Genomic DNA, 57671 nt, shown 5'->3' on the forward strand with positions numbered 1-57671 from the left:
AGTTAATGATTGGATAAGAAAGAATGGAGCCAAATGAGCCGGTATTATTTACAGTGAAAGTTCCTCCCTGCAAATCTTCCAGACTCAGTTTGCCTTCGCGGGTTTTTTGTGCCAATTCATCAATCTCACGTGCCAGCCCGGCAATATTTTTCTGATCAGCCTTCTTAATTACAGGAGTGATAACCGAATCTTCAGTACCTACCGCTAACGAGATATTGATATCACGTTTGACAATAATTTTGTCTACAGCCCAGACAGAGTTCATAATCGGGTAATCCTTAATCGCACTCACAACAGCCTTCATCATGAAAGCCAGATAGGTTAGATTGATACCTTCTTTGCGCTTGAACTCATCCTTATGTTTATTGCGCAGTGCGACCAGATTAGTCACATCTACCTCAATCATTGTCCAAGCATGCGGAATTTCCGAGACACTTTGGCGCATTCTTGTAGCGATTGTATTCCGGATTGGTGTTACATCAATCAGGTATTCCGAACTGCTGCCTCGGCCACCCTCGACTTCAATTGTTGGAATACGAGGAGATTCACTCAAATGTAAACCCGATTGGCGAAGAGGCTCTTCCGTCTTCTTCTTTTCAGCTTGAACGAACTGAGGAGCAGGCGGTTGTGACACCGCTGGTGCAGGTTGACTAGCAGAAATCGAAGCTGGAGATGTAGCTCCGCCACTTTCGATGAAGGTCAGCACATCCTTACGGGTAATTCGGCCGCCCATACCAGTACCCGAAACTAAATTCAGATCGATGTTATGCTCAGCCGCCAAAGTCTGCACCGCAGGAGAGTAGCGTGCACGCATCGTATCGCTAGCAGTTGAATTCGCATTTTGACCCGCAGCATTATTAGCTGCAACTGTGTTTGTGTTAGTCACGTTTACAGCAGCAGGTGCAGTCACAGGCACGGCAATACGACAAATGACTTCGCCGACATTGACAACCTGACCTTCTTCCGCCAATAGTTCACCCATAACTCCATCTATCGTTGAAGGCAATTCAGCATTTACCTTATCTGTAATAAGCTCACATATTGGTTCGTATTGCTCTACCGGATCGCCTGGTTTCTTCAGCCATTTGCCGATCGTCGCCGATACTAGCGATTCCGCCAGCTGCGGCATGATCACGTCAGTCAACTTTTGGTTGTCAGACATCTTTTCACTCCTCAAATGTTTTACGAAGTAAAACTCACTTCGTAAGCATAATCTTTAAGTTTTACGAAGCTTCGCTTCTTAGAAATGCTGCACAGTAAAACTCACTTCGTAAGCATAATCTTAAAAGTTTTACGAAGCTTCGCGTCCACTCCACTATTTTAATATTGCGCCAGTCGAAGCATTTCTGCCTTCACTTTTTCCTTGCTAAGCATGAAGAACTTCTCCATTGGTGGGCTGATTGGCATCGCCGGAACATCGGGACCACAAAGACGGAAGATCGGCGCGTCTAGTTCAAATAGACAATGCTCAGCGATAATTGCCGCCACTTCGCCACCAATACCGCCCGTTTTATTGTCCTCGTGCACAATAAGAACCTTCCCTGTCTCACGAGCAGCAGCTATGATCGCCTCACGATCAAGAGGCTGCAAGGTCCGCAGATCCAGAATATGCGCTGTAATGCCTTCTTCGCGCTCCAATTCTTCTGCTGCTTGCATCGCAAAATGCAATGGCAAACTATAACCAATAACCGTAATATCTGTTCCCTTACGCAGCAGATTAGCTTCGCCAATTGGAACGATGTAATCACCTTCTGGCACTTCTTCCTTGATCAGCTTATAGCACTTTTTGTTCTCGAAGAATAAAACCGGGTCAGGATCACGTACGGCTGCCTTCAATAGTCCCTTTGCATCGTAAGCAGAGTAAGGTGCGACAATCTTCAAGCCTGGTGTACCGAAGAAAATCGATTCCGGACACTGAGAATGGTACAGACCGCCGAATACACCGCCGCCGATAGGCGCACGAATGACAACCGGGCAATTCCAATCGTTATTTGAACGATAGCGGATTTTGGCCGCTTCGCTAATGATTTGATTCGTTGCTGGAAGCATGAAGTCAGAGTACTGCATTTCAGCAATCGGCTTCATACCATACATAGCTGCACCAATCGCCACACCAGCAATAGCTGATTCCGCTAACGGTGTATCCAGTACACGCTCTTCACCGAACTGTTCTTGCAGACCTTTTGTTGTGGTAAATACGCCACCCTTGAGACCCACGTCCTCGCCAAGCACAAACACGGATTCATCGCGTTCCATTTCTTCCTTCATCGCGAGCCGAATGGCATCGATATATTCCATTATAGCCATGGTTTATGCTCCTCCTTTCAGGTCGGAATCACTGTAAACATGCAGCAGTGTATCTTCCGGTTTCGGGAACGGAGCGTTGTCAGCATATTCGATAGCTGCTTTAAGCTCAAGATTGCATTCAGCAATAAGATCTTGTTCTTGCTCGTCACTCCAAAGTCCCAGACCGATCAGGTAATTACGGAATCCTGCTACACCGTCCTTCTTCCAATTCTCATCAACCTCTTCTTTGGTCCGATAAGCCAAATCATTGTCCGAGGTGGAGTGTGGAGATAAACGGTACATCATGGCTTCGATTAACGTAGGACCTTCACCCGCAAGTGCTCTTTCCCGAGCTTCCTTAACGACACGATATACTTCCAGTGGATCATTGCCGTCTACACGCACCCCTGGAAACCCATAACCCAGAGCACGGTCGCTGACCTTACCTCCAAGCTGTTTGTGAGCAGGAATAGAGATCGCGTACTGATTATTCTGACACATGATAATAACCGGTAGCTTATTCACTCCGGCAAAGTTACAAGCTTCATGAAAATCGCCTTGGTTGCTAGAGCCTTCCCCGAAGGTTACAAATGAGACGAATTTTTTCTTTTGCATTTTGGCTGCCAAAGCAAAACCAACCGCATGAGGGACCTGCGTGGTTACAGGACTTGAGCCTGTCACAATACGCAGACGCTTACTACCAAAGTGACCTGGCATTTGCCGCCCACCACTGTTTGGATCTTCTGCCTTTGCGAACACAGACAACATCAATTCACGAGTAGTCATACCCACGGAGAGTACGAAAGCATAATCACGGTAATAAGGTAAAAAATAATCATTCTGCCGGTCCAGCGCAAATGCTGCTGCTACCTGACCCGCCTCCTGGCCAATGCCGGAGACATGAAAGTTAATCTTGCCAGCGCGCTGAAGCAGCAGACTGCGCTCGTCGTATTTACGTGCGAGCAGCATATATCTGTACATATCGATGACCTGGCCGTCGCTTAGTCCAAGCTGCTTATGTCTGTTAATCGTTTCTACAGTATCTTGGGATTCCATAAAGAGATACCTCCTTATTCATAAAGCCTGAGTCTTACAGGATTTAAGACCAATTGTATCCTGATCTTAAAACCTGGTACTAAGACTTGGCTTGAATCTATTATAATCCCTTTCCACCCAAAAAGAAAAGCTAAATCCCGATAGATCTTCCTTCTACAGCTAACATAGCTTCTCCAATGATCTCCGAAAGTGTTGGGTGAGCATGGATGGCCTCACCAACCTCCCAAGGCGTTGCATCTAGCAGTTGAGCCAGTGCAGCTTCTCCGATTAAATCCGTAACATGAGGACCAATCATCTGCACGCCGAGAATATCTCCGCTGCTTCGATCCGCTACAACCTTTACAAACCCGTCCTTCTGGCCGTATACAATCGCCTTGCCAATGGCCGAGAAAGGGTATTTTCCAATCACTACATCATGTCCCATTGCTTTAGCTTCCTTCTCAGTATGACCCACACTCGCTACTTCAGGACGTGTATAAACACAGCGTGGTACAAGATGTGTGTGATAAGGATGAAGTTTCTCACCAGCGAGATGGTTGACCGCCATAATGCCTTCATGGCTGGCGGCATGAGCTAGTTGTAATCCACCGATACAGTCACCAATCGCATAAATATGCGGCTCAGCCGTCTGCATACTAGCATTTACAGCAATAATTCCTTTATCAAAGCGAATATCTGTATTTTCCAGACCAATATTCTCTATATTCGCTACCCTCCCTACGGATACAAGCAGCTTTTCTGCGGATAGACTTTGGGTTTGCTCTCCCTTACGGGCATCGATCGAAATTCCATCGTCCGTTACCTTGCAGGTTGCAGCATCCACTGTAGTTTCAGTCAGTACTTTAACACCACGTTTTTTAAGTAGACGCTGCAATTCTTTAGCTACTTCTTCATCCTCTTGAGGTAGTAACTGACTAGCAGCTTCAACTACCGTAACCTGTACTCCGAAATCAACCAGCATAGAGGCCCATTCCACCCCAATGACTCCGCCTCCAACAATAATGATGGAAGAAGGTAACTCGTCGAGCGTGAGTGCTTCATCACTGCTAAGAATAACTTTCCCGTCTGGTTCCAGACCTGGTAATACACGCGGACGAGATCCTGTAGCAATAATAAGATGGTTCGAGAGCACTGTTTCCATTTCACCGTCTTCTAGTTCCACAGCAACAGCACCACTACGCGGGGAAAAAATAGAGGGACCCGTCACGCGCCCCTTGCCTTTAATGACTTGTATTTTATTTTTGCGCATCAAATATTGTACGCCCTGATGAAGTTGTTCAACTACCGCTTCCTTGCGCTTTTGTACTTTTGGGAATACGAGCTGTACACCGCTTGTCTCAATGCCATAGCTCTCACTCTCGATGATTTCAGCATATACTTCTGCGCTTCTGAGCAGCGATTTGCTAGGAATGCAGCCACGGTGCAGGCAGGTTCCTCCCAGTTTGTCCATTTCGATGACGACGACGGACTTTCCAAGCTGTGCAGCGCGAATGGCTGCCACATATCCCCCGGTTCCTCCGCCAAGTATGGCCACGTCACATGAAATTGTCATGATATGTATCCTCCAGTCATTACACGTAAGTTCATTTTACATTGTATATTGTACTCTCTTTTTAGCGTATTACAAAACTTATAAACATCATATCCAAATGGACTTTTTCTTACTAAAGCGTTATCATATGGTTGAATCCATTGGGCTAAGAGGGGTAGGAGACACTTATGAAACTATTAATTTCACGCTTCATTGCCATCCTTATTCTTGTGTTTCCCGGTTTAATCGCAATGAAGGGCTTCTTAATGATGAAGGACGATATTTTTGATTATATCTCTATGCACGGCGATGATTCCGTTGTTCCAGATTTCGCTTGGCTGCATTTCGGTGGAGGGTTTCTACTCTTTGCAGCAGGCATGACTTTCCTTGGCGGCTGGATTCTAGCAAGAGACCGCAAACGTAATTATGTTGGCCCTCGTTTCAAAGAGAAACAAAAAGCGAAACAAGCTGCAGCGCAAGAAACGATCTCATAAGCAGCATAATCATCCCCTCATTGTACAATCGAAATCTATTGCACATTCTGCAATTAAACCATCCGACAACTCACTTCAAATGCATAACGAATATCCACACATTACATAAAGGCGGGAGTTTTCATGGACGCGACCTGCGCTTCCTTGAAAACTCCCGCCTTTTTTATCACAGCTTAAAGCCTAGCCTTATCAAGTACTTCTCTACGACCGCCTTGCACCAACTCACTGTACAAGCCACCTTGCTTCAACAACTCCTCATGGGAGCCCTGCTGCAGTAATCTGCCCCCTTGAAGAACAAGAATTCGATCAGCTGCCCGGATGGTGCCCAGTCTATGGGCAATAACGAAGCTGGTCCGTCCCTTCATTAGCGCCTGAAGTCCTTCCTGAATCTTGATTTCGGTCACCGTATCGATACTGCTAGTGGCTTCATCAAGAACAAGCATCGAAGGATTGGCAAGAATGGCCCTTGCAATGGATAGCAATTGCTTCTGTCCTTGGCTTATGCCGCTACCATCTGCAGAGAGCATTCGATCATAACCTTCCGGCATTCGGATAATAAAAGAATGAGCGTTAGCCAGCTTGGCCGCCGCCTCGACCTCTTCATCGGAAGCATCCAGTCTACCGTAACGAATATTATCGCGGATGCTGCCCTTGAATAAAAAGGAGTCCTGCAGCACAAACGCCATATGGCTCCTCAGGCTTTCACGCCGAATCGAAGTGACATCTAAGCCATCCAGCGTAATTTTACCCTGATTAGGATCATAGAAACGAGATAACAGCCCGATAAGTGTTGTTTTGCCGGCACCGGTAGGTCCTACTAAGGCGATCATCTCACCAGGCTTCGCTTCAAAGCTAATATCATGCAGCGTGTTAAAACTTCCGTCATATGAAAAAGATACCTTTTCGAACTTCACTGCTCCCTCAACTTTAACCAGCGAAGTAGCTGCACCTTCATCTTTAGCTTCCGTCTCTTCGTCCAGCACTTCAAACACTCTTTCCGCTCCCGCAACCGCTGACAGTAGTGTATTCCACTGATTCGCTAAGTCATTAAGAGGGCGAGTAAATTGACGCGTATATTCTACAAACACAATAATCACACCGACCGTAATCGCTCCGCGAATGGCTAACAAACCGCCGACTCCAGCCACAATAGCGAAGCTCAAATTATTAAGTCCATTCATCAGCTTAGGAATGAAGCCTGAAATCGACTGTGCCCAGTATCCAGAGAGCATAATCCGCTCATTGCGTTCATGAAAACCAGCGATGACCCGTTCCTCTTGTGAAAAAGCCTTGATAATCCGTTGACCGGATAACGTCTCTTCTATATAACCGTTTAACTCACCCACATTGCGCTGACGTTCTTTAAAAAGCGGACCCGTACGCCGAGTAATCCAGCGCATGCCTAATAACATCAACGGCACAACCAAGAACGTGAGCAGCGTCAGTAGAGGACTGAGCCAGAGCATTACCCCCACCGTTCCGAGCAATGTCAAAACACTGGAAAAGATCTGAATAGCTGAGCTATTCAGCGTAGAGCTGACGTTCTCAATATCGTTGGTGAGGCGACTCATAATTTCGCCCTGCTGTCTCCGATTAAAAAATGAGATGGGCAACCGATGAAGATGGGAAAACAACTCCGTGCGCATCCGAAATACGGTCTCCTGGGCAATTTCAATCATCCATATATTTTGCAGCCAAGAAGTTAATGAATAGAAGATATAAACACTAGCTAGACTGATTAGAAAAATCGTCCACGATCGTCCGCCAGTGCCTTCCAGATAATCATCCACGGCTTTACCAATCATATAAGGCCCGAGCAGTGCTAAAGCCGAGCTGAAGACTACCATTAACAGAACGAGAAAAAGCTTAGCTTTACGCTCGGCAAGGTAGCTCCAAATCCGTATGAGCGTGCCGCCCCAATCCTTCGCCTTTGCTTTTGGCTTCCCTCCAGCAGCTGAACCAAGGCTTCTTCCTGCTCCAAGCTCAATGACGGGTTTTGGGTGACGAAAGGGTTCAAGAATTGCTTTGAACATGCTGCTTCGCCTCCTCTACCTGTGATTCATAAATCTTGCGGTACAGCGCCGAGCTTGTCATAAGCTCGTCATGTGTTCCTTTACCGATTAAGCGTCCTTCGTCCAGCAGCAGAATCAAATCTGCAGATGCAGTAGAACTGATCTTCTGAGTAATCAGGAAGGTTGTACATGAAATTTCTTTCAGTGCCTCCAGCAAAAGTCCTTCTGTCACAGCATCAAGCGCACTCGTACTGTCATCGAGGATCAAAATAGCAGGTTTCCTCACAAGCGCCCGAGCGATGGTCAAGCGTTGCTTTTGCCCACCAGACAGATTTACCCCCCGCTGACCAAGCATGGTGTCATAACCTTTAGGCAGATCCATCACTGTTGCGTGAATTTGTGCGGCAGCTGCTGCGTGTTCGATTTGTTCCTGTGTGGCATATTCATTGCCCCAAGCGATATTATCGCGAATCGATCCGCTGAAGAGCTGCAGTTCTTGAGGAACGTAACCGATTGATCGCCGCAATCTTGAAATATCGATGTCGGTGCTCTTTTGCCCATCAATGCGAATGATACCGTCTGTCTCTTCATATAAACGCGGGATTAGACCGACAAGAGAAGACTTTCCTGATCCGGTGGCTCCCATAATCGCTACCCGCTCACCAGCAGCAACTTCAAAAGTAATATCCTCTAGCACCGAAATATCACTCTCCGGATACTTGAAGCTGATGTCTTCAAATTGGACGTGACCCTGTATCGGTTCGCCCTTTGCGGTTCCGCCTTCCTTAACTCCAGCGCCTGCTGACATCACTTCTGTAATACGCTGGGAGGAGGCACGTGCCCGGGAAATTGTAACGACAAGTCCAGATATAGCTGACAACGCTCCTATGGTTCGTAATGAGTAATTAATAACTGCAACAGTTTCTCCTAAAGTAGCATCCCCATTTGCAATCTCAATCCGTCCAAACCATAGGATCGACATAATCGCTGCATTCACAATAAGCATAACAAATGGCATCGTTGTCTCCGTCAAACGTAGCGCCGATACCGTGGATTTCATCAAATTCCCGCTAAAGACCGTGAAACGTCCAATCTCATGTCCCATGCGCACGAACACACGAATTAAGCGGATTCCCGTTAAATTCTCCTGAATTACACCATTCACACCGTCAAGCCGATTTTGTACGTTGCGAAATAACAAAGAAGCTTTTCTCATGATGAAGTAAAGGAAGAGAAGCAACAAAGGTAGAGCTACAGTGAGAAATAATCCCAGCTTCACATGAACAACCAATGCCATAATCACACTGCCCACCACAACCAGTGGCACCCGTGTCATAAAGCGGAGGCTCATAAATATAGTGTCCTGCAGCTGCGATACATCGCCGGTAAGACGAGTGATCAGCGAAGAAGTAGCAAACCGGTTGAATACTGCATATGTAAAGGATTGTACCTTTTCATATAACTTGTCCCTAAGATCAAACGCAAAGCTCTGACTCGCATGGGCAGCAAAAAAAGAACTTAATACCCCAGCTATAAACGCGACTACCGCGCTGCCGATCAATACACCGCCCCAGAGCCATACTACAGAGGAATTCTGTTCTTTAATGCCCTGGTCAATAATCTTGGAAATGAGTAAAGGCTGTGACAATTCCACCGCTAGTTCAATAAGCATCATCACTAGGGCAGCTATTGCAGCGACTTTATATTTTTTGAGAAAAGAGAAAATCAAACCCATTCGCATACCCTCTTTTTCTATTCGTACAGTGCATCCCTTAAACGTGTCGACATTGTGGAGGCCTGCCCAGTTTTCATTATTGCCCGCCGCAGCGCTTTATTGCTTCGATTCAATTCCACCAAATCTGCCATCATCTCTTCCAGCAAAGCCTTAGCCTCGATAGAAAGATTTCCATTCTGCTGAATCAGAGCTAACCGTTCCTTGTATTCGTCTATTTTTTCAGTCACACATATTACTTCCTTTCCAATCAAATGATTCCTTTTATCATACCACATTCAATTCTATCGCAATGTTTTCACTGGATACAGCTGACACGAATATGATACTCTAATAAGGTCGCATTTTTAAAATTAGATTATTGGCTTATACGAAAGGATAGATGGAAGTGGCACAATTGTTTTTCAAATACGGAGCAATGAACAGCGGTAAATCTATTGAGATACTCAAGGTTGCGCATAATTATGAAGAGCAAGGGAAATCGGTGCTCATTTTCACACCATCCATAGACGATCGGGACGAAGTTGGTTTTATCTCCTCCCGTATTGGACTGCGGAAACAGGCCATACCCGTCGACGAGAATACCGATATTTATAATATCGTCAGCAGTAACCAGCCCAAACCCCACTGTGTACTAATTGATGAATGTCAATTTCTAAGCAAGGACTGCATTCTGCAGCTAGTACGCATTGTGGATGAACTGGGCATTCCCGTGATGGCGTTTGGCCTTAAAAATGATTTTCAGAACCAGCTATTTGAAGGCAGCAAATACATGCTGATTTACGCTGATAAAATCGAGGAAATGAAGACCATTTGCTGGTTCTGCGAGCGCAAAGCAACGATGGCTCTAAGAGTAGAAAATGGTAAGCCTGTATACAGCGGCAAGCAAATCCAAATCGGCGGCAACGAAGCTTACTATCCGGTGTGCCGTAAATGCCACAAGAATCCTCCACTTTAAAGTATCCCCACAAAGTGAAGCTTTGCTTCTATGCGTACTCAGGTACTTTGCGGGGGCCAATTATATACTTTAAGCTAAAAAAGCATTCCGAAGCCGCGTTGGCCTCGGAATGCTTTTTTTATAGAAAAGAAATATTCCTTGCTTAAACCAGGTATCTTTCTTTAAGAATATTCAAATGATGAAGATCATGACCAATCATTACGCAGGCCACTGCCCTCGCGGAAATGGTTGCATTGTTAACCGTTCCCTCACGAATCCATGCATCTTCCGGCAAAATGTCCAAAAGAGCTTGCGTTGACGCTCGGACAAGCTTGTAATGAGCCAGGAGTTTTTCTAGCGTGTGCGCTTCAAAATTTGCGGTAGGCACATAGTCCTTTTCATCAAAGCCCGCCAGCGGGGTCTTATCTCCTCTAGCAACGCGCAATAAACGATAAGACATAATTCTTCCAGTATCCGCTAGATGGCCAACCATTTGCTTAATACTCCATTTATCAGGAGCGTAACGATGCTCTCCTTGTTCTTCCGTAAGATTCGAAATAAAAGTGCAAATCTCATCCGTCTGCTCTTTAAAAATAGTAATGATGTCTCCTTCAGCTGGCACTAAATCGACATATTTTGATAATTCTTCAAGATACTCACTGCTTTCTGGACGTCGTTCCATGTCTAAACCCCTCTCATTTTGAATTTTTTTGAAAAAATAGGAGGAAAATTATGCTGTAGTTGTTGTATTTTAGTTCATTATATACGATACTTGCATTAATAGGGTTAGTTACACTATAAGTCATCGGGAGTGTCGGCATGATAGATTTTATTCTGTTTATAATATTTTCAGGACTAGAGACCTATGCAATGTTCTTTCTGGCTTTCAAAATCTTTAAAATAGACATTTATCATAAAGAGATGGTGTTTGCCAGTTTTATTATGGGCTTTTTTTCTTATTCAATTAGAATCAACTATGAGTTATTTCAATTAGATATTCTCACACAATATGCGCTAATGCTTTGTTTTATGTGGCTGTTATTTCGGATTCATCCCTTCTACGCTTCTATATTAACTGGGATGGTCTATCAAACATACTTTGTGATTCAACCCAGTCTTATGTATCTATTAGACTCTGTAATTAACACGCCTCTAAATACTTCGAACCCGATTACAATAAACATTATTACAATGCAGATCTTATCAGCATTAACCGCGATTCTCATTGGTATGTATGTGGGTTATAAACGTATTGGATTTGACTTTGTACCTGATAAACCCGATGTAAAAATCAAACCAACGACTAGCGAAAAAATACTATTCGCTCTTAATCTTCCTACACTAATTGTCATTACTTCAATTAGCTACTTTCTTGAATCCTTTTTCTTTTTCTTGATCCCAATTTTCTATGGAATAATATTATGGGGATATCTTTATTTCTCCTATAAAAAGGATAGAAATAATTATGAATCATTTAACTCTTAAAATTGTTGAGGTCATTAAGAAAAGTAATCCAGAGCAAACGCATTCCATTGAAATCATGCATTATGCCCTTAGCATTATTTTGAATACTTTATTAATCATTATAACCTCGTTATGCATTGGCGGGCTCACAGGACAGCTAAAGGAAACATTCTTAGCCTTATTTAGCTTCATTCTCCTAAGAATGTCTTCTGGTGGTGTGCATCTAAAAACCGCAAGGGCCTGCAATATTGTATCTATCTTTATCTGTTCACTGATCCCTCATATCACTTCTCTAATACATAACCATATCCTTTGGATTAATCTTTTTTCTTTGCTTGTAATGATTCTATGTGCTCCAAATCCTGATGCTAATGCGCAGATTCCTAAAGAATGGTATTTGGGTTTAAAGATCATTTCCATAATTCTGGTTTCTTTGAATTTTTGGCTCCATTCGTCTGTCATTGGATTGGCATTTTTAGTTCAATCCTTTACAGTTATAATTCCATTACAAAGGAGGCCAATCAAATGAAGAAAAATTTAGCTCGTTATGCTTCTAACATACTAGCTACTTCCGCTGTTGTTTTTGCAACAATTCTAAAACCAGCACTTTACAGTCCTGAAGTTCCAAAAGAACTGCGCAAGTAATCAAACAAGGATGGGGAAAAGATGCGTGTCTTACAGAAAGACGGTTCCTCTAGCGATATTCTAGAGGAAGATATATTGTATTTCTCGAATTATAAGAATACAATATTCGTCCATACGAAAGAAGGCGAATTTATTCTCCCCACCACGCTTTCCGATCTTTCCGTAGCGTATGAGGGTAAGGGATTCGAACGCCTTGACCGCAGCAACGTCGTTAATATCAACAACATAGAAGGCTATGATCCCGGACGCAAGATTGTATGCTTTAATCAAGGTAAGCAGTTCACTACCGTTTCGGAATCCAATGAACCTCGCCTAAAGAAGTACTTATCTACTCATAAGAAAGACTCTGAGTAAAACAATCCCGACATGTACTATACATGTCGGGATTGTTTTTGTTTATTAAAATTCAAAGTAAACCAATCTATTTTCACACAAAATAGCCATTATGCCATAATTCCCCTAAGATGTAAAGACAAATTCGTAGGATGAATGACAGGAGACGGATTGTATTCCAAATGATACCATATATATAAATGTGTAATAAAAACAAATATATGATGGAGGAACCAAATGAACTACTATTTTCATCCCTCACCACGCCCCTCATCTCTTGAATCGATATCTGATGAAGAATTACTTAACATCTATAAATTAGCGCTTGAGGCACAAGCTTTACCAGATTTCATAGCGATTGTTAGAGAGATTTTAGACAGTAGAGATCTCATACAAACTGAAAAATCATAACATCCCCATAAACAAATTAATTCACAAATTATTACATAATAATATAACTTCCCATGGCTTCACTGCGAGTGTTCTCTAGATTGTCTTCATGTTAACATCATCAACATAAAGAAGGTAGAGCCTCCTGAAGGCCCTACCTTCTTTATGTGCAGTAAGGACTACTCCCTGAAATAGAGTAATCTTCTACTCCGTAATTTCCGTTTTAAATACATTTTCCAATTTTCCGCCAAGTCTTTTCTTCAAAGGAACTTTAATATCTCTACCCAGCTCTTTGAAAAAAGTTTCTACATCGCATTTCACATTTTGTGCAGTCGCAATTACAGCGCCATCACCAACAATATTTTGATTCTCATCAAGAGGAACATCAACTTCGATATCATACTTTTTGGATAATGTCTTGATGTATCGTGCGAAGATCTCCAGCAATTCCTCGTTATTAAAATTCTCTATAGCGACTTTTCCCTTGCTGGTAAACTTCATGTTAATTTTCATTATTAATATCCCCTTTTCTGTCAAACCATTTTTAGTTGTTAGTTTATGGATCAAGATGAATAGATGGCTGCAAGAAAGGGCAACATTATTCATTTTTGAGATCATTTATGAAACACACATTATTTATAAGCACCCTTTATCTGTTGTACTTTAAATTGCGTAAATTCTTTGAGCGCTTGTATGACCTGATCCTGTTCTTCTTCCTTCAGCTCATAAACGCACTCCCGTAACCACTCGCCAAATAGAAAGGCTTGACGCCCTTTCCGAGGGCTCTTTCTTAAGGAGTCGAGGCAACCCTCAAACTTATCGTTCAGGACGTCGGTAAGATTGTATTTCTCAATCTTCTCTATTACCATTCCTGCCCCATATTCCGTTTCATAAACTATGACTTCATTAGAATCAAAGGAAACGTAAGATGTTTCTTTACCTTCCTTTGCCCTGAATTCCTTAAGCTTGTTAAATGCCGTCTCATAAATGTAGTCCTGAGACTGTTTAAGCTGTGGCAGCTCATAACCATGCTTTAAGGTCTTGATATATTCAATATCTGGCATATAGTCTGCCAAATGATACATCCGATTCTTCAGATCTGTTCCAAGTGCTTCGATGATCTTGTCCAGATTGTCTTTTAGCGGAATGCTCTCTCCACGTTCGATCTTGCTAAGCTGTGAGTAACTTATGCCGCTCTTTTCTTCAAGTCCTCTTAAGGTTAACCCTCTCGTCTTTCTGATGTGCCGAATGAAATTACCCAGCTCATCGGGATAGTTCTCAAAATCATTCATGGGAGTCACCTCCCTACTATCATAACACAACATAACAATTTGTGTTGGCTTATAACAATTAATACTAGTAATTACTTGCCTCTAAAGGGTAATTCTTGGCACAACAAACCCAATATAATACTATATTTCCAAAGATCGGATAGACTTGATGCTCATCTGCCAGGCTCTGGCTTGTAAACCTTCCTTGGGAATTACAGCGAATCGGACCGAGGAGACCTTATTAAGCTGATTTATGCCATTTCACTCAGCTATCGGACTCAGATGCAACTGTTCATTAAAATATACTACGGTTCGGTGCAAAAGTATGACAATAAGAGTTATGATGTCTGAAAACTTGGGAAAAAAGATCAAAAAGTTGAAATAGCTGCAATACAGTCCATAACGAACCCAAACCATCTACTGTATGCAAACCATTGTGTGCTTCCAGCTAATCCAATTTGTTAAAAAAACAGCCAGTCCCAACAACCTGGAACTGGCCATAATCGTTACTCCATAACACGCAACAGATTGAGGATCATCTGTGCACTTTCGGCACGTGTGCCGTTTTGCTTCGGAGCAAATTGCGCTATAGCACGTCCCTGCATCAATCCAAGTCTGTACACCTCACAGACAGCCTCTTGAGCCCATTGTGGTGCAGTGCCAATATCATTAAATGCTGAAACGTTAAGACTAGCTACAGATACGCTGTTCTTGGCGTATGCATATGCACGAGCCAGCATCGCTGCCATCTCTTGACGAGAGATCTTGGCATCAGGTTCAAACAGTAAAGCGGTCTGACCGTTAACAATTCCAGCTTGTTTTGCTAACCCTACTGCTTCTGCATACCATTTATCAGCAGGTACATCAGTGAAACCAGCTTCTGCTTGACCTTTTAAGCCAAGCGCACGGACTAACATCGCTGTAAACTCCGCACGTGTAACCGCACGGTTTGGATCAAAACGATCCACAGCTACCCCCTGTACAAGCTGTTTTGCCGCAAGCTGCTTCACAGTAAGGTAAGCCCAGTGATTCGGCTTCAGATCATTGAATGTTTTGTCATATTCTAATACAACGTATTTACTAAAATGACTGACAGCAGCAGATAGATAACCATTCATCCATGTACTGCTCATATACTCCAACTTGCCAGCATCATCCATAAAATAAATACCCAGTAAGCTTTGCTCTACATTCGCACCGACCTTAAATGAAATCGTGATCGGCTCTGCAAACTGTCTTAATGTGAAGGACTGGCCATTCTCTGTGAGGATGCTGAGCGACCATTCTCGCAGATCACTTTTCGCTCTTAATTGTGCTCCAGCTAGAGTACCTGCACGATCCAACAGATCCACGGCTGTATTACTAGCTAAAGTGTTCAACCGTAGTGAAATCGTACTCTTGGCAAGAGCCTCAGCTGAGACTAGCTTACTTAGGTCTGTCATTACTGAAGCAGGAATCGTAACGGATAAATCCTGCATAACCACTCTAAGCGGTGCACGTTCATGTAGCTCAGCTGCATTGCCTGGTAAAAGCAACTCCGTAACCGAACCGGCAACTGAAACCACAACTTCACCTTGAGCATTCTTGTTCTCTGACAGCTGAGAGGCTGTTATGGTTACTACACCCGCTTGTGCAGATGCCAACGGAGTTAGTGTCGGTGTAGCAGTCGGCTTTGGTGTCACCGCAGGTCCCGGCACCCAGCCACCCGGCGTTGGCGTTGGCTCCGGACTTGGTGTTGGCGTTGATATTGGTTCCGGTATTGGCTCCGAACTTGGCTCCGGTGTTGGTTCATGACTTGGCGTTGGTGTCGTACCTGGCGAACCGTCGGTCACCGTCAGTACATACTCTGCGCTCACCCCGTTATAAACAGCGCTGACTTTCGTCATCCCAGTACTCAGGGCATGAAGTACTCCGTTGTCACTAATCGTTGCAATGGAATGATCGGATGTATCGTACTTTACGCCCTCGGACAATTCTTGCTTACTTCCGTCACTGTACACCGCCTGGACAACAACGGAGCCTTTGCTTCCTTGTTCCAGCGAATCCGGCCCATCTATCGTTACTTCTGTAAGAATAGGAGCCTCATCATTGATTACCATGAGCTTGTATTCCGAGGCGAACTCTCTATACGTTACAGAGATCACAGTGGAGCCTTCTTGATGAGCTTGAATCAAGCCCTGTTCATTGATTGTAGCAATATGCTCATTCGAGCTGGAATAATGAAGTCCATCCAATATTGGGATTCGTTTACCGGATGCATAGACAGCTTCAGTGACTGTCTGGTCGGCCTCTGCTGGTTTAAGTTGTCCCTTGCCCTGAAGCTTAATCGCTTGCAGCACATCTACAGTTATTTTACTTTCCGCAAAAATATTCGGGTAACCTGCCACTGTGACTCTCACCTTAGCTGTCCCTGGTTTTAGCGCTGTAACCAGGCCATTTCCATCTACGGTAACTACTGATTCTGCCCTGTCAGGAACGATGGACCAAATTCTTGTCAGATGATTAGCCTCATCCGGCACTACCTTAGCTTGCAATTGCAGACTAGCACCAGGCTCAAGCTCAACAGCTGTTTGATCCAGCGTAATGGATTTTGGAACAAAATTTCCGATCACTAAACGGTCAATCTCTACACCGTCTACCGTTCTTGCCGTAACCGTAATCTCGTTCTTCCCAATTTCAACAGCCGTATAGATTTGCTCATCTTCGTCATATATTTTTTCCTGCCAAAAACGTGGCGTCAGCGCATAGAACTTAGGACCTGAGGAACCGCCGATAACATATCTAGTCCCTTCGCCATCCGCTACCTGCTTGCCATCCTTCATTGGAAAAGTCCGCAAGTAAATATGATCATGACCGTTCATCACTAGATCCACATTATGCTTATCAAACACCGGCACCCACTTTGCTTGCACCTGTTCATTCGAATAGATGCTGCCATAGGGCCCTTGATGGAAAAAAATCACCTTCCACTTTTTATCTGTAGCGGATAGATCCTGATCCAGCCACTCTGCCTGTTCAGTGTATGGAGCACCTGAATGCTCTGTATTCATAACCACAAAATGTGTATCCTGAATGTCAAAAGAATAATTCGTACCTTTTACGCTCGCCGCACCGTTTTGCGGGTTATTGAATTGCGCCAGGTAATCCCCATCGCCATTGGTTCCCATCACTTCATGGTTCCCGATAATCGGAACAAGCGTGGTATTCATCAGCTGCTTTTGGGCTGCATCAAACCACCAGTTCCACTGCTCTTGTTCAAAGCCTTTATCCACCATATCTCCAGCGTGGACCAGCATTTCAGCATCCGGCATATAGGCAAAAGCAGCCTCAATCGTATTGCCCCAAAGACCAAATCCAGCTTTAGAATCTGCTTGGGAATCTCCGATAAACAGGAATTTTGTAGAAGTGTCCTCACCACCACTTGTAACAAAAGATCCTTGCTCACTTACATTTAACTCGTTATCCCCCACACGGTATACATATTCTGTTCCAGGGATAAGCCCTACTGCCTCTGCTTTATGAACTCGCATGGTTCCATCATTATTGGTGTTGTAGATAGAACTGCTGCCAGTAATTTTTGTTACATTCGCGGCTTGAAAGCTTGTGAACTCTGCTTTTTTCACAAGTTCTACTACAGTATTCACGGTTAGCGGTTCTGTCTGCCAAGTGAATTGGCGAGAAGTCGCTGCATCCTGGCCCATCGTAACATTAACATTACGAGGAGCAGCAGTACCGTCATATGGAGCAACCTTGAACGTCATTACAGGACTATAAGTATTTCCTTTTACCGCCTGCAATTTAAAAGTTCCTTCTGCTGAAGTGACAAAGCCAGTTGTAAGTGTCCCACTTCCCCCTGAAGTTGCGCCTTGTACCTCCAATCCATCAAACAGCAGCTTCGCACCTTCAACAACACTTCCACTCAGATCTTTTACCGCAAAAGACGCATCAAAGCCCTTCGCAAGATCATAATGGTTCCAAGTGAGCATCAACTGTGTCTTTACAACAGATTCAACAGCCGCTCCAATAAAAGAAATAGGAACCCCGGTACCTTCTGTCGAAGTTACAGAACCGGATGTATTTTCAATTACAAAAGGTTTGCTTGTATCCCCAGCCAGCTGCTCCTTAGTAAAAGGACCCGCATAATCATTTCGAACCGTATATTGAATTTTTCCGATTAGATCCATATCTCCTAAATTAGAGGAATTGATATTCGTTAAGTTAAGACGCACTGTGCCCAAAGCTGGATCAATGATCGACTCTATTTGCGTTTCTGATACCTTATCCCCCCGAATTACCTGCAAATCTTTAACTGCAGCCGGATTAAAAGCAAACGTAAGATTTCCTTCCTTCAGCTTGCCCGCTTTCTCAGCCGTTACGTCCAAAGTGTAAGTATTCCCGGCATATACTACTTCTGGTGTTTTGTACACATAGAACGGAGAGCCCAAATTTACTGTGAAATACCATTCTTTTATCGTCTGGTTACCGCTCAAATCGCGAATCGCAACTTTCACTTTATGACGGCCTTCTGTAAGTGGAACCTTTGGTTTATAAGTAATCTGACCTTTTGGAGGATAAAAGCCATGCTCCACCAATTGATCGTCCACATACACTCGTGTTTTGTCCGGATCGATTAAGGTCGTTCCCGGATGCACCACTGGATCATAACCATCATCCTCACCATTGACGGAAAGAGTCGGCGAAGCTGTTTTGACAATTTCGTTCACGCCAGGATAGGCATCTTTAAGCACAGGAGGTGTTCTATCCTCCTCTATCGGACCATAAATGGCACGAATATCATCAACGTAAATAGCACCCGCGCTCTTGTTAAGATTGCTTGTCTCCATATAGCGGACAGGCATATCCATCGTTAACGGGGTGGCTTTCCCCTTAGGCACGGATACTTCGACGTATTTCCAACCCGTCCAGTTCACACCATTTACCTGATCGGTAAAATCCACGGGCACTGCTGCATTATTGCCATCACGAATTTGTCCCCGCAGCCAGTGTTTTTTGCCATCTCCGTAGATCCACATACTAATTTTCTCAGGATACCCCGGAATCTGAATCCGATTGGCAGTTGAGCCTGCGGCTAAATAAGCACCCGATGTGCCCGTTTTATTAACAAAATCATATTCCAGCTTCAAGGCTTTAGCCCCATTGCGAACAAAATCCTGATCTGTCACTTCCTGAATTGTTACACTGTTAGCTGCTGCACTGGAGGCTATATATTTATCAATGCCATTCTCAAAATCCTCCAGCATTACAGGCGGCAACCCCACATTTACTTCAAAAGAGGTCTGGGCGTCCCCGTACTTAGCATAAATCTTCCCGTTCTTCCCGTTTTCACTCGTCGCTTGAAACAAACCCTTCTCATCTACAGTTCCGATCTCGCCCTCAACCCGCCATTCAAAACTATGGTTGTCTGCTTGAATTACCTGTCCATTCCGTAGCGCCTTCACAGTTAATTGCGCAGCAGCACCTGAAGAATAAGTTTTGATCTCATCAGGAAATCTAAGGTCTGTGAGCTTATCCACGACTTCGATTTCCCCACTGCCTTTGACTGCCCCAGCCTCTACAATTACCGTCCCTATGCCGGCAGTGGTTCCTGCGGTGAAGACTCCGTTCGCATCGACAGTACCAAGGTTAGCGTCCACCTGCCAATTCAAAGTACCCGAATAAGGTGCCGGATGGCCGTTCTCGTCCACTCCTGCTGCTTTGAACATTAAGCTGGAGCCTTGCAAAATACGTTCCGCATTCGGCTGTACAACCAGCTTAGAAGCTGTAAATTGCTCTGGGGCTGTGTTGACGACCAGCAAACCGTTGCCGGTTTTACGTTCATAGCCATCAGAGCCCTGATTCATCATTTTGACACCAGGTGCACCCGGCATTCTGGCCACAAAAGTAGAAGAGCCGCCTCCATCCAGATTCATGGCGTTCACTACGCCCATATCCTTCAGAATGTAGCCTAGCTCATCGGTATCTACACCTTCGCTAAAACCTGGAGATCTTCCATCCACTTCGAATAGAACGAGACTTCCGTCCGCTTTTGTCCCAATGGCTGTACGTGGATGAATTCCTAGAGGCCCTACACCTTGTTGAACTATTCCGTCTTTTACCAGCGGCCCCTCGCCGCCAATGGCTACCTTCACATCATTCCATTCTCCGCTAAGCGCAAAGGTCGCAGTAACGTTATCGCCAACCGATAACCCCTGCAGAACAGCACGAGACGTTCCGTTAGCAGACAAAACTACTTTTCCTTTGGTAAGCGGCGTATTGCCTTGATTGTTGCGAATCTCAGATACCTTCAGCTTCAAGGTCTGGCCGCTCTTCACTTCTCCCTCGACAATATCTAGAACAACCTCGTCACCCTCATTGGTCGACTTTGTAGTTGTATTATAATCTTCCGTATAAAGAACCAGCTCATTCGTATTCCGATATCGGTTGATGCTGGTTAAATTCGTTGTTTTTCCATTAATCGTTACGTTCTTGGTCAGCTTCGGCACCCCATAAATCGAGCTGCCATCTTCTTTTAAACCGAAAGTAAAAGCTGAAATCGAACTGTTCAGGATTACACCATCGTCCATAAATAATCCATTCGGAACACCTGTGGCAAAACCGGAGATTTCATAAAAATCACCGTTAATTCCTGCGATCACCCGGTTTCCAGGCGAATCCGCATAAGCGGCCATTTCTGTAACACCCTTCATACCGTATACCTTTCCATCCTTCTTACCTGCCCGCAGTTCTAAATGGCCTTGCCCTGGATTGAACTCCACTGCATGAATCTTTTGTAAACCACGTTCATTCTGAAGATCCATCCAGGTGTACATCGCCCCAGGTGCAAGCTCTGTTTGCCGCACATCAATAACGGTTCCGTAGTTTGTTGCTGGTAAATCAGAAATGGAAGCGTGAACAAATACTCCCGGCTGCAACAACGAAATCAACAAAACAAAAATAACTGCCATATTAATTTGCCTTAGATACCTTCTCACTGTGTTGACATCCTCCCCACTTGGCTGTCCTAATAACTATTCTGAGCTTGGACAACATCATAGGGTTTATATTAACTAGGAAGCGTAAAGGTTAGATAAAATTTACCAAGGCATACTGTTAACTTCTTCTAATCCCCTCCTCAAATTCATGTTTCAACCTGTTGATGAATCTTCTGACCGTTTTCGATCCTTGTTTAGAAGCTGAAACAATGGACCCCGGAGTATTATGATCTGGTGATCGTAGCTCGATTGTCTTCATAATCTTCTGAGAACCCTCAAATGTTTTTAGAAAAGAATAATCCATCCCAATCGTGATCGCGAGTCCTGACGCCACTGCATTGTCAATGGCACGGGTGTTATTGCTTGTAAAAAGAATATTCATCGGCCCGACTTCCAGTAAATAACGCTCCACAAAGTCCTGTATGTAATGATCATCGTATAAAACCAACGTCTGGCCCACTAACTGTTCGGGCGTAATTATTGTATTTAAAGCTAGTGGTGATTGAGGATGTACGCCTACAACAATCTTACCTTCCATTAATTCCTCGAATACGACCCCTTTATGTTTCTCTGATAAACCCTCTGGCGAGACCATCAGTCCGATATCCATTTCATCCTGAAGCACATTATCCAGAATTTCTTTAGGTCCCTTTTCAAAAATCTCTATATTCACATTTGGAAAATCCGCTTTAAAACCGGATACGACCTTCACGATTAGGTGCATAGGTCCCGGAATCGTAGCAATCTTCAAATGACCACTAAGCGCATCGCTGTAGATCTGTGCTTCAGCTTTTAATTCATTTACTTTCATCAAGACTTCATTTGCTTTGCTGATAATAGCTTGTCCCTCTGCTGTAGGAACTGCTCGTTGGCCTCGCGAACGAATGAACAAAGTAACTCCAAGCTCCGCTTCCAGCAGTGTTATGGACTGGCTTATGGCAGACAGGGTAATATGACGATTCTGAGCAGCTTTGGTTAGTGAACCAATCTTTGCGACTTCTACGATATTCTCGCATTGCTCTAAATTCATTTGAATCACTCCCTAAGTTAATATTTACTTAACACCTATTAAATTTACTTAAATTTTAATTAATTTAGACAAGTGCTACAATGTAAATAAGTTAGTAAATAACCTTTTCACCTTATGAACCTATATTTCTAGTATAACTATATTTCTCGAGGAGGAGTCCCAAATGACAGACAAAAGAGTAGCCGTAATTACAGGTGGAGCCAGTGGAATCGGGAAACAAACCGCAATTAAATTTGCAAGTAAAGGTGATCAAGTGGTCGTTGCCGATTTCAATCAACAATTAGGTGAAGAAACGGTCGCACAGATTATCAAGGATGGTGGCGAAGCTATTTTCGTCCAAACGGATGTTTCAAAATACGAAGAGGTAGAAGCACTGGTTGAGAAAACCGTATCCACATATGGAAGAATTGACGTTATGTTCAACAATGCCGGGATCGGCCGCGTCACTCCTGTACTAGACCAAGACCTTAAGGATTATCATAGTGTTATTAATGTCAATCAGCATGGTGTTGCCCACGGTATTATCGCAGCAGGTAAAAAAATGCGTGAGCTCGGCATCAAAGGTGTCATCATCAATACAGCTTCTGTATTTGGATTCCTAGCTTCCCCAGGTACATTCGCATATCACGCTTCCAAAGGTGCGGTCATTATGATGACTAAATCCGCAGCACTTGAAATGTCCGTTCATGGCATCCGCGTGCTTGCCGTTGCTCCAGGCGCTGTAGATACGCCAATTATCCAAGGATATAAAGATCAAGGAATGGTCGACCAGATGAAGAGCAAAGTAATGGGTAACAAATTAACATTGCCTGAACAAGTTGCAGACACTGTATACTTGCTCTCCTTACCAGAAGCTAGTGCAATTAACGGTAGTGTTGTAATGGCGGATGAAGGTTATGCTTCATTTAAATAAAATTTTTTAGGCAAAAAAGTCCAAGGCTTCCCTACATGGGAGGTCCTTGGACTTTTTATCGTATTCAATTATTCCCAGGACCGCTCCTCATTGATCTCAAGCTTACGTTTAAAAGCCTGCTCCAGATCAATGCCTAGCTTATTGGCTAAATCAAAAATATTCCACACTACATCGTACATTTCAAATCCCATGTTTTCTTTCTTCTCTGCACCGGGGTCGAAGGATACGGATAGCACTTCTTTGGACAATTCCCCTACTTCAGTCATTAAGTACAGCATTCTCTGCTCGATGGAGCTCGTGTCAAAACCTTTGGTTTCACTGAACTTCTTCACATACTGTTGAAACTCAGATGTATTCATTTCGTTACGCCTCGCTTTTAGGGTATAAAGTTATGTAAAGTAGTTAGTTCTGCTATTTCTCTAATTATCATCCTTTTGGTCAAAGAACACAACCTCCCCAACGCGCTGATATTAACGCCATTATTGCGTCTAACTCCGCCAGATATATCGGTCATTCCACCACACAATCCGCAGGTTCGCAGCCAATTTCGTCGTCGAATGTTTGAGTACGGATAAGCCGCACCAGTAATGGCGAGACTCTTCGTCATTATTCATTTATTATTCGCCAAGCTGCTCCTTGAGCTGCGCAATTTCTGTTTCCATGAAGGCAACACGTTTATTCAACTCCGCGATATAGTTTCTTCGAGCCTCTTGGTCTGCTGCGCTTGTTAGGTCGGCCGCAGTAGTTTCCACCAGTTGGATGGCTTCTTTGAGAACTTGAACGCTTGATTCTGCCCCTGCCAATCTTTCCCGGAGTTTAGCAGCTGCAATACTTGCTTTTAGTGCTGCCTTCTCAGTCTCCTTACTCTCCAATATTATCGTCTTTCCTTCAACCGTTAACCCTGCTCCGGTCGCTTCGGACATCGTGCGCACAGGTACGTAGGCCGAGTTATTTACAACAATCGCATCTGCAATCTTCTTTCCGTCTTGTTTTATCGTATACATTCCGGAAACTTTAGCGCCAATTAAAGACGAGCTCGCTGCGAATCCTATTGAACCACCAAGTAACAACGCCGCGGCTACAATTCCTACTATTTTCTTCTTCATGTCTACGACCTCCTGAATTTATTATTCTTCCAATTATAACCAATAAATTCGTAACATGAAAGATATACTAAGAGACTCTGCCACAGCCAACACAACTACTGGCCGTATGTAATCTTGCTATAAGAAGTCATCTGAGTAAGCCTGATTCTATTTTTCTAAGTTGTGTTTTTCGATTTCACAAACAACTTTATTTCGAAATGATTGAAGTTGTATGTAAACAGTGTTACTCTATCAACGGTAAACTCAAAATCTATGATCTTCAATCCTTCTATTCATATTCACTAATTTAGTTATAAAGAAAGGTAATACTATGATAAAAGTTGATAACTTATCCTTCGCATTTCCGCAAAAAGAACTATATAAAAACATTTCATTTACGTTAGAAGAAGCACAACATTGCGCTTTTATAGGAACAAGTGGCAGTGGTAAAAGTACACTGATCGATATACTGATGGATCCAGAAAAATATTTGTTCGAAGGCAAGCTAGAGATGGACCCAACCTGCAAAATTGGATATGTAAGTCAGTTCTCACAAGTAGACAGAACTAAAGAAACAACCGTTTTTGAATATATAGGAGAAGAATTTATTAAGATACAAAATGAAATAACAGCTATTCTCAGTGAAATGGAAACATCATCAGATATTGATTCATTACTCGAAAAGTATCAATTAGCTCTAGATGCCTTTGATTTAATGGATGGAAATGATTTTGAAAGCAATATTAATAAGAAACTAAATTTAGCCAACCTTTTAAAGCTAAAAGATGCTAGGGTATCCGACCTAAGTGGTGGGGAATTCAAGCTTATTCAAGTGATGAAGGAAATGCTGACTAGTCCAGACTTAATGATTATGGATGAGCCCGATGTATTTTTAGATTTTGAAAATCTAAATGCACTTAAAAATCTTATTAATGCTCACAAAGGAATATTGCTAGTTGTTACGCATAACCGTTATCTATTGAATCATTGTTTTAACAAAATTATACACCTTGAAAACATGGAGATCCAAGAGTTCGATGGGCGATATATTGAGTATAACTTCTCATTACTTCAGACGAAAATTGAGTTACAAGAAATCGCAGTCGCTGAACAAGAAGAAATTGAGAGATACGATGACATTATTGATAATCTCAGAGCGATCGCAACCTATAATTCAGAAGCATCTAGAGGGAGAGCTTTAAAAGCTAGGGTTAAGTTTCAAGAAAGATTGGAAGCGCGAAAAATTAAAGCGCCATTCGTTGATATTAAGCAACCGGATATCAGTTTTGGTGTAGACAATGAAATTGAAGAAGACATCACTGTTTTAAATGTGAATAATTATAGTGTTTCCTTTGATGAGTTGATTTTAGAAAATGTTAACTTTGAGATGAAACCTACAGATAAAGTAGCCCTTATCGGTCCAAACGGTACCGGGAAAACGACTTTACTCCGAGATATCTTTAAAAATAATCATGATTCAATTGAAATAAATGCTGATATTAAAGTGGCCTATCTTTCTCAGCTTCAAGACGAAGTGCTAAAGGATTCTAATACCATACTAGAAGACTTCATCGATGCTGGGTTTGCAACTTATGATGAGATTAGAGCACATCTTTCAAACTATGGCTTTGAAGGAGAAATTCTTAATCAAAAGATAGAATCTTTATCTGGTGGAGAAAAAAATATACTGCAATTGGCAAAAGTTTCTGCTAGCAAAGCAAACTTATTGCTTCTTGATGAACCGACAAGCCATTTAGACACCTATACACAAATCGCATTGGAGAAAGCCATTGAAGATTATAAAGGTGCGATTCTCATGATTTCTCATGATTTCTATTCTGTAGTAAATGGTATGGATTATGTATTAATCATTGACGATAAGACGATTAGAAAAATGAAAATGAAAAAATTTAAACAGATGATTTATGCTAGCCATTTTGATAAAGACTATTTAGAAGCTGAGCAAAATAAAAAAGCAGTTGAAATGAAAATAGAGTTAGCTTTAAAAGACAATAATTTTGAACTTGCAAAAGGTATGGTTGACGAGCTAGAAGAGCTGATTAAGCTGCTTTAAACTACAACCCTCTGGTGGGAAAATGTCTACAAAAACGACACTGATGAATAAGATCTCAGTGTCTTTTCACTGCATTGATTTGTTGATAGTTCTTGCCGCAACATACTGCCTAATACAAAAAACAAAACCCAATAAACCATATAGGTTTATCGGGTGATGGAAAAAGTTTATCGGTTTCAAAACAAGTTTATTGGCTCTTATATACTATACTGACTGTAAACACCTACCAGCAACCTACAATTCCTTACCACGCACTGTCCCTAACCCTTTCAACTAACCTTATGCTCAATCCGCAGCTTGTCGGCTACCATGGCAATAAATTCCGAGTTAGCAGGCTTAGATTTGGAGATATTAATGGTGTAGCCCTTATGGGGTAAGGGATTTCACATCTTGGATATGTTAATTGTTCATAGACTTTATTGGCATACGGTTAGACATTAGTGCACAAAATTGTTTACATATTTTATTATGTCGTAAGCATCTAGAGTTAACAATGACATTACATTGTGACTATACTACGTAGCCAGATATAAATAAAAAAAATAGGTGCAATGCATTTTCGCATCACACCTATAAATTAGCTGATATACAGCTTTTTATTAACATTGTCCCAGCTTACCTTATGACCTAGTGCTTTCAATACACTAATTGGAACATAGTTCTCATTATCTTTAATAAATCCGTTATGTACACTATTATCTTTAGTTAGAACGTCCTTAACTGCTTCCACATTATCATCCTCTTTTTGAACTGATTTATCTGGTTTCGGACTAATAAGAGCATAGGCAAAAACTATTTGTGTTTGAGTTGGCTGTTTACCATTACGATAATCTGCTGTAGACAGTCCAAACGTCAATTGAAAATGTGGATAATCTTTAAACGAAGTCCAATCTCCGCCCCATTCGAAACCCAACTTTTTTGCCTCATCAGTACCGCTTTATCAGTTCTTCCTCAAAGTATTCAATAGACTTAGATTCTTCCTCGCTAGCATAGTGAATAACTAACTTAAATTCATTTTATAGTTCCTTTTGCTCATCTGATTTTTACCGATCCTTTTATCATGTGCTTCAGGAGTGGCGTAATGAATAACAAGTTTATATTCGTTCTTGTTGGTTTTTTTAGTCATATGAAACGTTCTCCCTCGTAATTGCATATAACAATTATAGCCAGGAGATTAAAATCTAAACTGTGGTCTTACTGAGAACTAATCAATAAAGCATATGAAATAGACACATATATTAAAGCCCCTGAGATAATCCTCAAGGGCTTTTATATTACTCTTTAGTTTTAGATTTGGCTTCCATTAATACCACTTACGAATTTGAAATACCATCTAATTCCATCAGTAAAATATCGAACAGAATCGCGTAAGTAAGGTGTATTGTGCCTGTGTATTTGTGATCAATGGTGATAAAAGAGGGGTTTTGAATTTAGATACCATAAACTGCTGCCGTAATAGATGTATTATCCTCATAAAATATCTTAAACTCAAGAATAACCCCACCAACAATGAAAGGGACAACTATACTCCAAATATCATCAATCTTTAAAGAACAAATATTAAATATTAAAAATAAACAATTGAGTTATTTATATAAATATAGTGTTTTTTGTAAACATTTGCTATATTTTAGTGTTTCATGTTACAATCAAAACACTCCATATTATTCCAAATATACCACAAAGGAGATTATGTTATGAAGAAATGTTTAATGTCTTTATTCTCTTGTTTACTATTGTTCAGTTTATTCTCAGCTACTGTGGGTGCTACAGCAGTGAACACTCAATATCTTGAAGAAATACAAAGTATTCAAGATAATCTTATCAAGAATTTGGAACAGGCTGATGTTGACAATACGAAAGAAGCAAATCAAGCAATCAATTCATTTTTTCAAAATAATCCTGTGAATGAATCCTTAATAACGGATTACTTTGTTAATACAAACCAAAAAACTGTTCTTCCAGAAACTGAAGCTGATAGCGACATGGATCTCAAAAGTTATTTAAGAACTAACATTGAGAATGGAAATTTCAAAGAACATATTATCTCAGATAATGTTAAAATTACATTAACTGATTCCCCATTCTTTATTGTCGAGACAGTAACTGATGATGAACAAGTCATTGATAGTGCTTTATTATCGAGCGATATGGCTAAATTAGCAGCAAGTCAAGCAACACCAACAAAAACATATACTCTCGATGTTAAAAGTATACTGGGAAACACAATTTTTTCAATTAGTGTACAAGGGTACTTTACCTATAATGGTTCAGCAGTTAATCCTCATCTAGTCGATGCTTGGTATAACAAAGGCACTTTGTCAATTTGGCAGGTTGACGATTGGGAAGAAGGAGTTACCTATGAAATGACTGGAAAAGTGAGAATTTTCGGAAAGGGTAAATTTCATTTCGGACTTGAAATCGCAGGTTATGGACTAACTGTTCAGGATAAATTTTATAATGTATTCCAAGAAGGCGATAAAAGTGGAGGAGTACTTTGGGATAAAACTGTCAACTAAAAAACAATAGAGGAGAAAAAATGATTAATTTTCTAAAATCAAAGTCTTTCCTTGTATCGACAGTACTATTCAGTTTAATATTTGTTATTAATATTGCAGTAACTGATTCATCAACTGAAGAAATTGCTCTCGCTGTACTTAAATCATTATTGGCTGGAGTAATTTGTGGATTCGTATTTGGCGGAATTCTCTACTTAATACAGAAAAGAAATAAAAGAATTAATTAATACTAATGGAATTCTATGGAGTAGTTAATTTCATGGAAAAAATCAGGCACTATACAGTAAATTCTGTAACGCGCCTGATTTTTTATGTATGTTTAATGCTCTCTCAAGTTTAATTATCTTTAGCTTTTTCAACTTAACCATGTTTATATATATCTTAGTAAAACAAAAAATTTATTAACTTTCCAGATATCTTCTAAAGTCAATTTTTAACCAAATATGTATCTTATTAATCCGATCCTCAGTATAGCTTTTGTTGCTTTCATTGTACCAGTCCTCAAAACAGAATTTCCATTTTTGGCTGTTGCAACTATAAAAAGCTGGTACACAGTTGGATAAATCGTTTGCTCCATCGTCGTTCACATGTTCTTTGTGTAGATCATGTTTTTGCATGGTAGCGCCTCTTGGAATATAATGATCATCTGCTTTTAATCCAGAGTAAGCACACGAATTATCAAAATAATTTTTACAATTAGTCCACTCTATGTCAGTAATATTATAATTTTTAGCAGTCCTTTTATCTCTATATACCCTTAACCTATCCTTGTTTTCCTTTGTCCATTTCTTAAACTTTCCATTAATCCTTCTGTTTTCGAACTAATTCTTTTTCTTATTTTTTCTTGAGAATCGTGTTTCCTTACGCTTTCTAAATGCTTGTCATAGTTCGTTATACGCCACTCCAAACCTGTGACAGTTACAGTCTCACCGTTTATTCTAAGTGTGTTCTTTTCGACTCCCTGCCCAATCCCCATTACTACATTTGCTTCAGACTTGGGGAACCTAGAAATGTGATGAATCATAACGTAATTGGTGCGACCAGCGGCTTCAAGTACCTTACGCAGCTCTTTTGCCTCTCGTTTCTTTGCTTCCTTTTCAGGGTTCGCTTTAAATAGGCCCATTTTATGTAATCTCCTTCGGATTCATTTTTTAATTAGCAGTGTTATTATACTTTGCTTAATTGCGGTTCTGTGTAATATTTAATTTCACCATGCTTTTCTAACTTTACTGTATACCAGTTATTACTATAGGCATAAACCTTTCCTTTACCATCTGGCGTTGTAACATTTTCACCAACTACATATCGATTCACGTTTACACCCTCCAATTTTGTTAAGAAGCCATTAATATTTAACTATTATTTTGAGTAAATAATCGTTTTATTATAGAATATTTTCATTATTTCACCACATGAATAGTTCGAGATTATGTAAGTTTGGTTTCAGATGGAATAGAATATAAAACAACAAAAGACAGCTAATTCTAAACAATAGAGTTAGCTGTCTTTTTGAATAATTATATATCCATACTAGCCAGAGGACTATGTAGTTGATATCTTCCCAATCTCTTCGTCTGAAAAATCAAGATATGCATTTTGAGTAACCTCCACTGAGGAATGACCTAATATTCTACAAAGACTCAATTCCCCTTTAACTCTTTTAAGTAAACCTTTAATTTTCACAGGCATTTTCAGAATCGCATTCATTTAATCAGTATTTTTTTCAGCTCAAAAATAGTTGCCTCTGATAACAAGATAAGCCTATCGCTATTAACAACAAAAAAACTTAAAGGTATTCCAAGGTTTGTAGAAGGGTCACTTATATTTATTACTTTTACTACATCATTTATATTTAAGTCTGGGGTATCTATTTTATATAATCTATAAAAAGAGTCAGAGTTATAACATGTCGCTGTAATCTCATATAATGGTTTTTTTAGTTCATATTGTTAAACACCTTTTGATGAAAAAAAGTCTTTTTTGATGATAATTTCATCTCCAATAAATTTTTGCCCTGTTGGATATTCAGAAGCATCATTATATGAATTTGCAAATCCTAAAAGCTTCTCAACTTTCCAAGTTCCATAGAAATATTTTTCAGTTTCACTATCCAAATTCATACTTTCTTGAGCACAATATACGGATGTGTTTTTTGGAATAATAGACTCTTCCGTTTCAGATTTAGGCTCACTAGAAGGATTTGGATTTGATGTCATTTCAACATTTCCACAAGCCGATGCTAGCATCAACATTATCATAATACAAACCAATAATATTTTTTTCATATTTCACACTCCCACTATTTTTTCAAGTTCATATGTCTCCTTTTAGATAAAATATTTGTTTTATCAGATGCTAAATTGTTCCATTAGATAATCTCTATAATCAACTCTATTGAAGAAAGTTAACATTATCAATCTGAAATTGAAAATCAGTCATAAACAAACACTCCTCCATTGGATTTACCGAACCCAATAAAGGAGTGAAATTTATACATATACACATAAGAAATTGATTGGCTTTAAATTACCCAAAAAGAAGTTTATAGGCAAAATCGTTTTAGCCTAAACACCTTCCAGCAACCCACAATCCCTTACCACGCACTGCCCCTAACCCTTTCAACTAACCTTATGCTCAATTCGTAGCTTGTCCGCTACCATGGCAATAAATTCCGAGTTAGTAGGCTTAGATTTGGAGATATTAATGGTGTAGCCGAATAAATGGCTGATGGAGTCGATGTTGCCACGGGTCCAAGCCACTTCAATTGCATGGCGAATCGCGCGTTCTACACGTGAAGGCGTGGTCTTGAATTTCTCTGCTATGGCTGGATAGAGTGTTTTTGTAATCGCACCAAGGATCTCGATATTGTTATATACCATGGTGATCGCTTCGCGCAGGTACTGATAACCCTTGATATGTGCTGGAACACCGATTTCATGAATGATCGAGGTAATGTTAGCATCAAGATTCTTGCCCTTTGTAAGCGGCACTACATTCGATCTGGACGTCGACGAATAGTTGTACATGTTAGAGGATGAGCTCATGCTGCCTTGGACCCCTACAAGCTGACGTACACGATTTGCCAGGACCTCCATATCGAACGGTTTCAAAATATAATAGGATGCACCAAGCTGTACAGCTCTTTGAGTGATGTTCTCCTGACCAAAAGCGGTCAGCATGATGATCTTCGGTTGAGGATTCAGATCCATATCACGCAGACGTTCCAAGACACCCAGACCGTCTAAATGTGGCATGATGATATCAAGAATAAGGACATCGGGAACTTTGCGTGCTTCGCTTAGCATTTGAAGCACTTCTTCACCATTGTAGGCGATACCCGTTACCGTCATATCTTCTTGTTCAGAAATGTATTCGGAAAGCAAATTCGTAAACTCCCTGTTATCATCGGCCAACAACACTTCAATATTCTGCACTGGCTGCTTCCTCCTTAATTATATCTGCTATTCGAAAATAACATTTTTTTCTTGTCTCTTAACATTTTCGACATGGAGATTGAATTCCCTTCTGTCGAAAATTATTTTTCTTTATTTTTTTTCTGGCATGGATTATAATTAAATATTTTATTTCAAAGTTCGATGATCTTCGTAATCCTTCGACAAAAAAATCTTAAGGCTAAACCGCCTTAAGATTAATTGGATACCTATTCTCCTGTAGGGTTACACCAGAATCCTTAAGCATCCATTCGATGAAGCAACCGTAGCCGGACTTAGGATCATTTACAAACACATGAGTTACAGCGCCGATGAGCCGTCCATTTTGAACGATTGGACTTCCGCTCATCCCTTGAACGATACCACCTGTCTTATCGATCAGTCGCGGATCTGTGATACGAATGACCATACCCTTTGTCGCGGGTGTCTGCTGATGTGCCACATGAATGATCTCAACCTTAAATCGTTCTACCTGCTGCCCATCTACAACGGTAAGAATTTCAGCTGGACCTTCCTTGACTTGATTGCTCATTGCCACAGGAATAGGTTCTTTATAAAGACTATGCTCGGGATTACGACTCATTTTACCGAAGATGCCAAAATCTGTGTTACTCTCCACATTACCAAGCACTTGGCTTTCTTTTAAGAAATGGGCTCGTTTCTCACCCGGATCGCCATCCTGGCTTTTAGAAATCGAAGTTACACTGGACTGAACAATATGACCGCTGCCAACAACAATTGGTGTTCCGGTATTCATGTCCGTAATCACATGTCCTAAAGCTCCATAAACCCCCTGTTTCGGGGCATAAAAAGTTAACGTGCCGACACCCGCTGCAGAATCTCGAATGTACAGGCCTAACCTCCAGACTTTGTCATTAATATCATACGCAGGTTTGAGCTTGGCTGTATGCTCTTTCCCAGCGCGTTTAAAGACAATCGTCAGAGAATTATTCGCTTTTCCAGCACGATCCACAAGCTTGGCCACCTTAGATAACTCGTCCAGCTTCTCTCCATCAATGGAGATCATCAAATCACCTGGCACCAAACCGCTGATCTCACCTGGGGAAAGCTTGGATTTCTCGGATACTTCAATCAGATGATGTCCAACAACCAGAACACCTGCTGATTTCACCTTTACTCCGATCGTTTGACCTCCCGGGATCACCTTCAGTTCCGGTTTGATTCCATGCGCACTCACCTTGGCAGGTTCACTGTTCAGTGGTGCGGCAAAACTTTGGTGGGTTCCCGTTATGCCCGATAAACTAAGAAAGAAGGCAAATAAAAGGCCTGGCATTAACTTCCTGAGGTTAGGCTTCAATGGCTGTCACGCTCCCTTTTGCTTCTTTCGCTTGACGAAAAAGGTGGTCGCCAATTGCGTACCTATAAGATAACCTTGCCCCCAGGCTTTTATTACTGTCAATCATTGTTCCGCTTAGCTTGTTGCAGCCTTACTTGCCTCGGCCAAATTAAGCATTTCCTGCGAGTGGTGCAATGTTTTTTCGGTAATTTCCACTCCACCCAGCATTCGGGCCAGCTCCATTACACGTCCATCATTCGTGAGTGATTCCACTTCTGTCATGGTTCTTCCGTCCTCAACCTTTTTGCGGATTAAATACTGATGATCAGCCATACAAGCCACCTGAGGTAAGTGCGTAATGGAGAACACCTGACATGTGGAGCTCAGCTTATACAGTTTATCTGCAATGGATTGAGCAGCCCGACCACTCACACCGGTATCCACCTCATCAAAAATTAGAACTGGAATCGCATCATGACGCGCAAAAATACTCTTCATTGCCAGCATAATACGCGACAACTCACCACCCGAGGCAATTTTGCCAAGGGGTCTTAACGGCTCGCCAGGGTTAGGGGAAATCATAAATTCCGCACTGTCGATCCCTTGTCTTGTAAGACGAATACGCCGACCCTTATACTCAACTCCACGCGGGTCCTCCAGCGTGTCTAATTTAACCTGTAGCGAGGTTCTTTCCATCTGAAGATCTTTAAGCTCACTCTCCACTTGCGTGGCTAAATCAGACGCACACAGCTTCCGTGCTTCACTTAATTCAGTAGCTGCTTCCATTAATACAGAAAGCAATGCATCGCGTTTGGTCGTCAGTTTCTCCAGGTATTCATCTTTATTCTCAAGCAGATCGGTTTCCCGATGGATTTGTTCATAATAAGCCAAAATCTGTTCTACACTATCTCCGTATTTACGGCGGAGTCCGGTAATTAAATCGAGACGATTCTCGATTTCTTCGAGCCGCTGTGGATTGAATTCGATCTCTTCTCGATAATCACGAAGCTGAAATGCAGCATCCTCCAGCTGATAATAAGAGGACTGCAACTGCTCGAGCACGGATTTAAGTCCCTTTTCATCATAACGAACCGCGTCCTCGAGTCTGGAAATGACATTACCGATGGATTCTAAGCCTTGTCTATCGTAGAGAAGCTCATATGCACCGGATACGGAATCCATCATTTTCTCACTGTGGGATAGTTTGACCCGTTCTTCGGCAAGTAATTCATCTTCTCCCGGTTTTAATGCTGCAGATGAAATTTCTTCTAACTGAAAACGGTACAAATCAAGCATTTGATAAGCCTTTTGGCTGGATTCCTGCAGCTCTCGGAGCTCTTTCTCCACTTTCGCAAAGGCGGAATACTTTTCCTGATATACCGCTTTTAGCGGCCCGATAATGGGTTCTCCGTATGTATCTAACAGTCCCAAATGTCGTTCTGCCTTCAATAAGTTTTGGTGTTCATGCTGTCCATGAATATTAACCAGCTGCTCGCCAATTTCACGTAGCATAGTAAGATTGACCATCTGTCCGTTTACACGTGATGTACTTTTACCCTGAGAGGTGAGCTCACGGCGTATTATAAGATGCTCCTCACGCTGAGCCTCAATGCCAAGACGCTCTAAAGTATCCCAGACGGGATGACCGCTTGGGAGGCTGAAGAGCGCTTCCATCTCTGCTTTTTCACAACCGTAACGAATAGAATCCGCGGAGCCGCGCCCTCCGGCAATCAGTCCAAGCGCATCAATAATAATGGATTTACCTGCCCCAGTCTCCCCTGTGAGCACATGGAAGCCAGGATAAAAATGCACATCTACCGCCTCAACGACGGCTAGATAGCGGATAGACAAGGTTTCTAACACTAATAGAGCACCTCCGAGAAGATGATAAGAATTTGATAGAATAAAAAATTAAGAAATGTAACCCATGATTTGTGAAATTACATTCTTGCTGTCCTCAGGCTGGCGGCAAATAATAAGAATGGTATCATCGCCAGAGATGGTCCCCATAATTTGTGGCCAGTCAATATTATCAATTAAAGCAGCGACTGAGTTAGCCGTCCCCGGTAAGCATTTCATCACCACAAGATTAGCCGATGAATCGATCTGCACAAAGTTATCCACCAAAACGCGCTTTAGCTTCTGTATTGGATTGTACCGTTGATCCGTTGGAAGCGAATATTTGTATCTTCCATCATCCATAGGCACCTTAATGAGCAATAACTCTTTAATATCTCGAGATACTGTAGCTTGAGTAACCTGAAAACCGGATTCACGCAAGGCTTCCACCAGCTCGTCCTGTGTCTCAATATCCTTTTGCGTAATAATCTCGCGTATCTTAATATGTCGTTGTCCCTTCATTGTTGCCTCCTAAAAGTTTTGTAAGCGACACTTCCAGATTAGCAGCGACAAAACTACATCGGAAGCATGGACTTAGTTTTGTAAGCGATGCTCCCCGAATTGCTTCGGCAAAACTACTTCGGAAGCATACACCTAGTTAAATATGGACTCAGTTTGATTCTCCGTCATCCCTGCCGAGCCTAATCACTTGAATAGATCCCGCAGCAACATTAACATACAAAACTCCGCTACATTCCGGATAAATCAGTAAGTATGGAAGCAATGTATCTCGTAAGCCGCTGCCTGTGAAATCCAAAGGTTTGCGTGGTCTAGAAAGGATAACCAAATATATTGATCCTTCCTCTTTAGTCGCCACATAATCTATAAATAACCGGCTATACATCTGCGCCCCGTCTACGTTGAAGGACAACGGGATTTTGAGCTTCCCTCCAACGACCTCGTACCCTTCATCCTCTAGTATGTCTATAGATGGGTGAGGAATAATCACTTTATTAAACGGGATCTGATCCTTCATGAAAGAACGCGGAGAACTTTGCAGCCATATATATATCCGATAAATTATAAAAATCGATAATGCTACTCCAATAAACGCCATGACGACCTTGTCAGAGCTACCCGCCACTATCAATCACCTCGGTGATTTATTCGCGTGAAGCCATGCCAATTCCTTCTTCTAGGCTGTCTTTTTAGAAGCTTTCCGAATAATTGTTATTTTCCATATGGAAAAAGAAACTCACCGGCGCGATGAGTTTCCATGAGTCGAATTTACATTAAAAGTACCCGTAGCCTGCTTAATCACTTCATCCGCTAGGGATGGGAAATCCTCCACTGGAAGGACTGTTGATACAGCCTCTGAAGGCTCTAATATACCTTCTTCAGCTTCCGCCAATTCAGGCGTTAGTCTCCAGTGAGCAAGAAACTCAATATTGCCTTCCCCGCCTGTAATCGGTGAAAAAGTTAATCCCTTCAGCTGGTATCCTAGCTCTGCCGCCATGGTCAGTACATTAATTAATACCTCTTTATGAACAGCAGAATCACGAATTACACCTGATTTACCAACCTTCTCCCGTCCTGCCTCAAACTGTGGCTTGATCAGCGCAGCAATATCCGCCGGGCGCTTAAGCAAAGCTTTGAGCGGTGGAAGAATTATTTTTAAGGAGATAAATGAAACATCAATACTCGCAAAATCCGGAATAGGACCCACTAAATCTGGAGGCGTCATATATCGGAAATTCGTTCGTTCCATCACACTAACACGTTCATCATTACGCAGCGACCAATCCAGCTGATTATAGCCAACATCAATCGCGTACACATGGCTTACTCCATTCTGAAGTGCACAATCCGTAAAGCCTCCAGTAGAAGCACCGATGTCCAGCATGGTCCGTCCTGTAAGATCAATATTAAATTGGCGTAGAGCCTTCTCCAGCTTTAGGCCCCCACGACTGACATAGGGATGCACAGAGCCTTTAACCTTAAGGGTAGCCTCCCGTGACACCTTCATACCAGCCTTTTCAATGCGTTCTTCATCCGCGAGCACCAGTCCTGCCATAATGGCTGCTTTAGCCTTCTCACGGCTTTCATAAAAACCTTGCTCAACAAGTAGTACATCTATCCGTTCTTTACGGTGTTCCATGGTCATCTCCCGATCGTTCAAAGGGTTGCTAATTTCCGGCTTCCATTTAGGAAGACGAAGTTGTTTTGTAGTTATATGCACTCAAAGCCATCATGGACTTGATACGTGCACATAGCGCTTCTACCGTAAGACCTGTTTCCTGGCGCTGTTCTTTAATAGAGCCGTGCTCCACAAAGATGTCAGGTACACCCATCAGATGTACACGAGCGTCATAAATTTCATTCTCTGCGTAGAATTCTAATACCGAGCTGCCGAGACTTCCCGCTTGGCAAGCCTCTTCAATAACAACCATGTTGGTACCAGCGTGAGCCAAATCAAGCAGCATGGAGTTGTCCAGTGGCTTCAGGAACCGCGCATTCACGACGCCTACCTGAATCCCTTCCCGCTTCAGTAAATCAGCGGCTTCTTCAGCCACTTGAACCATAGGTCCACAGGCTACAACAGCATAACCTTCACCTGTACGTAGTCGTTCCCATGATCCAATTGGAATAGTACGCAGCTCAGGATCCATTGCTACACCTGTACCGTTAATACGCGGATAGCGATAAGCAATCGGACCATCATTATATTCAAGCGCCGTCTTCATCATATGACGCAGCTCATTCTCGTCTTTTGGCATCATCATCACCATATTCGGAATATGGCGCATAAAAGCAACATCGTACACACCCTGATGAGTCTCACCATCCGCACCTACAAACCCCGCGCGGTCAATGGCGAACATAACATTCGCGTTATGTCGGCAAATATCATGGACGATCTGATCATAGGCACGCTGCATGAAGGTAGAATACACCGCATATACCGGCTTCATCCCTTCCATAGCCAAAGCTGCACAAAGCGTAGCCGCATGTTGCTCGGCAATCCCGACATCAATCATACGATCGGGAAATTCCTTAGCAAAAGGAAATAAACCCGAGCCTCCTGGCATCGCAGGTGTAACAGCAATCAGACGGGAATCTTCCCGGCCCAGTTCGATCAGTGTCTCGCCAAATACTTCCGTGTACATTGGAGGACCCACAGCTTTAAGCGCCTGACCCGACTCAATTTTGTAGGGCGAAATGGCATGTGATTTATAAAAATCGGTCTCAGCCGGTTTGTAGCCCTTACCTTTCGTTGTTAGTACATGTACCAACACAGGTCCAGCCACGTTATCTGCTTGGTGGAAGGTATCAATCATCTTCTCCAAATCATGTCCATCAACCGGACCGAGATACGTAAAGCCGAGCTCTTCAAACAATACGCCAGGTACCATCATATATTTGAGACTATTCTTTAACTGTTCAGCAGTCTTCGCTAATCGTCCTCCGATGGCCGGAATCTTCTTAAGCAGCCCTTCTACCTCGTCTTTGGCACGCAAATAGTGGCGATCCGAACGTATTTTGCTTAGATAATTGTGCATGGCCCCTACATTAGGAGCAATCGACATTTCATTATCGTTCAAAATAACCATCAGCTTACGCTTCTCATGGCCAATATGGTTAAGTGCTTCAAACGCCATTCCACCAGTAAGAGCGCCGTCACCAATCACGGCAATCACCTTATTGTCTTCACCCTTGAGATCGCGGGCCATCGCCATTCCCATTGCTGCCGATAATGAGGTACTGCTATGTCCAGCTTCCCACACATCATGCTCACTTTCGGAGCGCTTAACGAAGCCGCACAAGCCCTGATATTTGCGCAGGGTATCGAAGCGGTCTTGACGACCGGTCAGGATTTTGTGGACATATGCCTGGTGCCCAACGTCGTAAATCATTTTGTCCCGAGGGCTGTTATAACAATAATGCAAAGCCAAGGTAAGCTCCACGACTCCTAGATTGGATCCGAGGTGCCCCCCAGTTGCTGTTAGCTTCTCAATCAGAAATCGACGAATTTCCTCCGCTAGGGTAGTCAATTCATCGACTGACAATGATTTTAGTTGCTCAGGATCATTTATTTGTGGAAGCAGCACGTATAGTTCCCCGCTTTCCTAGATGTTGTAAATTATATAAAACCCATTATAACACAAACGAAACGGCTGTCGAAATACAGCCGTTTCGAAAGTTCATAATTAGTGATCACGTGCCATTAAGTAATCTGCAATTTCCAGCAGGCGCTGGCTATCATGAAAGCCACCGTTCAGAACAGCATTATGGGCTGTTTCAGTAAGCTGCTTCACTTCTTCTCGCGATGCTTCGAGGCCAATAAAATAAGGATAGGTTACTTTATGCTGCTTAACATCACTGCCTGTTTTTTTGCCAAGTTTACCTTCGTCTCCGATTAAATCTAGAATGTCATCCTGGATTTGAAAAGCGAGTCCAATGGCTGTTCCAAATTTATGCAAAGCCTCAAGCTGCTGCTCGTTAGCACCTGCAATACGACCGCCAGCTAGCAGCGAAAAGATTATCAAATCCCCTGTCTTATGCAGATGAATGTACTTCAGCTGTGCAAGATCGGTTAGACCCTGCTCGCCTTCCATATCTGCAATCTGACCGCCAACCATACCACGAGGACCTGCCATTTCCGCCAAATCCTCTACGATGGATAGTACACTTTCTGCAGGGACACCAAATTTACGCGAGGCTTGTACCACACTGTAGAAAGCATGGGTCAGAAGGGCATCACCCGCAAGAATAGCGGTCGCTTCGCCAAAGACTTTATGATTCGTCAGCTTTCCGCGCCGATAATCATCATTATCCATGGCAGGCAAATCATCATGAATTAACGAGTAGGTATGTACCATCTCTATAGCAGCAGCGACAGGCAGGGCAGCCTCTCGACTTCCTCCCAGTGCTTCACATGCGATAATCACCAGCAGTGGCCGGAGGCGTTTGCCCCCAGCCATAAGTGAATACTTCATGGCTTGCTGCAAATTCTCTGGAACCATCCATTGCGCGGGGAGAATAACCTCTAGTTCATGTGAGACTAGATCGCTTAAGGACGCAATGTAATCCTCCAGTGGCTGACGCAGTGTTTCTCCTTCAGAGCTTCTCTCAAGCTCATGCTCAAAGCGAGTCATCGGCGTCCCCTTCCAGACGTGCACCAAACGGCTTCTTACGCAGTTCTCCGTCCTCTAGGGTAATCATTTCGATCTTACGCTCTACCTGCTCAAGCTTACTGCCGCAAAGCTGAGATAACTTCATACCTTGCTGAAATAAATCGATGGCCTTCTCCAGGGGAACGTCGCCGTGTTCAAGCTCACGTACGATTTCCTCCAGCCGGTCCATGGCGCCTTCAAAATCAAGTTCCGCTTCCTTCGTCATCGTCTTTGCCACCCTCCTTCATTCCCCATACCTGGCAGTTCAGCTGTCCGTCATTCATCTTTATCACTACAAGATCGCCAAGCTGTACTTCGGTCAGCGATTTGATTAAATGTTCTTCTGCTTCGTCATAGACTAAGCTGTAGCCTCTCGACATAACTTTAAGAGGGCTCAGTGCATCCAGATGACGAATCTCCGCTACATAGCGAGCTCGCTTCTCCTGCAGGCGGGCCTGCATAGCGCCCATCAGCTCACGGCGCATGCTTTCAGTGCGCTGACGCGCAGCGGCAACACTGCCGTGCGGATGGAACCGCTGCAGACTATGATGCAGCACAGCTTTGCGCTCGCGGGAACGGCTGAGCCGTGCATCCGCTGAGCGCTGGAGCCGCTCGCGCAGCTGATCCAGCCGCTGCGTGTGCTGGATCAGCGAGCGGCGCGGACCTGCCAGCGCCAGCGAGCGTTCCAGCCCCGCGTGGCGCTCACGTCCGCGCTGGGCGCGTCTCTGCAGCGCTTGGCGCAGCCGCTGCTGCTGCCCGCGAAGCTGCGCAGCTAGCTCGCCGGCATGTGGCACGGCCAGCTCCGCGGCCGCTGTGGGCGTAGCCGCGCGGAGGTCGGCGGCGAAATCGGCAATCGTGAAATCGGTCTCGTGGCCAACGGCCGAGATGACCGGAATCCCTGATGCCGATATCGCTCGCGCGACTTCCTCCTCGTTAAACGCCCACAGCTCCTCGAGCGAACCGCCGCCGCGGCCGACGATAAGCACGTCGGCCTCACCCATGCGGTTCAGCGCTCCAATCGCCTTCACAATCGAAGGTGCGGCGCCTTTGCCTTGCACCAGTACGGGATAGATTACAATAGCCACCTGCGGAAACCGCCGCTGGAGTGTAATCACGATATCCCGTACTGCTGCCCCCGTTGGCGAAGTAATCACGCCAATGCACTTTGGAAAGCGAGGCAAAGGGCGTTTACGCGCTTCTGCAAACAGCCCCTCTTGCTCAAGCTTGCTCTTCAGCTGCTCATAGGCTAAATATAGACTACCAATTCCATCTGGCTGCATGTGTGTGGCATAGAACTGATACTGCCCGTCCCGTTCATATACGGTCACATTACCTCTAGCAATTACCCGAGCACCTTCCTTCGGAATAAAGGGCAGGCGCTGGTTATGAGAAGCAAACATAATCGCTTTGATCCGACTGCTCTCATCCTTTAGCGTGAAATACATATGACCGCTACCATGATGCGTAAAGTTGGAAATCTCTCCGCGAATCCATACATCCGAAAGTAAATTATCCGAGTCTAGCTTCATGCGGATGTAACGGTTGAGTTCTTTTATCGAATAGACCTGCCGCTCTGCCGCCATGAATTCCTACCCCTATTCCAAGCCGTGACGGCGTTTAGCCGCAATCAGCGTGTTGCTCATCAGCATTGTAATCGTCATCGGTCCAACCCCACCCGGAACAGGTGTGATGTATCCGGCAACTTCTTTTGCACTATCATAATCAACGTCACCTGCAAGCTTACCGTTATCCAAACGGTTCATACCCACATCAATGACAACAGCACCCGGTTTCACGTACGAAGCGTCAATGAAATTCGCGCGTCCGATCGCAACAACTAGAATATCCGCTTGACGGCTAATTTCTTGCATATTAGCTGTACGGGAATGGCACATCGTCACAGTAGCATTCTCACGTTGCAATAACAAAGATACAGGCTTGCCTACAATATTACTGCGGCCAATGACCACAGCATGTTTACCAGCCATTCCTGTTCCTGTACGTTTAATTAGTTCAATTACACCTGCCGGTGTACAAGGAAGCAGACTGTCAGCACCAATCACTAGGTTACCTACATTTACAGGGTGGAAGCCGTCAACGTCTTTCTCCACGGAGATCGCATCAATAACAGCTTTTTCCTCAATATGCTTAGGCAATGGAAGTTGAACTAGAATCCCATCAATATCATCGCGTTCATTAAGCTGCGCTACGAGAGCCAGCAATTCTTCTTGCGTAGTAGACTCATCCAGTTTATGCACTTCCGAATGGAAACCAAGGCTAATACAAGATTTTTCCTTGTTGCGAACATACACTTGTGATCCTGGATCTTCACCTACTAGAATTACTGCCAGACCGGGCTTCACGCCACGTTTCGCCAGTTCAGCAACCTCCTGGGCAATACCAATACGAATTTCCTCAGATACTTGTTTACCACTGATGATTGCTGCTGTCATGATAGTCTCTCCCCTTTTATATACTTTACTATTGTACAAGCATAAACGCCTTTGGCGTCCTTATGAGAACGGTAAGCGTTTATGCGAGAAATATAAAACATAAAGAATAGGTGAATAACTTATACTTGCTTATATTTATAAAAATTAAGAATGGTCAGCTTTAATTGTATCTATCTCCTGAATCATCTTACCAAGCACACCGTTTACAAACTTACCGGAATCATCCGTTCCAAAATGCTTGGCCAAATCTATAGCCTCATTCACAGCAACCTTAGCCGGAACATCATTCGCGAACACCATTTCATACGCCGCAAGACGTAAAATTTGACGATCCACACGTGACAGACGGCTCATTTGCCAGCCTTTCAAGTAATGCTCAAGCATATCGTCAATTGCAACCTTGTGCTCCCACACACCGTTTACATGCTCCACCACATAATGCTTAAGCTGAATTTCGTCCGTAATTACACGTTCGGTTTCATTCTCCTCTGAAGCTTCCTCCAGCAGCATCTCTACGGCTTCTGCGCTCTCTACATCGTTCATTTCCATCTGATACAGGCTTTGGACAATAATCTCTCTCGCTATACGTCTTTTCATGTGTTCCTCCTAAAATCTTATATCGCATTAACATCTTTACTCAAACTTCTATAACGTCGGGCAACCATACATATAACTTCACACCTCAAGCGTAATAATAATTCAGACTTTAATCACATCGCCTATAATTATTTTAAGCCCAAATCCTTCGAATTCTATCCCTAATCCTTAGAGGATTATTGTCCGATGTCCGTTTAAGATACCTTTTCCAATTAAAAAAACCGCAAAGTCTTTCTTCCAGGGGCATTGGACAACACAAACTTACGGCTTCCTGCTCCGGGAAAAAGACTATCGCGGTTCACTTGAAGGGACGCCAGCGTCCGGATAGACGCGTAATCAGCTCCTGCCACTGAAACAGGGGAGCCTCTGCGTTATCCTTTCTTTTGCCGAACGTATATCCGATGAACACTACCAGTGCAAAGAACAACATATCCCAAAAACCGCAAATTAAATATATCAACCCTAGACCAATGCCGAAAGTCACTCCGGCGATTCTACCCCCGTGACTTTCCCATACTTCTTTCCAAGACATAAGGGAAATTCACCTCTATTCCACTCGACTTTTGAAGCTTGGAGACTGCGTAAGGTTAGCAATATATACAGACACATCCGCAACCGGAATACCGGTTGTCTCCTGCACAAAATCATGCACCTGACGTTGCACTTCTGTGGTTAGCAGCGGCAATGAATGTTCACCATCCACTACTGCGCGAATTGTAATTTCAAGGCCCGCCTGAGAAACGCGAATACGCGATTTGAGATCTCTGATTCCCTTCACTTTACCGGCAGCCTTCAAACTCAGATTCTCAATGGTCTCCACTGAAATCTGGATATCCCCATACTCCGTACGCTGATCAACAGAAGGTAAAGAAGCGCGATCACGACGCAAAGAGATGTAGAAAAATCGGATGCTCAGAAGGAACAAGACAACTGCTACTACAATTGCAGTAATATAAGCTGCTGGTCCATTCTCAATCTCCAAAGTTTTAGGAATAGCACCGCTCAAGAGGAGGATGGCAATAACAGATAATATTCCGATACTTAAGCTGTAGACAAACAGCAAAAGTCTGTCCAAAATTTTTGCCACGAGTCTCATAACCTCCTTAAATTAGAGTAAACCCTCGACTTTGCTGTCGGGGGTTTATGGAAGAACGACGACTGTTATTTCACGCGAAGAATCGTTTCAGCTTCCTCGTTCTTGTCGACAGTGTTGTTGTTCTTGAACTGTACATCATGAATATGCACATTCACTTCCACAACAGTCAGACCAGTCATAGTCTCGATGGAACGCTTAACATTACGCTGAATTTCAGCAGCCACTTCAGGAAGACGGTTACCATATTCAATGATTACAGAAACATCCACTGCAGCTTCGCGTTGTCCAACCTCTACTTTAACTCCTTTAGACAAGTTCTTACGTCCGAGAAGCTCAACAATACCACCGGCGAAACCACCGCTCATGCCAGCTACACCTTTAACCTCAACGGTCGCTAAACCTGCGATCACCTCGATCACTTCAGGAGCAATCTGGATCTCACCGATTTCTGTCCGTTCGTATTCTGTCGGCAATGTACTCATTTTAGACTTCACACCTTTCAACAAAGATTCTCATAAATTCAAGCGTAAAGCACGTCTCTTATTAAACATACTATATCATTTGACGAACTTTATGACAAACAAAGCGAAGTCGTCCTAAATTTCATACTCTTCCAGAAACTTGATGTCAAAATTACCATCCAGAAATACAGGATGCTCCAACAGTTTCTGGTGGAAAGGGATCGTAGTATGGATTCCCTCCACGGCAAATTCAGCCAAGGCGCGCTTCATCTTTGCAATCGCTTCCTGACGTGTGGGTGCCCATACAATCAGCTTTGCAATCATAGAATCATAGAAAGGGGAAATCGTATAACCAGGGTACGCCGCGCTGTCTACACGAACACCAAGACCTCCAGGCGGCAAATAAAAGCCGATTTTACCTGGTGAAGGCATAAAATTACGCTCTGGATCTTCCGCATTGATACGGCATTCAATCGACCAGCCATTAATCTCGATATCTTCCTGTGTAAAGGACAAAGGATTTCCTTCTGCAACCGAAATCATTTCCTTGATCAAATCCACACCCGTAACCATTTCCGTTACCGGATGCTCTACCTGAATACGAGTATTCATCTCCATGAAGTAGAACTGTCCATCCGGTCCAAGCAAGAATTCAAGCGTTCCTGCTCCCGAATAATTCACTGCGAGTGCTGCACGAACTGCTGCATTCCCCATCGCTTCACGGATATCCGGTGTAAGTACAGAACAAGGTGCCTCTTCAATCAGCTTTTGGCGACGACGCTGTACGGAGCAGTCGCGTTCACCTAAATGCACTACATTACCATGCTTATCTGCAATAATTTGAATTTCTACGTGCTTCATACCTGTAAGGTACTTTTCCAAATATACACCAGCGTTGCCGAACGCCTTCTGCGCTTCCTGTTGTGCAGCAGTAATCTGCTTCACCAATGATTCCTCGTCCTCAGCAATCCGGATGCCCTTACCCCCGCCACCTGCGGTAGCCTTAACGATAATCGGGTATCCGATATCACGGCCCAGCATGACGGCTTCCTCAACATCACCTACAAGGCCTTCTGAGCCCGGGATGATCGGAACTCCAGCCAGCTTCATGGTTTCCTTCGCCACAGCTTTATCACCCATACGGTTGATTGCATCTGGAGATGGCCCAATGAAGATAATATTGCAAGATTCACAAATTTCTGCAAAATCTGCATTCTCAGCTAAAAATCCATAACCAGGATGGATGGCATCACATTCTGTTAAGGTAGCTACACTCATAATATTTGTAAAGTTCAGATAGCTGTCCTTGGACGGCATCGGACCGATGCAGTAAGCTTCATCAGCCAACCGGACATGAAGTGAATCCCGGTCGGGTTCCGAATAGACCGCGACGGTGGAAATGCCCAGTTCTCGGCAGGCCCTAATAATGCGGACCGCGATTTCGCCGCGGTTGGCAATCAACACTTTTTGAATGTTCATGCGTTTCCTCCCAAAGTTTTGCGAAGCTTCCGCTCCATAAGTAATCTGCGGTATTTATTCCGGTTTAACCAAGAATAGGGGTTGACCGTATTCTACAAGCTGACCATTCTCTGCCAGTACGGACACGATTTCACCTTTAATCTCCGCTTCCAGCTCATTCATCAGCTTCATCGCTTCGATAATGCATACCGTTGTTTTCTCACCAACACGGTCTCCAACATTAACGAACGACGGCATTTCCGGAGAAGCGGCACTATAAAATGTTCCCACCATTGGAGATACAATTTTATGTAGTTTGCCTTCTGCGGCGGCTTGTGCCTGCTGCGCTGGAGGAACCTCACTGATTACTGGATAGGACACTTGCTGCACGCTCTGCGGCTGCGGGGCAGGCGTAAAGGGATAGGCATTATAAGGAGTCGCCTGTACTGCTGTTCCATCAGCTTCAGGGCGATCCGGTTTGCGAATTGCAAGCTTCATTCCTTCGCTTTCGATCTCCAACTCATGTACAGAGGAGGTCTGGTCCAGCAATTTAATTAATTCCTTAATTTCGCTCAACTTGAACATACATTAGTTCACTCCTTCAGCTTTCTCTCGAAGCCACTTCTTAAGCGGACAAGATAACTTTATGTATTATATCATAAACGCTAGAAATGGAAAGAGCCCGGGAGAACCCGAGCTCTTTCGTCATATTCCCTATAATTTCACGTCTTATTATTTCTCGGAAACATACTGAACACTAACTTTATCCTGAGACACACTCAGTTCTTTCATTACGAGATCAACGATGCTAACCGCTTGTTTTACATCCAGCTTGTCACTCAGTACGACTACTTTATAGCTGTCCCCAGCTTCTTCCTTCACGATGGCTTCCCCATATTTTTGTTGAAGCTGTTCTTCAATGCCCGTAATTTTAGATTCTTTTTCTTCCAGGTTAAGGAGCTGTTCTTGAGCAACTGCGTTATCAGCAGGCGTCTTCTCCATGTCGTTAATCAAAGCGAGTAAGTCTTGTTGGCTCTTTAGATTCTTTTGTTCACGTTCATACAGGTAGTTAGTGAACATGCTGCTCGCCGATACACTTTGTGAAGCTACTTCATCCAGGATTTCTTTATCATTCTTAGCAGGGGTTTTGGATGTTGTAGTAGCCGCTGTATCCTTAGCTGCCGTATCCTTAGTTACTGTATCCTTAGCTGCTGTGTCAGAAGTTTTACTGGAGTCTTTTGCAGCAGTGTCCGTCGAAGCTTTCTCAGAGTTACCGCTGTCTGCTGCTTTACTGCTATCATCCTTAACCGCTGAAGTTGCACTGTCATCAGTAGTTGCAGTGGTTGCACTATCGTCAGCGGCTTTAGTGCTGCTAGCGCTATCTACAACGCCTTCATCAGCAACTACATCTCCTTGACTAACCACTTCATTCACTACGATACCTTTGTCGCCAACCGTTGGTAACGCTGCGTTTGCTGTGTCTTTTTTCAGAGAATCCACCTGCATTGTCCCTGCCGTGTCTTTTGGAACCGATGCACCTGAATCTTCAGTAAATAAATAGTATGCCGAGAGTACAACCATCAAACTGAGCATAGAAACCAACCATATTGTTTGTCTTTTGCCGTTCATTTCTTATTCCTCCTAAAATTTAATCTAGTGGCTGCTTCGGAAGCACTCACTTCTTGACTTTCTCCTGCTACTCTTGTTTGCGTGGTACTACTGAAATCCGCTGAATCGGAACATACAAGCCTTTTTCGATAGCCTGCTCTATGAGTCCACGGACAACCTTGTTCTCTGCCCCTTTGGCAACTACCAGTACGCCACGAACCTGAGGCTTAATCCGCTTCGTCACAATAGGTGTCTCATCGCCCGATTGTGAGTAGGTTACGATTTCGCCATCCCTTGTATATTGCGTCGTGTGACGTTTACCACCACTGGCATCCGTCTCTTCACTAAGCTGCTGGGAGTCGTTCATATTGCGCACCACGACAATTTCTTCTGTTGACTCCACGGTAACCATAATATCGACGGTACCGACGCCAACGATTTTCTCCAAAATCTCCTTCATTCGGTTCTCCATCGCCAGTTCAATGCTTTCGAATGAATTGCTTGTTGTTGGATCACTCTGCACCAGCGCCGTTTGGGAGGACTGATTCTGCGGTGGCTCACGCCCCGTATTCTCGTTATCAATCTTCTTCACATTGACGAAGGAATTAAACAGCATAATCGCTGCGCCCAGCAGACCCAGAATGATTAGCCAGCGAAAAGTATGACTTCTCTTCGGACTGCCAGCCCCACCCCCAGCCCATTGCTCCAGCTTTTTCAGCCAATTGCCCACTCCTATCCCTCCTAACCTTGATCGTTTAGAAGCTACAGACTCATAACTTGACGTTATTCACAACGCCGCCATCCACTTGGATTACTTTGGGATCCAAATCCCATTTTTGTTCCAACAGCTTTACGATAGACTCCGTTTCACTTGAAGATGTGTTATTTTCTGTTACATTTCCGTTCACTGCTTTGGGCTCATCTGCAGAAGCTGATCCATTCTCTGGATTCGTTCCGATCTTTACTTCTACAGGCTCTACAGGAGCGATTGCAATTGGCGGAGCAGCGGCTGCGCTGGAAGTACCGGAAGCCCCTATGGAATTAGCTGTTGCTTGGGACATTGAGACCTTCACTGCGGAGATGACAGGAACATCTTCATTACCAGAGCCGCCGGATTTCCCCATGCCGAGCGTTACAGTGACATTAACCCCGCGTTTTCCGGTCTCGCTGATGATCTGCTCCCTCATTTGCTCAGCAACCTCTTCTGCGGCCAGCTTTAGGCTTTGATCCTGGCGCCCTTGTGCAAGCTTCTGACCATCTGCCAGAATCTTTTCCAAAGAGGGATCTCCACTTCCCCCTCCTGTGAACAAGCCTCCTTCTTTCTCCTGACGACCCATGGCTATACTCAGCTCGGCTATGGCGTCACCTTTAAGGAGAGAAACGATTGGGCTAAGCATGGTAAGTAAGATCAGGAGGCTCAGCACCAGCCTTGCATACCGCTCCATGGACTTACTCGGAAGGAGTAACTCAACGAACGATGCCAACAATACGACAAGAATGATCTCCCGCAGCCATCCTCCTAACCAGCTCATTTTTTCCTCCTAAAAGTTTTGTTAGCATAGCCTTCAGCGAATTTACTTCGTACAAAACTCACTTCGAAAGCACCCGCTAAGTTTTGTTATCATAGCCTTCAGCGAATTTACTTCGTACAAAACTCACTTCGAAAGCTCCCGCTAAGTTTTGTTAGCATAGCCTTCGCGAATTTACTTCGTACAAAACTCACTCCGAAAGCACCCGCTAAGTTTTGTCAGCAGATTCACCTCATCATGACGGTTAAATTGCCAGCGGTTAGCATGATCGTGACGGCCATAAAAAACATTAACGATACCGCTGCCAAAGCTGCGAATACGTACACCATGCTTTTTCCGATCGTCTGGAGGCAGACCACAATCGGCGTCTCTCCTAAGGGCTGCATTACAGCAGCAGCTACATTGTAGATCAGAGCAAGCACCAGGATTTTGATCGCTGGAAAAGCACAAAGGAACAAAATGATAATGACACCGGATAGCCCAATGGCGTTCTTCACCAGGAGTGAAGCTGAGATCACTGTGTCTGTTGCATCCGCGAACATTTTTCCGATGACCGGAACAAAGTTGCCTGTAATATATTTAGCGGCCCTGATCGTAACCCCATCTGTCACTGAACTCGTAATTCCCCTGACTGAAATCACACCGAGGAACACAGTGAGCAGTACTCCTAGTAATCCAGCTCCGATATTTCTTAGCAGATTCGCCAACTGGGTCAGCTTGTATTTCTCCGACAGTGCACTCACGAGATGTAGCACCGCTGAAAAGAATAATAGTGGAAAGACAATGGTATGGATCAGTGTGCCAACGGTATGAATCATAAAAACAATTAGTGGATGTGTGACCGAGACGGTAACAATGTTCCCCATGGAAGCCAGTAACGCGAACAGTAGCGGAATCATGGCCATCATAAAATCAATCATCCGGTCGATAGCATCCTTCGCATAACCTATAGCGATATTGAAGCTGTTCACGGCAATAACGAGCACTACCATATAGCAGAGCGTATAAGCCACCTTGCTGACCGTTTTTCGCTCAAAAGCGGTTTGTAGCGTCTCCAGTATCATGCTGAGCACACTGACCATGACAATCGTGACCAGCAGCCTTCCGTTGTACAACACCTCATGCCACATAAAACCAAGTAGCCCAGATAATACACCTTGCAAGCTGAGTCCCTTATCCCCTGGAAGCAGCATGTCCATAAGTGATGGTGTTGCCCCGTCTGGAAAAAAACCTCCGTAATCCTTCATCAGTTGATCCCAGTACGACTCCACCTTATCTGTTGGCAGATTGTTCACCTGACCCTTGACCCACTGGTCTACCGGGGAGGCATTAACGCCCGATCCTGACGCTGGAGAAGCTATGGCCACTTGAGCTGTACCTGCAAACCATAGAATGAAGAAGCATGGGAGCAGCAACAGTATTATTTTAAATTTTGGAGGACGAAAAACACTGCACTCTTGCATAACTTCTCCTCCCTAATCGTTGCTTAGCTTCCTTCAATTGCTTTAAGCAGGTAGCAGCTTCATGACCGTTTCAATAATGATGCTGATAATGGGTACAGCTAGTACCATAATGAGGACTTTTCCGGCGAGCTCTATTTTGGAAGCAATCGATTCCTGCCCTGCATCACGCACGATCTGTGCTCCAAATTCAGCGATATATGAAATTCCGATGATTTTGAACACGGTCTTTAAATAGATCATTTCCATCCCCGATGACTCTGCCACCCGCTCCAGTGTGGAAAGTATCATTCCAATCTTGCCGATTAGAAACAGGAAGATCAGAATCCCTGTGGCAGTAGCGAGGAGAAAGGCAAACATCGGTTTTTGTTCCTTCAGCACGAGAATCAATATGGTCGATATCAGCCCGATTCCAACAACTTGAATGATCTCCATAGCACGCCTATTGAAAAAGAAAGATCGTTTTTATTTCCTGCAGCAGTCCGTCCAGCATTCGAATAACCATAAATAGCACGACGACAAACCCGATTACGGTAACCCAATGTGCGAAATCTTCTTTTCCCATCTGTTTAAGCACCGTGTGTATCATGGCGATAATTATGCCAATGCCGGCAATTTGAAAAATCGCATTGACTTCAATATTCATTCCTGGCACCTCGCTAAAAGATCAAAATGACGATCAATGCTCCAAGCAGCAGACCCAGGCTTTTACTCAATTTTTCATATTTGCCTTGATCCTCTCTGGCTACCGACTCCTCCTGCTTCAATTGCTGCAATGCTAACGCGATATGAGTGCTCTGATTGGACCTATCGCTTGTACCGAGAGTACAACTGAGCTGGCGGAGAATCTCTTTTTCTGTCCCCTTCAATGCGGTAGACTTCCAATGCGACTCCATAGCCCTCTGAATGGCATCCTGGGCGCTTCGGTCATGGGGTGGGCTCATCTCCTCAGCTGTTTTAACAAACAACGTTTTGAGCGGTTCCTTCGACTGAATCCCTATACGCCGCATAGCTTCAGGCAATGGGGTAAAGCCATACATAATTTCTGTTTCCAGCCGCTGTAGCGCTGCTATTAAGCCTCTGATATGTCTTGGCCTGTCTGCATATTGTTTTGCAAATTGTAGCCCTGCCAGCGTACCAGCCAGCACAATCAGAACGGCACCAAATAGCTTAAGCATGTATATCACCACCTAATCGATCCCCGGGTGAGATAAGAAGTAATCCGCGTTTTTGTCCATCCAGAACACGAAAGGAGAGCCCTGCTTCTGAGCGGTGCAGAATGACGTATCTTTCGAACATCTTTTGTTCCAGTAGCCCGCCAAGCCCGGGTCTACGAGCCAGTTCTATTACTTCTTTACCGTGAGCCGAAGCAACAACTGATATTCCAGCATGCAGCGCTTCAGTGACTGCTTCAGCGTCTTCAGGACGACCAATCTCATCAGCAATCAATACATCCGGTGACAAGGAACGAATCATCATCATCATGCCTTCAGCTTTGGGACAGCCGTCGAGGATATCTGTGCGCGGACCAATATCAAAGGCAGGAATCCCGCGTCTGCTTCCGGCAATCTCAGAACGTTCATCGACAATCCCCACCTTCAAACCGGGTCTTCCGCCTTCACGCTTCCCCAAATCTCCTAAGGAGATTTGTCTTGCAATATCGCGAAGAAGTGTTGTCTTCCCGTGCTGTGGAGGCGAAAGGATCAAGGTGTGCATCATTCGCTGCCTCCCCTTGTCCAGCAGATAAGGCAGCACTTTATCCGCGACTCCGGGAACCTCACGGGCTATGCGGACATTGAAGCTTGTAATGTCGCGTAGATGCTCCACACCACCACCACTCAGCACCGTCCGACCAGCAAGTCCTATTCGATGGCCGCCAGGAATCGTAATAAATCCCTTTCTCAGCTCTTCTTCCATCGTATATAGTGAATGGTTGCTGATCAGATCTAGCAGTCTATGAGTGTCCTCCCGATCCGGCCTATAGGCTTCTTCCGGCCTTTGCGTTACGCTGCCATTTGCTCTAAGAAAGTGATATTTACCTGAATAGTTAATCTCCAGCGGACGACCTTCACGGACCCGAATCTCTTCCACCATTCCAAGTAGCGGAAGGGGAAGGCACTTTAATAGTGCTCTTACTTTTTCAGGAAACAATTGCAGCCAATCATCTGCCATACAAAGTACCCCCAAGTTGTCCTCTATCTAATTGCTTTATTCCATATTTATGCTTGTACGCGCTCAATATGCCTATCATCTATCATTTTTTTAGAATCCCGATTAAGAGAAAGGCTACACCGCAACCGACCCAGCCCAGTTTGCTCCAGGACAACTGCTGAGCCATCCCTGTAAGTCCGATCGCTGTCGTCAATATCAAGATCGTCGGGCCTACCAAAGCTAGTCCAGAATTGACTGCGAGCGCCTTGTCTACCTGATTCAACCGCAGCATAATCAGCGCAGCTATAATCTCCGCACTACCCGAGAACAGCCGAAGAGTCGCCATCCAGCTTACATACTTGTCCAATCCACTCCACTCCTAACTTTTACTATTTCATACAAAATGATATTCAGGGCTTGTTTGTCCTTCTCTTATCCATGGATATGCGATAATTACTCACTTTAGACAAGGAGAAATGACAGAATTGTAAGTCCAACTGTGAAAGAGTTCATAGTACACACCTATATAAATAAATATAATCAGTACGATAAAATTATTTTTTACGAACACTTCCATCTGTGGTATCCTTGTTAATTGGAAATATAGTGGGTTTATATTTTCAAAAAGAGCAGACTATAAAGACATAAGAAAAAGAGGGGATTTGTGTCATGCAAGTTCGAAGTTACGGGTTACCGCAAAATATGCGGACCGTAGTCAGACCACTCAAGGAAGTAGCTATCATTATTTTTTCAGCCTTTTTAATTGCAAGCGGGATGCGATTGTTTCTAATTCCTCATCAGCTTCTGAGCGGTGGGGTAGCAGGGGTGGCTTCGGTCGTCGGTTATTTAACGGATCCGAAGTACATTTCTAAGCTTTATTTTGTAATAAACCTCCCTTTAATTGTCTGGGGATTTATTGCAGTGGGGAAAAAATACATCTTACTAAGCTTACTTTCCGTCGTAGCTACCACCTGGTTCATTACCATTATTCCTGAGGTGCAAATGACCAAGGATCCCATTCTTGCAAGTATTTTCGGCGGAGTAATTATTGCTGGCGGCGTTGGTTTTTCTCTCCGTACAGGGGGTTCTTCCGGGGGATTTGATATATTAGGCTCGATTATTTCTCGCAAGCGTGATATTCCAATGGGAAATATCATGTTCCTAATGGATGGATTAGTGATTCTGAGTTTAGGCTTCTTTAAAAGCTGGGATTCCGCCTTATACGCTATGCTCTGTATTTTTGTAAAGAGTAGAGTAGTCGATATGATCCATATTCGCCATGTGAAGCTGACCTGCTTCATCGTTACCAAAGAACGGGAGATGATGCTAACCCGTCTCAGAGAGTTACCTCATGGCATCACTGTCGTCAATGCAGAGGGTGGATACAGTCATGAGGGAAATACCATGCTAATGACGGTAACGACTCGGTATGAGCTTGCAAATCTGCGGAGAACTATTCTTGAGGCAGACCCAAGCTCCTTCGTCAATGTTGTGGAGACTGTAGAGATCCAGGGCCGGTTCAAACGATTAGGATAAAATTCAGGGACTTACCTCCCATGCTGTTATATAGATGAAAAGGAACGCTGCATTCAAATCTGCAGCGTTCCTTTTCATCTATAAGTGATGCCATTTGCTTATTTTTTACTAGCTGAAATATACGAGTCATTCACTTCCTTAGTAATTTCATCACCATTCATCTATTCAAGAAGCATTATGGCATAACGCCGCAGGAATACCACAACAAGACTGGCTTAAAAGACAAAGAGAGGGATGCCCCGCAGCCGTCTGGCTGTAAGGCATCCCTCTTTGTTTACTCAGCAGCTCTTATCGGCGATCTTTAGGACCTCCGACGAAAGCCTGCTCAGTTGTATCTAGATTGTAGGCGGTATGAAGCGCCTGTATGATTGATGGCAAATTGCCTGATTCAATAACGCAAGATACTTTGATCTCAGAAGTGCTGACCATCTTGATGCTTACACCCTCTTGGGAGAGTACATCAAACATTTGAGCCGCTACCCCTGGATGGCTGACCATCCCAGCACCAACGATGGATACCTTCACCAGGTTATCCTCGGAGGTAACTTCACGGTAAGGCAATGTTTTATGAATTTCTTTAATAACTTCCTTCGCCCGATCCAGCTCATCAAGAGAAACTGTAAATGAGAAGTCAGCCTGCTCATTCTGTACACCACTTTGTACGATGATATCTACGTTAACGCCCTCTTCAGCAAGCTTGCCGAAGACCTGAGCGAGTACACCTGGTACATCAGGAACTCCAAGAATACTGACACGTGCTACATTCTTATCAAATGCAATACCACTAACTACGATTCCCTGCTCCATACTTGTTTCCTCCTTCACAACGGTACCTTCATTATGATTAAAGCTCGATCTAACGACCAGCTTAACTTGATGACGCTTAGCGTACTCCACTGCACGTGGATGTAATACAGCTGCTCCCAAATTGGCAAGCTCCAGCATTTCATCGTAAGAGATTTCCTTCAGCTTACGTGCCGTCTTCACGATACGTGGGTCTGTGGAGTAGATACCATCTACATCGGTATAGATTTCGCATACGTCTGCTTCTATAGCAGCAGCCAATGCTACGGCTGTTGTGTCCGAACCACCGCGGCCTAATGTGGTGATCTCACCGTCCACAGTCATTCCCTGAAAGCCTGCAACGATCACGATTTGTTCACGCTCCAAAGACGCTAATACACGGCGCGGATCAATTTCATTGATACGAGCTCTGCCGTGAGTTTCGTCTGTTCGGAATCCAGCCTGCCATCCTGTATAAGAAACAGCATTCCGCCCGATCCCATGTAGGGCAATGGACAATAGAGCGACGGAGATTTGTTCACCTGTCGTCATCAACATATCCATTTCACGTGCGGGCGGCTGCCCGTTTAGTTGCTTCGCCGTATCGATCAAATCATCTGTTGTATCCCCCATTGCAGATACAACCACAACGCAGCGATGTCCCTCATCTTGCTTGTCTGCGATGCGCCCCGCGACGCGTTTCATTCGTTCAGTGTCGCCGACGGAGCTGCCTCCGAATTTCATAACATAAAGTGACAAAGTCCCATTCACTCCCCATATCGGTCTATGTAGTTGCTTCTAATCGGTTTCCCGCTTTAAATCAGTATAATACGAAAACAGTGCCCTGCGTTAATGGTTTCATAAAAAATTTATTAAAATTCCCCGCTGCGAAAAAAAAGATAAGATCAGCATCCGCCCTTCAGCTGTGCTTATTTTACTCAACTTCCAGTATTTTAATGTGGGTTTCCATGGCATCTTTATCCGTTACTGTTCATAAAAAAAACCTCCACCGTATAAACGGGGAGGTTATTCTGGTAATATCTAGGTTATCCTTCTATTTCCTACGCGCGGGAGATATATTTACCTTCACGAGTATCAACGAGCAAGATGTCTTCTTCGTTGATGAACAATGGAACCTGAACACTGTGTCCGGTTTCAAGCTTGGCCGATTTCGTAGCACCTTGAGCCGTGTTTCCTTTAACGCCAGGCTCAGTTTCAACAACCTTAAGCTCTACGCTGGTAGGAAGGTTGATCCCAAGAATCTCACCTTTATAACTAACGATGTTTACAGTCATGTTCTCTTTAAGGAAATTCAATTCCCATTCCAATTGCTTTTCGGACAATTCGAATTGGTCATAAGTTTCGTTATCCATGAATACATGGTCCGATCCACTGGCATAGAGATATTGTACACCACGGTTTTCGATAATAGCACGGCCAATCGTTTCACCTGCACGGAATGTACGCTCTACTGTATTACCGTTACGTAGGTTCTTAAGCTTGGAACGGACAAATGCTGCGCCTTTACCTGGCTTAACGTGTTGGAAATCAATAACGGTAAAAATATCTCCTTCTACCTCTACGGTCAAACCTGTTTTAAAATCATTTACTGAAATCACTAAAATCCCTCCAAAATTATAATTAATCTACTACATCACGCTTACTTACAGTACTGTATATTCTTTAGACGAATGGGTCAGCAGTGATATTCCGCTCTCTGTGATCACAATGTCATCTTCAATACGTACTCCGCCAATGCCCGGCAAATAAATACCAGGCTCCACAGTTACAACCATCCCCGGCTGCATAATATCGTCACTAAGTTTAGACAAACGCGGCCACTCATGAACTTCCATTCCAAGTCCATGGCCTGTGCTGTGTCCAAATTGTTCACCATATCCGTAGCTAGCAATGATATCACGTGCCAAGGCATCACATTCCCGTCCAGTCATACCCGGCTTGATATGTGCTAAAGTATGTAGCTGAGCTTCCAGCACAATATCATAGATCTCT

59 protein-coding genes and 2 pseudogenes (2 of these 61 cut by a window edge) are annotated in these 57671 nt (G+C 43.6%); 11 read left to right on the forward strand and 50 right to left on the reverse strand.

Annotated features, from left to right (window positions below; all coding sequences use genetic code 11):
- From M2444_RS07510 to lpdA, 4 genes are all read right to left on the reverse strand, one after another.
- Positions 1 to 1162 carry the 5' portion of a dihydrolipoamide acetyltransferase family protein gene (locus M2444_RS07510; RefSeq protein WP_280786645.1) on the reverse strand. Its footprint begins 200 nt before the window's first position, so the window shows 1162 of its 1362 coding nt (coding positions 1-1162); it begins with the start codon at positions 1160 to 1162; its stop codon lies beyond the left edge, outside the window.
- Positions 1163 to 1320: 158 nt separating this feature from the next.
- On the reverse strand, positions 1321 to 2307 hold the full coding sequence (locus M2444_RS07515; protein WP_042129758.1) for an alpha-ketoacid dehydrogenase subunit beta: 987 nt from the start codon (positions 2305 to 2307) through the stop codon (positions 1321 to 1323).
- Between the two features lie 3 nt (positions 2308 to 2310).
- Positions 2311 to 3342 (reverse strand): thiamine pyrophosphate-dependent dehydrogenase E1 component subunit alpha, encoded by a 1032-nt coding sequence (locus M2444_RS07520; RefSeq protein ID WP_042190387.1) that lies wholly within the window; start codon positions 3340 to 3342, stop codon positions 2311 to 2313.
- A 130-nt stretch (positions 3343 to 3472) separates the two neighbouring features.
- Entirely contained in the window at positions 3473 to 4894 is a 1422-nt protein-coding gene (gene lpdA / locus M2444_RS07525; RefSeq protein ID WP_280786646.1) for a dihydrolipoyl dehydrogenase, read from the reverse strand.
- Between the two features lie 167 nt (positions 4895 to 5061).
- Here lpdA and M2444_RS07530 point away from each other — a divergent pair, with 167 nt between their 5' ends.
- Complete coding sequence (locus tag M2444_RS07530; protein WP_042190393.1) at positions 5062 to 5367, forward strand: DUF2627 domain-containing protein; 306 nt, start codon at positions 5062 to 5064, stop codon at positions 5365 to 5367.
- Positions 5368 to 5540: 173 nt separating this feature from the next.
- On the opposite strand, the gene M2444_RS07535 is transcribed toward M2444_RS07530, so the two are convergent.
- Genes M2444_RS07535 through M2444_RS07545 form a run of 3 tightly spaced genes read right to left on the reverse strand, consistent with a single transcriptional unit; the run spans position 5541 to position 9341 of the window.
- Positions 5541 to 7400 (reverse strand): ABC transporter ATP-binding protein, encoded by a 1860-nt coding sequence (locus M2444_RS07535; protein ID WP_094876421.1) that lies wholly within the window; start codon positions 7398 to 7400, stop codon positions 5541 to 5543.
- Positions 7381 to 9114 (reverse strand): ABC transporter ATP-binding protein, encoded by a 1734-nt coding sequence (locus M2444_RS07540; RefSeq protein WP_280786647.1) that lies wholly within the window; start codon positions 9112 to 9114, stop codon positions 7381 to 7383. Before M2444_RS07540 ends, M2444_RS07535 begins: the two co-directional genes overlap by 20 nt.
- Before the next feature lie 17 nt (positions 9115 to 9131).
- The gene (locus M2444_RS07545; protein WP_094876423.1) at positions 9132 to 9341 is read right to left on the reverse strand and encodes a hypothetical protein; all 210 of its coding nucleotides are present in this window, start codon (positions 9339 to 9341) and stop codon (positions 9132 to 9134) included.
- 158 nt (positions 9342 to 9499) lie between these two features.
- On the opposite strand from M2444_RS07545, the gene M2444_RS07550 reads away from it, so the two are divergent.
- Positions 9500 to 10069 carry a thymidine kinase gene (locus M2444_RS07550; RefSeq protein ID WP_042129772.1) on the forward strand — a complete coding sequence of 190 codons (570 nt, stop codon included), beginning with the start codon at positions 9500 to 9502 and terminating at the stop codon, positions 10067 to 10069.
- A 142-nt stretch (positions 10070 to 10211) separates the two neighbouring features.
- Here the strand turns inward: M2444_RS07550 and M2444_RS07555 are convergent, their stop codons facing one another.
- Positions 10212 to 10730, reverse strand: a complete 519-nt coding sequence (locus M2444_RS07555) for a DinB family protein (RefSeq protein ID WP_280786648.1) — start codon at positions 10728 to 10730, stop codon at positions 10212 to 10214.
- Between the two features lie 137 nt (positions 10731 to 10867).
- Between M2444_RS07555 and M2444_RS07560 the strand changes: the two genes are divergently transcribed.
- The 5 genes from M2444_RS07560 to sda all read left to right on the forward strand — a co-directional run bounded on the left by M2444_RS07560 (position 10868) and on the right by sda (position 12901).
- A complete protein-coding gene (locus tag M2444_RS07560; RefSeq protein ID WP_280786649.1) occupies positions 10868 to 11533 on the forward strand; it encodes a hypothetical protein in 666 nt (221 codons plus the stop codon).
- Entirely contained in the window at positions 11514 to 12041 is a 528-nt protein-coding gene (locus M2444_RS07565; protein ID WP_280786650.1) for an accessory gene regulator ArgB-like protein, read from the forward strand. The genes M2444_RS07560 and M2444_RS07565 overlap by 20 nt, the downstream gene beginning before the upstream one ends.
- On the forward strand, positions 12038 to 12157 hold the full coding sequence (locus M2444_RS07570) for a cyclic lactone autoinducer peptide (protein WP_143759448.1): 120 nt from the start codon (positions 12038 to 12040) through the stop codon (positions 12155 to 12157). The genes M2444_RS07565 and M2444_RS07570 overlap by 4 nt, the downstream gene beginning before the upstream one ends.
- Positions 12158 to 12178: 21 nt before the next feature.
- Positions 12179 to 12511, forward strand: a complete 333-nt coding sequence (locus tag M2444_RS07575; RefSeq protein WP_094873620.1) for a LytTR family DNA-binding domain-containing protein — start codon at positions 12179 to 12181, stop codon at positions 12509 to 12511.
- A 216-nt stretch (positions 12512 to 12727) separates the two neighbouring features.
- Entirely contained in the window at positions 12728 to 12901 is a 174-nt protein-coding gene (gene sda, locus M2444_RS07580) for a sporulation histidine kinase inhibitor Sda (protein ID WP_094873622.1), read from the forward strand.
- Between the two features lie 183 nt (positions 12902 to 13084).
- On the opposite strand, the gene M2444_RS07585 is transcribed toward sda, so the two are convergent.
- The 4 genes from M2444_RS07585 to M2444_RS07600 all read right to left on the reverse strand — a co-directional run bounded on the left by M2444_RS07585 (position 13085) and on the right by M2444_RS07600 (position 22173).
- Positions 13085 to 13393, reverse strand: a complete 309-nt coding sequence (locus M2444_RS07585; protein ID WP_060622608.1) for a hypothetical protein — start codon at positions 13391 to 13393, stop codon at positions 13085 to 13087.
- Between the two features lie 119 nt (positions 13394 to 13512).
- Entirely contained in the window at positions 13513 to 14172 is a 660-nt protein-coding gene (locus tag M2444_RS07590; protein WP_042190416.1) for a helix-turn-helix domain-containing protein, read from the reverse strand.
- A 485-nt stretch (positions 14173 to 14657) separates the two neighbouring features.
- Positions 14658 to 21143, reverse strand: a complete 6486-nt coding sequence (locus M2444_RS07595; protein ID WP_280786651.1) for a phosphodiester glycosidase family protein — start codon at positions 21141 to 21143, stop codon at positions 14658 to 14660.
- Between the two features lie 118 nt (positions 21144 to 21261).
- On the reverse strand, positions 21262 to 22173 hold the full coding sequence (locus M2444_RS07600; protein WP_280786652.1) for a LysR family transcriptional regulator: 912 nt from the start codon (positions 22171 to 22173) through the stop codon (positions 21262 to 21264).
- 163 nt (positions 22174 to 22336) lie between these two features.
- Between M2444_RS07600 and M2444_RS07605 the strand changes: the two genes are divergently transcribed.
- Complete coding sequence (locus M2444_RS07605; protein WP_280786653.1) at positions 22337 to 23086, forward strand: SDR family NAD(P)-dependent oxidoreductase; 750 nt, start codon at positions 22337 to 22339, stop codon at positions 23084 to 23086.
- A gap of 68 nt (positions 23087 to 23154) precedes the next feature.
- Here the strand turns inward: M2444_RS07605 and M2444_RS07610 are convergent, their stop codons facing one another.
- From M2444_RS07610 to M2444_RS07620, 3 genes are all read right to left on the reverse strand, one after another.
- Positions 23155 to 23445: a MazG nucleotide pyrophosphohydrolase domain-containing protein gene (locus tag M2444_RS07610; RefSeq protein WP_280786654.1), complete on the reverse strand. Its 291-nt coding sequence runs from the start codon at positions 23443 to 23445 to the stop codon at positions 23155 to 23157.
- A gap of 129 nt (positions 23446 to 23574) precedes the next feature.
- The gene (locus M2444_RS07615) at positions 23575 to 23700 is read right to left on the reverse strand and encodes a hypothetical protein (protein ID WP_280786655.1); all 126 of its coding nucleotides are present in this window, start codon (positions 23698 to 23700) and stop codon (positions 23575 to 23577) included.
- Between the two features lie 3 nt (positions 23701 to 23703).
- Positions 23704 to 24192 carry a hypothetical protein gene (locus tag M2444_RS07620; RefSeq protein WP_094873634.1) on the reverse strand — a complete coding sequence of 163 codons (489 nt, stop codon included), beginning with the start codon at positions 24190 to 24192 and terminating at the stop codon, positions 23704 to 23706.
- A 310-nt stretch (positions 24193 to 24502) separates the two neighbouring features.
- Here M2444_RS07620 and M2444_RS07625 point away from each other — a divergent pair, with 310 nt between their 5' ends.
- A complete protein-coding gene (locus M2444_RS07625; RefSeq protein ID WP_280786656.1) occupies positions 24503 to 26245 on the forward strand; it encodes an ABC-F family ATP-binding cassette domain-containing protein in 1743 nt (580 codons plus the stop codon).
- Positions 26246 to 26514: 269 nt separating this feature from the next.
- Here M2444_RS07625 and M2444_RS07630 read toward each other — a convergent pair.
- Both M2444_RS07630 and M2444_RS07635 read right to left on the reverse strand, forming a co-directional pair.
- Positions 26515 to 26610, reverse strand: a pseudogene (locus tag M2444_RS07630) (sporulation transcription factor Spo0A); the annotation flags it as partial.
- A gap of 212 nt (positions 26611 to 26822) precedes the next feature.
- Positions 26823 to 27158, reverse strand: a complete 336-nt coding sequence (locus M2444_RS07635) for a M15 family metallopeptidase (protein WP_094878995.1) — start codon at positions 27156 to 27158, stop codon at positions 26823 to 26825.
- Between the two features lie 784 nt (positions 27159 to 27942).
- On the opposite strand from M2444_RS07635, the gene M2444_RS07640 reads away from it, so the two are divergent.
- Positions 27943 to 28764 carry a hypothetical protein gene (locus M2444_RS07640; RefSeq protein WP_280786657.1) on the forward strand — a complete coding sequence of 274 codons (822 nt, stop codon included), beginning with the start codon at positions 27943 to 27945 and terminating at the stop codon, positions 28762 to 28764.
- A gap of 757 nt (positions 28765 to 29521) precedes the next feature.
- On the opposite strand, the gene M2444_RS07645 is transcribed toward M2444_RS07640, so the two are convergent.
- From M2444_RS07645 to M2444_RS07790, 30 genes and pseudogenes are all read right to left on the reverse strand, one after another.
- Positions 29522 to 29887, reverse strand: a complete 366-nt coding sequence (locus M2444_RS07645) for a hypothetical protein (protein ID WP_094878998.1) — start codon at positions 29885 to 29887, stop codon at positions 29522 to 29524.
- A 44-nt stretch (positions 29888 to 29931) separates the two neighbouring features.
- A complete protein-coding gene (locus tag M2444_RS07650; RefSeq protein WP_179283815.1) occupies positions 29932 to 30078 on the reverse strand; it encodes a hypothetical protein in 147 nt (48 codons plus the stop codon).
- 203 nt (positions 30079 to 30281) lie between these two features.
- Positions 30282 to 30405 (reverse strand): annotated as a pseudogene (locus M2444_RS07655) (tyrosine-type recombinase/integrase); the annotation flags it as partial.
- 308 nt (positions 30406 to 30713) lie between these two features.
- A complete protein-coding gene (locus tag M2444_RS07660; protein WP_280786658.1) occupies positions 30714 to 31049 on the reverse strand; it encodes a hypothetical protein in 336 nt (111 codons plus the stop codon).
- A 333-nt stretch (positions 31050 to 31382) separates the two neighbouring features.
- On the reverse strand, positions 31383 to 32198 hold the full coding sequence (spo0A, locus tag M2444_RS07665) for a sporulation transcription factor Spo0A (protein WP_042129795.1): 816 nt from the start codon (positions 32196 to 32198) through the stop codon (positions 31383 to 31385).
- Between the two features lie 199 nt (positions 32199 to 32397).
- Complete coding sequence (spoIVB, locus tag M2444_RS07670; RefSeq protein ID WP_094878586.1) at positions 32398 to 33510, reverse strand: SpoIVB peptidase; 1113 nt, start codon at positions 33508 to 33510, stop codon at positions 32398 to 32400.
- A gap of 138 nt (positions 33511 to 33648) precedes the next feature.
- Positions 33649 to 35376 (reverse strand): DNA repair protein RecN, encoded by a 1728-nt coding sequence (gene recN, locus M2444_RS07675; RefSeq protein WP_280786659.1) that lies wholly within the window; start codon positions 35374 to 35376, stop codon positions 33649 to 33651.
- A gap of 48 nt (positions 35377 to 35424) precedes the next feature.
- The gene (gene ahrC, locus M2444_RS07680) at positions 35425 to 35874 is read right to left on the reverse strand and encodes a transcriptional regulator AhrC/ArgR (RefSeq protein ID WP_094873645.1); all 450 of its coding nucleotides are present in this window, start codon (positions 35872 to 35874) and stop codon (positions 35425 to 35427) included.
- A gap of 148 nt (positions 35875 to 36022) precedes the next feature.
- Positions 36023 to 36496 (reverse strand): hypothetical protein, encoded by a 474-nt coding sequence (locus tag M2444_RS07685; RefSeq protein ID WP_256990680.1) that lies wholly within the window; start codon positions 36494 to 36496, stop codon positions 36023 to 36025.
- 111 nt (positions 36497 to 36607) lie between these two features.
- Positions 36608 to 37510 (reverse strand): TlyA family RNA methyltransferase, encoded by a 903-nt coding sequence (locus tag M2444_RS07690; protein ID WP_094878587.1) that lies wholly within the window; start codon positions 37508 to 37510, stop codon positions 36608 to 36610.
- 46 nt (positions 37511 to 37556) lie between these two features.
- The gene (dxs, locus tag M2444_RS07695; protein WP_094873649.1) at positions 37557 to 39461 is read right to left on the reverse strand and encodes a 1-deoxy-D-xylulose-5-phosphate synthase; all 1905 of its coding nucleotides are present in this window, start codon (positions 39459 to 39461) and stop codon (positions 37557 to 37559) included.
- Between the two features lie 99 nt (positions 39462 to 39560).
- The gene (locus M2444_RS07700; protein WP_094878588.1) at positions 39561 to 40508 is read right to left on the reverse strand and encodes a polyprenyl synthetase family protein; all 948 of its coding nucleotides are present in this window, start codon (positions 40506 to 40508) and stop codon (positions 39561 to 39563) included.
- Positions 40495 to 40752: an exodeoxyribonuclease VII small subunit gene (xseB, locus tag M2444_RS07705; protein ID WP_042129807.1), complete on the reverse strand. Its 258-nt coding sequence runs from the start codon at positions 40750 to 40752 to the stop codon at positions 40495 to 40497. Before xseB ends, M2444_RS07700 begins: the two co-directional genes overlap by 14 nt.
- Positions 40730 to 42109, reverse strand: a complete 1380-nt coding sequence (gene xseA, locus M2444_RS07710; RefSeq protein WP_280786660.1) for an exodeoxyribonuclease VII large subunit — start codon at positions 42107 to 42109, stop codon at positions 40730 to 40732. The genes xseB and xseA overlap by 23 nt, the downstream gene beginning before the upstream one ends.
- A 12-nt stretch (positions 42110 to 42121) precedes the next feature.
- Positions 42122 to 42979, reverse strand: coding sequence for a bifunctional methylenetetrahydrofolate dehydrogenase/methenyltetrahydrofolate cyclohydrolase FolD (gene folD, locus M2444_RS07715; protein ID WP_094873655.1), 858 nt, complete (start codon positions 42977 to 42979; stop codon positions 42122 to 42124).
- Between the two features lie 144 nt (positions 42980 to 43123).
- Entirely contained in the window at positions 43124 to 43576 is a 453-nt protein-coding gene (nusB, locus tag M2444_RS07720; RefSeq protein ID WP_042190451.1) for a transcription antitermination factor NusB, read from the reverse strand.
- A gap of 298 nt (positions 43577 to 43874) precedes the next feature.
- Entirely contained in the window at positions 43875 to 44108 is a 234-nt protein-coding gene (locus tag M2444_RS07725) for a DUF2273 domain-containing protein (RefSeq protein ID WP_042190453.1), read from the reverse strand.
- A 15-nt stretch (positions 44109 to 44123) separates the two neighbouring features.
- Positions 44124 to 44663, reverse strand: coding sequence for an alkaline shock response membrane anchor protein AmaP (gene amaP / locus M2444_RS07730; RefSeq protein WP_042129814.1), 540 nt, complete (start codon positions 44661 to 44663; stop codon positions 44124 to 44126).
- A gap of 74 nt (positions 44664 to 44737) precedes the next feature.
- Entirely contained in the window at positions 44738 to 45154 is a 417-nt protein-coding gene (locus M2444_RS07735; protein ID WP_036682829.1) for an Asp23/Gls24 family envelope stress response protein, read from the reverse strand.
- A 114-nt stretch (positions 45155 to 45268) separates the two neighbouring features.
- Complete coding sequence (gene accC / locus M2444_RS07740) at positions 45269 to 46612, reverse strand: acetyl-CoA carboxylase biotin carboxylase subunit (RefSeq protein WP_094874075.1); 1344 nt, start codon at positions 46610 to 46612, stop codon at positions 45269 to 45271.
- A gap of 54 nt (positions 46613 to 46666) precedes the next feature.
- Positions 46667 to 47176, reverse strand: a complete 510-nt coding sequence (gene accB, locus M2444_RS07745) for an acetyl-CoA carboxylase biotin carboxyl carrier protein (RefSeq protein WP_094878591.1) — start codon at positions 47174 to 47176, stop codon at positions 46667 to 46669.
- A 147-nt stretch (positions 47177 to 47323) separates the two neighbouring features.
- Positions 47324 to 48220 (reverse strand): SpoIIIAH-like family protein, encoded by an 897-nt coding sequence (locus M2444_RS07750; RefSeq protein WP_280786661.1) that lies wholly within the window; start codon positions 48218 to 48220, stop codon positions 47324 to 47326.
- 67 nt (positions 48221 to 48287) lie between these two features.
- Positions 48288 to 48929, reverse strand: coding sequence for a stage III sporulation protein AG (spoIIIAG, locus tag M2444_RS07755; RefSeq protein ID WP_094874072.1), 642 nt, complete (start codon positions 48927 to 48929; stop codon positions 48288 to 48290).
- A gap of 40 nt (positions 48930 to 48969) precedes the next feature.
- Complete coding sequence (gene spoIIIAF / locus M2444_RS07760; protein WP_094878593.1) at positions 48970 to 49731, reverse strand: stage III sporulation protein AF; 762 nt, start codon at positions 49729 to 49731, stop codon at positions 48970 to 48972.
- A gap of 224 nt (positions 49732 to 49955) precedes the next feature.
- Positions 49956 to 51191, reverse strand: a complete 1236-nt coding sequence (gene spoIIIAE, locus M2444_RS07765; protein ID WP_094874070.1) for a stage III sporulation protein AE — start codon at positions 51189 to 51191, stop codon at positions 49956 to 49958.
- A gap of 42 nt (positions 51192 to 51233) precedes the next feature.
- Positions 51234 to 51623, reverse strand: coding sequence for a stage III sporulation protein AD (gene spoIIIAD, locus M2444_RS07770; protein ID WP_042129828.1), 390 nt, complete (start codon positions 51621 to 51623; stop codon positions 51234 to 51236).
- A gap of 7 nt (positions 51624 to 51630) precedes the next feature.
- Positions 51631 to 51834 (reverse strand): stage III sporulation protein AC, encoded by a 204-nt coding sequence (gene spoIIIAC / locus M2444_RS07775; RefSeq protein ID WP_036682849.1) that lies wholly within the window; start codon positions 51832 to 51834, stop codon positions 51631 to 51633.
- A 13-nt stretch (positions 51835 to 51847) separates the two neighbouring features.
- Positions 51848 to 52366, reverse strand: coding sequence for a stage III sporulation protein SpoIIIAB (gene spoIIIAB, locus M2444_RS07780; RefSeq protein ID WP_094874069.1), 519 nt, complete (start codon positions 52364 to 52366; stop codon positions 51848 to 51850).
- Entirely contained in the window at positions 52359 to 53360 is a 1002-nt protein-coding gene (spoIIIAA, locus tag M2444_RS07785) for a stage III sporulation protein AA (protein ID WP_280786662.1), read from the reverse strand. Before spoIIIAA ends, spoIIIAB begins: the two co-directional genes overlap by 8 nt.
- A gap of 82 nt (positions 53361 to 53442) precedes the next feature.
- Positions 53443 to 53706 carry a YqhV family protein gene (locus tag M2444_RS07790; RefSeq protein WP_371915730.1) on the reverse strand — a complete coding sequence of 88 codons (264 nt, stop codon included), beginning with the start codon at positions 53704 to 53706 and terminating at the stop codon, positions 53443 to 53445.
- 302 nt (positions 53707 to 54008) lie between these two features.
- Between M2444_RS07790 and M2444_RS07795 the strand changes: the two genes are divergently transcribed.
- Positions 54009 to 54875: a YitT family protein gene (locus M2444_RS07795; RefSeq protein WP_081382878.1), complete on the forward strand. Its 867-nt coding sequence runs from the start codon at positions 54009 to 54011 to the stop codon at positions 54873 to 54875.
- Positions 54876 to 55163: 288 nt separating this feature from the next.
- Here M2444_RS07795 and M2444_RS07800 read toward each other — a convergent pair whose 3' ends face one another.
- From M2444_RS07800 to M2444_RS07810, 3 genes are all read right to left on the reverse strand, one after another.
- A complete protein-coding gene (locus tag M2444_RS07800) occupies positions 55164 to 56417 on the reverse strand; it encodes an aspartate kinase (RefSeq protein WP_094874067.1) in 1254 nt (417 codons plus the stop codon).
- Positions 56418 to 56719: 302 nt separating this feature from the next.
- Positions 56720 to 57277 carry an elongation factor P gene (efp, locus tag M2444_RS07805; protein ID WP_042190473.1) on the reverse strand — a complete coding sequence of 186 codons (558 nt, stop codon included), beginning with the start codon at positions 57275 to 57277 and terminating at the stop codon, positions 56720 to 56722.
- 45 nt (positions 57278 to 57322) lie between these two features.
- A protein-coding gene (locus tag M2444_RS07810) for a M24 family metallopeptidase (protein WP_094874066.1) crosses the window boundary here: on the reverse strand, positions 57323 to 57671 show its 3' portion. It continues 722 nt past the right edge of the window; the window shows 349 of its 1071 coding nt (coding positions 723-1071); its start codon lies beyond the right edge, outside the window; it ends in the stop codon at positions 57323 to 57325.

Origin of the sequence: Paenibacillus sp. PastF-3, from assembly GCF_029893135.1 — a bacterium.
Classification (GTDB): Bacteria; Bacillota; Bacilli; order Paenibacillales; family Paenibacillaceae; genus Paenibacillus_AQ; species Paenibacillus_AQ nitricinens.

Excerpts from the sequence above, each read along its gene's own strand:
- spoIIIAB (WP_094874069.1), bottom strand. The coding sequence starts at position 52,366 with ATGCTTAAGCTATTTGGTGCCGTTCTGATTGTGCTGGCTGGTACGCTG.
- M2444_RS07530 (WP_042190393.1), top strand. The coding sequence starts at position 5,062 with ATGAAACTATTAATTTCACGCTTCATTGCCATCCTTATTCTTGTGTTT.
- M2444_RS07610 (WP_280786654.1), bottom strand. The coding sequence starts at position 23,445 with ATGAATACATCTGAGTTTCAACAGTATGTGAAGAAGTTCAGTGAAACC.
- M2444_RS07625 (WP_280786656.1), top strand. The coding sequence starts at position 24,503 with ATGATAAAAGTTGATAACTTATCCTTCGCATTTCCGCAAAAAGAACTA.
- xseB (WP_042129807.1), bottom strand. The coding sequence starts at position 40,752 with ATGACGAAGGAAGCGGAACTTGATTTTGAAGGCGCCATGGACCGGCTG.
- M2444_RS07725 (WP_042190453.1), bottom strand. The coding sequence starts at position 44,108 with ATGTCTTGGAAAGAAGTATGGGAAAGTCACGGGGGTAGAATCGCCGGA.
- accB (WP_094878591.1), bottom strand. The coding sequence starts at position 47,176 with ATGTTCAAGTTGAGCGAAATTAAGGAATTAATTAAATTGCTGGACCAG.
- M2444_RS07660 (WP_280786658.1), bottom strand. The coding sequence starts at position 31,049 with ATGAAAAAAATATTATTGGTTTGTATTATGATAATGTTGATGCTAGCA.
- nusB (WP_042190451.1), bottom strand. The coding sequence starts at position 43,576 with ATGAAAAGACGTATAGCGAGAGAGATTATTGTCCAAAGCCTGTATCAG.
- M2444_RS07540 (WP_280786647.1), bottom strand. The coding sequence starts at position 9,114 with ATGGGTTTGATTTTCTCTTTTCTCAAAAAATATAAAGTCGCTGCAATA.
- M2444_RS07575 (WP_094873620.1), top strand. The coding sequence starts at position 12,179 with ATGCGTGTCTTACAGAAAGACGGTTCCTCTAGCGATATTCTAGAGGAA.
- M2444_RS07735 (WP_036682829.1), bottom strand. The coding sequence starts at position 45,154 with ATGAGTACATTGCCGACAGAATACGAACGGACAGAAATCGGTGAGATC.
- spoIIIAC (WP_036682849.1), bottom strand. The coding sequence starts at position 51,834 with ATGAATATTGAAGTCAATGCGATTTTTCAAATTGCCGGCATTGGCATA.
- M2444_RS07565 (WP_280786650.1), top strand. The coding sequence starts at position 11,514 with ATGAATCATTTAACTCTTAAAATTGTTGAGGTCATTAAGAAAAGTAAT.
- M2444_RS07555 (WP_280786648.1), bottom strand. The coding sequence starts at position 10,730 with ATGGAACGACGTCCAGAAAGCAGTGAGTATCTTGAAGAATTATCAAAA.
- M2444_RS07535 (WP_094876421.1), bottom strand. The coding sequence starts at position 7,400 with ATGTTCAAAGCAATTCTTGAACCCTTTCGTCACCCAAAACCCGTCATT.
- M2444_RS07605 (WP_280786653.1), top strand. The coding sequence starts at position 22,337 with ATGACAGACAAAAGAGTAGCCGTAATTACAGGTGGAGCCAGTGGAATC.
- M2444_RS07690 (WP_094878587.1), bottom strand. The coding sequence starts at position 37,510 with ATGGAACACCGTAAAGAACGGATAGATGTACTACTTGTTGAGCAAGGT.
- M2444_RS07640 (WP_280786657.1), top strand. The coding sequence starts at position 27,943 with ATGAAGAAATGTTTAATGTCTTTATTCTCTTGTTTACTATTGTTCAGT.
- ahrC (WP_094873645.1), bottom strand. The coding sequence starts at position 35,874 with ATGAAGGGACAACGACATATTAAGATACGCGAGATTATTACGCAAAAG.
- M2444_RS07620 (WP_094873634.1), bottom strand. The coding sequence starts at position 24,192 with ATGAAGAAGAAAATAGTAGGAATTGTAGCCGCGGCGTTGTTACTTGGT.
- M2444_RS07750 (WP_280786661.1), bottom strand. The coding sequence starts at position 48,220 with ATGAACGGCAAAAGACAAACAATATGGTTGGTTTCTATGCTCAGTTTG.
- spoIIIAA (WP_280786662.1), bottom strand. The coding sequence starts at position 53,360 with ATGGCAGATGATTGGCTGCAATTGTTTCCTGAAAAAGTAAGAGCACTA.
- spoIIIAF (WP_094878593.1), bottom strand. The coding sequence starts at position 49,731 with ATGAGCTGGTTAGGAGGATGGCTGCGGGAGATCATTCTTGTCGTATTG.
- lpdA (WP_280786646.1), bottom strand. The coding sequence starts at position 4,894 with ATGACAATTTCATGTGACGTGGCCATACTTGGCGGAGGAACCGGGGGA.
- folD (WP_094873655.1), bottom strand. The coding sequence starts at position 42,979 with ATGACAGCAGCAATCATCAGTGGTAAACAAGTATCTGAGGAAATTCGT.
- sda (WP_094873622.1), top strand. The coding sequence starts at position 12,728 with ATGAACTACTATTTTCATCCCTCACCACGCCCCTCATCTCTTGAATCG.
- M2444_RS07700 (WP_094878588.1), bottom strand. The coding sequence starts at position 40,508 with ATGACTCGCTTTGAGCATGAGCTTGAGAGAAGCTCTGAAGGAGAAACA.
- M2444_RS07795 (WP_081382878.1), top strand. The coding sequence starts at position 54,009 with ATGCAAGTTCGAAGTTACGGGTTACCGCAAAATATGCGGACCGTAGTC.
- spoIIIAD (WP_042129828.1), bottom strand. The coding sequence starts at position 51,623 with ATGGAGATCATTCAAGTTGTTGGAATCGGGCTGATATCGACCATATTG.
- M2444_RS07600 (WP_280786652.1), bottom strand. The coding sequence starts at position 22,173 with ATGAATTTAGAGCAATGCGAGAATATCGTAGAAGTCGCAAAGATTGGT.
- M2444_RS07560 (WP_280786649.1), top strand. The coding sequence starts at position 10,868 with ATGATAGATTTTATTCTGTTTATAATATTTTCAGGACTAGAGACCTAT.
- M2444_RS07615 (WP_280786655.1), bottom strand. The coding sequence starts at position 23,700 with ATGAATAATGACGAAGAGTCTCGCCATTACTGGTGCGGCTTATCCGTA.
- M2444_RS07585 (WP_060622608.1), bottom strand. The coding sequence starts at position 13,393 with ATGAAAATTAACATGAAGTTTACCAGCAAGGGAAAAGTCGCTATAGAG.
- accC (WP_094874075.1), bottom strand. The coding sequence starts at position 46,612 with ATGAACATTCAAAAAGTGTTGATTGCCAACCGCGGCGAAATCGCGGTC.
- M2444_RS07645 (WP_094878998.1), bottom strand. The coding sequence starts at position 29,887 with ATGGGCCTATTTAAAGCGAACCCTGAAAAGGAAGCAAAGAAACGAGAG.
- spoIIIAE (WP_094874070.1), bottom strand. The coding sequence starts at position 51,191 with ATGCAAGAGTGCAGTGTTTTTCGTCCTCCAAAATTTAAAATAATACTG.
- M2444_RS07520 (WP_042190387.1), bottom strand. The coding sequence starts at position 3,342 with ATGGAATCCCAAGATACTGTAGAAACGATTAACAGACATAAGCAGCTT.
- M2444_RS07570 (WP_143759448.1), top strand. The coding sequence starts at position 12,038 with ATGAAGAAAAATTTAGCTCGTTATGCTTCTAACATACTAGCTACTTCC.
- xseA (WP_280786660.1), bottom strand. The coding sequence starts at position 42,109 with ATGGCGGCAGAGCGGCAGGTCTATTCGATAAAAGAACTCAACCGTTAC.
- spoIVB (WP_094878586.1), bottom strand. The coding sequence starts at position 33,510 with ATGCCAGGCCTTTTATTTGCCTTCTTTCTTAGTTTATCGGGCATAACG.
- M2444_RS07590 (WP_042190416.1), bottom strand. The coding sequence starts at position 14,172 with ATGAATGATTTTGAGAACTATCCCGATGAGCTGGGTAATTTCATTCGG.
- M2444_RS07515 (WP_042129758.1), bottom strand. The coding sequence starts at position 2,307 with ATGGCTATAATGGAATATATCGATGCCATTCGGCTCGCGATGAAGGAA.